At 63.8% G+C, this 56,763-nt stretch carries 53 protein-coding genes (2 of these 53 running past the window's edge); 28 read left to right on the top strand and 25 right to left on the bottom strand.

Features of this window, described 5'->3' with window-relative positions:
* The 4 genes from J8F10_RS34125 to J8F10_RS34110 all read left to right on the top strand — a co-directional run.
* Window positions 1–258 carry the 3' portion of a hypothetical protein gene (locus J8F10_RS34125; RefSeq protein ID WP_210661497.1) on the top strand. It extends 681 nt beyond the left edge of the window, so only the last 258 of its 939 coding nucleotides appear in the window; its start codon lies off the left edge, out of view; its stop codon occupies window positions 256–258.
* Between the two features lie 279 nt (window positions 259–537).
* The gene (locus tag J8F10_RS34120) at window positions 538–1,284 is read left to right on the top strand and encodes a metallophosphoesterase family protein (RefSeq protein ID WP_210661495.1); all 747 of its coding nucleotides are present in this window, start codon (window positions 538–540) and stop codon (window positions 1,282–1,284) included.
* 16 nt (window positions 1,285–1,300) lie between these two features.
* Window positions 1,301–2,419, top strand: a complete 1,119-nt coding sequence (locus J8F10_RS34115; RefSeq protein ID WP_210661493.1) for an acetate/propionate family kinase — start codon at window positions 1,301–1,303, stop codon at window positions 2,417–2,419.
* A gap of 99 nt (window positions 2,420–2,518) precedes the next feature.
* Window positions 2,519–4,924: a phosphoketolase family protein gene (locus tag J8F10_RS34110; protein ID WP_210661491.1), complete on the top strand. Its 2,406-nt coding sequence runs from the start codon at window positions 2,519–2,521 to the stop codon at window positions 4,922–4,924.
* Between the two features lie 227 nt (window positions 4,925–5,151).
* On the opposite strand, the gene J8F10_RS34105 is transcribed toward J8F10_RS34110, so the two are convergent.
* From J8F10_RS34105 to J8F10_RS34090, 4 genes are all read right to left on the bottom strand, one after another.
* Complete coding sequence (locus J8F10_RS34105; protein WP_210661489.1) at window positions 5,152–6,255, bottom strand: DUF1573 domain-containing protein; 1,104 nt, start codon at window positions 6,253–6,255, stop codon at window positions 5,152–5,154.
* A 163-nt stretch (window positions 6,256–6,418) separates the two neighbouring features.
* Complete coding sequence (locus J8F10_RS34100; protein WP_210661486.1) at window positions 6,419–7,279, bottom strand: sugar phosphate isomerase/epimerase family protein; 861 nt, start codon at window positions 7,277–7,279, stop codon at window positions 6,419–6,421.
* Window positions 7,280–7,468: 189 nt separating this feature from the next.
* The gene (locus tag J8F10_RS34095) at window positions 7,469–8,629 is read right to left on the bottom strand and encodes a LysR family transcriptional regulator (RefSeq protein ID WP_210661683.1); all 1,161 of its coding nucleotides are present in this window, start codon (window positions 8,627–8,629) and stop codon (window positions 7,469–7,471) included.
* A gap of 88 nt (window positions 8,630–8,717) precedes the next feature.
* Window positions 8,718–9,098, bottom strand: coding sequence for a hypothetical protein (locus J8F10_RS34090; RefSeq protein WP_210651472.1), 381 nt, complete (start codon window positions 9,096–9,098; stop codon window positions 8,718–8,720).
* 319 nt (window positions 9,099–9,417) lie between these two features.
* Here J8F10_RS34090 and J8F10_RS34085 point away from each other — a divergent pair, with 319 nt between their 5' ends.
* Window positions 9,418–9,846, top strand: a complete 429-nt coding sequence (locus J8F10_RS34085) for a hypothetical protein (RefSeq protein WP_210661484.1) — start codon at window positions 9,418–9,420, stop codon at window positions 9,844–9,846.
* A gap of 117 nt (window positions 9,847–9,963) precedes the next feature.
* Complete coding sequence (locus J8F10_RS34080) at window positions 9,964–10,389, top strand: hypothetical protein (protein WP_210661482.1); 426 nt, start codon at window positions 9,964–9,966, stop codon at window positions 10,387–10,389.
* Between the two features lie 150 nt (window positions 10,390–10,539).
* On the opposite strand, the gene J8F10_RS34075 is transcribed toward J8F10_RS34080, so the two are convergent.
* Complete coding sequence (locus tag J8F10_RS34075; protein ID WP_210661480.1) at window positions 10,540–11,793, bottom strand: Tm-1-like ATP-binding domain-containing protein; 1,254 nt, start codon at window positions 11,791–11,793, stop codon at window positions 10,540–10,542.
* Between the two features lie 93 nt (window positions 11,794–11,886).
* Here J8F10_RS34075 and J8F10_RS34070 point away from each other — a divergent pair, with 93 nt between their 5' ends.
* The gene (locus J8F10_RS34070; protein ID WP_210661478.1) at window positions 11,887–12,318 is read left to right on the top strand and encodes a hypothetical protein; all 432 of its coding nucleotides are present in this window, start codon (window positions 11,887–11,889) and stop codon (window positions 12,316–12,318) included.
* A gap of 191 nt (window positions 12,319–12,509) precedes the next feature.
* Window positions 12,510–13,337 (top strand): phosphoenolpyruvate hydrolase family protein, encoded by an 828-nt coding sequence (locus tag J8F10_RS34065; protein WP_210661476.1) that lies wholly within the window; start codon window positions 12,510–12,512, stop codon window positions 13,335–13,337.
* An 85-nt stretch (window positions 13,338–13,422) separates the two neighbouring features.
* On the opposite strand, the gene J8F10_RS34060 is transcribed toward J8F10_RS34065, so the two are convergent.
* Window positions 13,423–15,474 carry a S9 family peptidase gene (locus tag J8F10_RS34060; RefSeq protein ID WP_210661474.1) on the bottom strand — a complete coding sequence of 684 codons (2,052 nt, stop codon included), beginning with the start codon at window positions 15,472–15,474 and terminating at the stop codon, window positions 13,423–13,425.
* 63 nt (window positions 15,475–15,537) lie between these two features.
* Window positions 15,538–16,971 (bottom strand): sigma-54-dependent transcriptional regulator, encoded by a 1,434-nt coding sequence (locus J8F10_RS34055; protein WP_210661472.1) that lies wholly within the window; start codon window positions 16,969–16,971, stop codon window positions 15,538–15,540.
* A gap of 126 nt (window positions 16,972–17,097) precedes the next feature.
* On the opposite strand from J8F10_RS34055, the gene J8F10_RS34050 reads away from it, so the two are divergent.
* Window positions 17,098–17,901, top strand: coding sequence for a glycerophosphodiester phosphodiesterase (locus J8F10_RS34050; protein ID WP_246523736.1), 804 nt, complete (start codon window positions 17,098–17,100; stop codon window positions 17,899–17,901).
* A gap of 12 nt (window positions 17,902–17,913) precedes the next feature.
* On the opposite strand, the gene J8F10_RS34045 is transcribed toward J8F10_RS34050, so the two are convergent.
* The 5 genes from J8F10_RS34045 to J8F10_RS34025 form a co-directional block, all read right to left on the bottom strand.
* Window positions 17,914–18,666: a TIGR02996 domain-containing protein gene (locus tag J8F10_RS34045; protein ID WP_210661470.1), complete on the bottom strand. Its 753-nt coding sequence runs from the start codon at window positions 18,664–18,666 to the stop codon at window positions 17,914–17,916.
* A 20-nt stretch (window positions 18,667–18,686) separates the two neighbouring features.
* Entirely contained in the window at window positions 18,687–19,511 is an 825-nt protein-coding gene (locus J8F10_RS34040; protein ID WP_210661468.1) for a GNAT family N-acetyltransferase, read from the bottom strand.
* A complete protein-coding gene (locus tag J8F10_RS34035; RefSeq protein ID WP_210661466.1) occupies window positions 19,508–21,712 on the bottom strand; it encodes an IGHMBP2 family helicase in 2,205 nt (734 codons plus the stop codon). The genes J8F10_RS34040 and J8F10_RS34035 overlap by 4 nt, the downstream gene beginning before the upstream one ends.
* Window positions 21,713–21,779: 67 nt before the next feature.
* Window positions 21,780–22,007, bottom strand: a complete 228-nt coding sequence (locus J8F10_RS34030; RefSeq protein WP_210661464.1) for a hypothetical protein — start codon at window positions 22,005–22,007, stop codon at window positions 21,780–21,782.
* A gap of 148 nt (window positions 22,008–22,155) precedes the next feature.
* A complete protein-coding gene (locus J8F10_RS34025) occupies window positions 22,156–23,280 on the bottom strand; it encodes a Nif3-like dinuclear metal center hexameric protein (protein WP_210661461.1) in 1,125 nt (374 codons plus the stop codon).
* Window positions 23,281–23,523: 243 nt separating this feature from the next.
* Here J8F10_RS34025 and J8F10_RS34020 point away from each other — a divergent pair, with 243 nt between their 5' ends.
* Entirely contained in the window at window positions 23,524–25,272 is a 1,749-nt protein-coding gene (locus tag J8F10_RS34020) for an RNA polymerase sigma factor (RefSeq protein WP_210661459.1), read from the top strand.
* 80 nt (window positions 25,273–25,352) lie between these two features.
* On the opposite strand, the gene J8F10_RS34015 is transcribed toward J8F10_RS34020, so the two are convergent.
* A complete protein-coding gene (locus J8F10_RS34015) occupies window positions 25,353–27,026 on the bottom strand; it encodes a M28 family peptidase (protein ID WP_210661457.1) in 1,674 nt (557 codons plus the stop codon).
* Between the two features lie 123 nt (window positions 27,027–27,149).
* On the opposite strand from J8F10_RS34015, the gene J8F10_RS34010 reads away from it, so the two are divergent.
* From J8F10_RS34010 to J8F10_RS33995, 4 genes are all read left to right on the top strand, one after another.
* Window positions 27,150–28,142: a prenyltransferase/squalene oxidase repeat-containing protein gene (locus J8F10_RS34010; protein ID WP_210661454.1), complete on the top strand. Its 993-nt coding sequence runs from the start codon at window positions 27,150–27,152 to the stop codon at window positions 28,140–28,142.
* A 110-nt stretch (window positions 28,143–28,252) separates the two neighbouring features.
* A complete protein-coding gene (locus tag J8F10_RS34005) occupies window positions 28,253–29,257 on the top strand; it encodes a hypothetical protein (RefSeq protein ID WP_210661453.1) in 1,005 nt (334 codons plus the stop codon).
* A 133-nt stretch (window positions 29,258–29,390) separates the two neighbouring features.
* Complete coding sequence (gene cysC / locus J8F10_RS34000) at window positions 29,391–30,074, top strand: adenylyl-sulfate kinase (protein ID WP_210661451.1); 684 nt, start codon at window positions 29,391–29,393, stop codon at window positions 30,072–30,074.
* 431 nt (window positions 30,075–30,505) lie between these two features.
* Complete coding sequence (locus J8F10_RS33995) at window positions 30,506–31,207, top strand: alpha/beta hydrolase (protein WP_210661448.1); 702 nt, start codon at window positions 30,506–30,508, stop codon at window positions 31,205–31,207.
* 132 nt (window positions 31,208–31,339) lie between these two features.
* Here J8F10_RS33995 and J8F10_RS33990 read toward each other — a convergent pair whose 3' ends face one another.
* From J8F10_RS33990 to J8F10_RS33980, 3 genes are all read right to left on the bottom strand, one after another.
* Window positions 31,340–31,672 (bottom strand): hypothetical protein, encoded by a 333-nt coding sequence (locus J8F10_RS33990; protein ID WP_210661446.1) that lies wholly within the window; start codon window positions 31,670–31,672, stop codon window positions 31,340–31,342.
* Between the two features lie 339 nt (window positions 31,673–32,011).
* The gene (locus J8F10_RS33985; protein ID WP_210661444.1) at window positions 32,012–33,193 is read right to left on the bottom strand and encodes an acyl-CoA dehydrogenase family protein; all 1,182 of its coding nucleotides are present in this window, start codon (window positions 33,191–33,193) and stop codon (window positions 32,012–32,014) included.
* 196 nt (window positions 33,194–33,389) lie between these two features.
* Entirely contained in the window at window positions 33,390–33,890 is a 501-nt protein-coding gene (locus J8F10_RS33980) for an MmcQ/YjbR family DNA-binding protein (protein ID WP_210661442.1), read from the bottom strand.
* A gap of 209 nt (window positions 33,891–34,099) precedes the next feature.
* Here J8F10_RS33980 and J8F10_RS33975 point away from each other — a divergent pair, with 209 nt between their 5' ends.
* On the top strand, window positions 34,100–35,341 hold the full coding sequence (locus J8F10_RS33975) for a hypothetical protein (RefSeq protein WP_210661440.1): 1,242 nt from the start codon (window positions 34,100–34,102) through the stop codon (window positions 35,339–35,341).
* Between the two features lie 134 nt (window positions 35,342–35,475).
* On the top strand, window positions 35,476–36,846 hold the full coding sequence (locus J8F10_RS33970) for a hypothetical protein (protein ID WP_210661438.1): 1,371 nt from the start codon (window positions 35,476–35,478) through the stop codon (window positions 36,844–36,846).
* A gap of 45 nt (window positions 36,847–36,891) precedes the next feature.
* Here the strand turns inward: J8F10_RS33970 and J8F10_RS33965 are convergent, their stop codons facing one another.
* Window positions 36,892–37,470, bottom strand: a complete 579-nt coding sequence (locus J8F10_RS33965; RefSeq protein WP_210661436.1) for a hypothetical protein — start codon at window positions 37,468–37,470, stop codon at window positions 36,892–36,894.
* A gap of 109 nt (window positions 37,471–37,579) precedes the next feature.
* Here J8F10_RS33965 and J8F10_RS33960 point away from each other — a divergent pair, with 109 nt between their 5' ends.
* A complete protein-coding gene (locus tag J8F10_RS33960; RefSeq protein ID WP_210651976.1) occupies window positions 37,580–38,578 on the top strand; it encodes an IS701 family transposase in 999 nt (332 codons plus the stop codon).
* A gap of 323 nt (window positions 38,579–38,901) precedes the next feature.
* Here J8F10_RS33960 and J8F10_RS33955 read toward each other — a convergent pair whose 3' ends face one another.
* Window positions 38,902–41,004 carry a DPP IV N-terminal domain-containing protein gene (locus J8F10_RS33955; RefSeq protein WP_210661434.1) on the bottom strand — a complete coding sequence of 701 codons (2,103 nt, stop codon included), beginning with the start codon at window positions 41,002–41,004 and terminating at the stop codon, window positions 38,902–38,904.
* A gap of 115 nt (window positions 41,005–41,119) precedes the next feature.
* Window positions 41,120–42,379, bottom strand: a complete 1,260-nt coding sequence (argG, locus tag J8F10_RS33950; RefSeq protein WP_210661433.1) for an argininosuccinate synthase — start codon at window positions 42,377–42,379, stop codon at window positions 41,120–41,122.
* Between the two features lie 50 nt (window positions 42,380–42,429).
* Here argG and J8F10_RS33945 point away from each other — a divergent pair, with 50 nt between their 5' ends.
* The gene (locus J8F10_RS33945; protein WP_210661431.1) at window positions 42,430–42,897 is read left to right on the top strand and encodes a M67 family metallopeptidase; all 468 of its coding nucleotides are present in this window, start codon (window positions 42,430–42,432) and stop codon (window positions 42,895–42,897) included.
* Here the strand turns inward: J8F10_RS33945 and J8F10_RS33940 are convergent.
* Window positions 42,833–43,597 carry a TIGR02996 domain-containing protein gene (locus tag J8F10_RS33940; protein WP_210661429.1) on the bottom strand — a complete coding sequence of 255 codons (765 nt, stop codon included), beginning with the start codon at window positions 43,595–43,597 and terminating at the stop codon, window positions 42,833–42,835. The genes J8F10_RS33945 and J8F10_RS33940 overlap by 65 nt on opposite strands.
* 170 nt (window positions 43,598–43,767) lie before the next feature.
* Here J8F10_RS33940 and gcvT point away from each other — a divergent pair, with 170 nt between their 5' ends.
* The 8 genes from gcvT to J8F10_RS33900 all read left to right on the top strand — a co-directional run bounded on the left by gcvT (window position 43,768) and on the right by J8F10_RS33900 (window position 50,689).
* Window positions 43,768–44,850, top strand: a complete 1,083-nt coding sequence (gene gcvT / locus J8F10_RS33935; RefSeq protein ID WP_210661427.1) for a glycine cleavage system aminomethyltransferase GcvT — start codon at window positions 43,768–43,770, stop codon at window positions 44,848–44,850.
* A 75-nt stretch (window positions 44,851–44,925) separates the two neighbouring features.
* A complete protein-coding gene (gene gcvH, locus J8F10_RS33930) occupies window positions 44,926–45,339 on the top strand; it encodes a glycine cleavage system protein GcvH (RefSeq protein ID WP_210661425.1) in 414 nt (137 codons plus the stop codon).
* Between the two features lie 52 nt (window positions 45,340–45,391).
* Entirely contained in the window at window positions 45,392–46,738 is a 1,347-nt protein-coding gene (gene gcvPA / locus J8F10_RS33925) for an aminomethyl-transferring glycine dehydrogenase subunit GcvPA (RefSeq protein ID WP_210661422.1), read from the top strand.
* Between the two features lie 12 nt (window positions 46,739–46,750).
* Complete coding sequence (locus J8F10_RS33920; protein WP_210661420.1) at window positions 46,751–47,551, top strand: DUF4058 family protein; 801 nt, start codon at window positions 46,751–46,753, stop codon at window positions 47,549–47,551.
* Window positions 47,548–48,267 (top strand): TIGR02996 domain-containing protein, encoded by a 720-nt coding sequence (locus tag J8F10_RS33915; protein ID WP_210661418.1) that lies wholly within the window; start codon window positions 47,548–47,550, stop codon window positions 48,265–48,267. Before J8F10_RS33920 ends, J8F10_RS33915 begins: the two co-directional genes overlap by 4 nt.
* A 71-nt stretch (window positions 48,268–48,338) precedes the next feature.
* Entirely contained in the window at window positions 48,339–49,802 is a 1,464-nt protein-coding gene (gene gcvPB / locus J8F10_RS33910; RefSeq protein ID WP_210661416.1) for an aminomethyl-transferring glycine dehydrogenase subunit GcvPB, read from the top strand.
* Between the two features lie 60 nt (window positions 49,803–49,862).
* The gene (locus J8F10_RS33905) at window positions 49,863–50,216 is read left to right on the top strand and encodes a YbjQ family protein (protein ID WP_232069566.1); all 354 of its coding nucleotides are present in this window, start codon (window positions 49,863–49,865) and stop codon (window positions 50,214–50,216) included.
* A gap of 14 nt (window positions 50,217–50,230) precedes the next feature.
* Complete coding sequence (locus J8F10_RS33900; RefSeq protein WP_210661412.1) at window positions 50,231–50,689, top strand: MOSC domain-containing protein; 459 nt, start codon at window positions 50,231–50,233, stop codon at window positions 50,687–50,689.
* Between the two features lie 67 nt (window positions 50,690–50,756).
* Here the strand turns inward: J8F10_RS33900 and J8F10_RS33895 are convergent, their stop codons facing one another.
* The 5 genes from J8F10_RS33895 to J8F10_RS33875 form a co-directional block, all read right to left on the bottom strand.
* Window positions 50,757–51,107, bottom strand: coding sequence for a hypothetical protein (locus J8F10_RS33895; protein ID WP_210661410.1), 351 nt, complete (start codon window positions 51,105–51,107; stop codon window positions 50,757–50,759).
* Between the two features lie 72 nt (window positions 51,108–51,179).
* Window positions 51,180–51,509, bottom strand: a complete 330-nt coding sequence (locus J8F10_RS33890) for a hypothetical protein (protein ID WP_210661409.1) — start codon at window positions 51,507–51,509, stop codon at window positions 51,180–51,182.
* 10 nt (window positions 51,510–51,519) lie between these two features.
* Complete coding sequence (locus J8F10_RS33885) at window positions 51,520–52,413, bottom strand: type II secretion system protein (RefSeq protein ID WP_315854214.1); 894 nt, start codon at window positions 52,411–52,413, stop codon at window positions 51,520–51,522.
* A gap of 887 nt (window positions 52,414–53,300) precedes the next feature.
* Window positions 53,301–53,708: a hypothetical protein gene (locus J8F10_RS33880; protein WP_210661407.1), complete on the bottom strand. Its 408-nt coding sequence runs from the start codon at window positions 53,706–53,708 to the stop codon at window positions 53,301–53,303.
* Window positions 53,695–54,762, bottom strand: a complete 1,068-nt coding sequence (locus J8F10_RS33875) for a DUF1559 family PulG-like putative transporter (RefSeq protein ID WP_210661405.1) — start codon at window positions 54,760–54,762, stop codon at window positions 53,695–53,697. The genes J8F10_RS33880 and J8F10_RS33875 overlap by 14 nt, the downstream gene beginning before the upstream one ends.
* A gap of 141 nt (window positions 54,763–54,903) precedes the next feature.
* On the opposite strand from J8F10_RS33875, the gene J8F10_RS33870 reads away from it, so the two are divergent.
* Together J8F10_RS33870 and J8F10_RS33865 are read left to right on the top strand one after the other, a co-directional pair.
* Window positions 54,904–56,181 (top strand): TIGR02996 domain-containing protein, encoded by a 1,278-nt coding sequence (locus J8F10_RS33870; RefSeq protein WP_210661403.1) that lies wholly within the window; start codon window positions 54,904–54,906, stop codon window positions 56,179–56,181.
* A 490-nt stretch (window positions 56,182–56,671) separates the two neighbouring features.
* Window positions 56,672–56,763: the 5' portion of an arsenate reductase/protein-tyrosine-phosphatase family protein gene (locus tag J8F10_RS33865; RefSeq protein ID WP_210661402.1), read on the top strand. Its footprint extends 943 nt past the window's final position; 92 of the gene's 1,035 nt are visible here — the first part of the coding sequence; the start codon lies at window positions 56,672–56,674; the stop codon falls past the right edge of the window.

The following is a 56,763-nucleotide window of genomic DNA, read 5'->3' as shown; positions in this document are numbered from 1 at the left end:
CGACTCGGGGCCTTCGGGACCGAGGGGCTGAACACGAAGCGCGTCAACGGGCTGTTCAGTTTCATGGTGGCGGACCCGGGCCGCGCGCTGACGGCGGGCCTGGCGCTGCTCTCCGAGGCGTCGCAGGAGATGACCGAGGGCACCGTGACCGCACTGGCGGGGCAGTGCCCGTCCGACGCCCCGCACCTGATCGGGTTCTACGCGCGCTACTTCAAGGAACACGGTCGCTTCCCGATGTTGGAGAAGCGATTGACTTAGCCGGACGACCGAAAACGACAGAGAACAGAGAACATGAAGGGTAAATGCAGAAATAGCAACCGAACGGGTACCCTGGTTCTGTCTTCTGATCTTATTCCGTTGGAACCTTGTGCTACCCCGTCGCTGGTCTCTAGATAACTCTGTCCTCTGTCCTCTGTCCTCTGTCCTCTGTCCTCTGTCCTCTGTCCTCTGTCCTCTGTCCTCTGTCCTCTGTCCTCTGTCCTCTGTCCTCTGATCTCTGTCCTCTGTCCTCTGATCTGCGCCTCACACTGGTGCCTCATGCGGGCGATTCTGAGTGACGTTCACGGCAACATTGAGGCGCTCGACGCGGTCCTCGCCGACATCGCGCGGCTCCCGGTGACGTCCGTCACGAGTTTGGGCGACATCGTGGGCTACGGCCCGAACCCGATCGAGTGCGTCACGCGCGCGATGACCTGGGACCTCAGCATCCTGGGGAACCACGACCACGCGGTCCTGTTCGACCCGATTGGGTTCAGCCAGACCGCGGAAAAGGCCGCGATCTGGACCCGCGCGGTTCTGGAGAGCGCCCGGCGCGACGACATGTGGGCGTTCCTCTCCGAGCGCCCGAAGCAGTCCCGCGACGGCGCGTTCCTCTTCGTCCACGGGTCCGCGCGCAGCCCGACCAACGAGTACGTGTTCCCCGAAGACGTGTACAACGTCACGAAAATGACGAAAATCGGCGAGCACATCGAGCGCTACTGCTTCGCGGGGCACACGCACGTCCCCGGGGTGTTCATCGAGCCGGAACCGGGCGCCCAGTGGCAGTTCCTGTCTCCCGAAGAAATCGACTTTGCCTGGCGCCTCGACGAGCGCAAGACAATCGTGAACGTCGGCTCGGTGGGCCAACCACGCGACGCGAACTGGCGCGCATGTTACGTCACCCTCGACGGCCTCGATCTGGTTTTCCGGCGCGTACAATATGACGTGGACGCGACCGTGGCGAAGATCTACGCGGTACCCGAACTGAACGACTTCCTCGGCGACCGGTTGCGCGAGGGGCGGTAAGAAAGGTGGCTCCCGAATGGCGCACCCACCCGGCAACAACGCGGGCCGCGTTCTCGTCGTCAACGCCGGCTCGTCGAGCACCAAGTTCGCGGCGTTCACCGCGGGCGACGCTCCCCAAGAAGTCTTGCGCGGGAAACTCGAGCGCCTCGACAGCGCGAGCGCCGTCCTCGACGAACTCGAAGCGCGCGGCGCGACGACGCAACTCGCGGGAATCGGGCACCGGCTCGTTCACGGCGGGCCGGACCGTGTGGCCTCGGAGCTGGTCACCCCCGAGTTACTCCGCGATCTAAAACAGCTCCAGCCACTCGACCCCACACACCTGCCCGCGGAACTCGAACTGATCGCGGCCTGCGCGGAGCGCTTCCCCGGCGTCCCGCAAGTGGCGTGCTTCGATACCGCGTTCCACCGCGACCTGCCCGCGGTTGCGCGAACGCTACCCGTTCCGCGACGGTACCAAGCGCAAGGCATCAGGCGCTACGGTTTCCACGGCATCTCTTACGAATATTTGATGGAGGAGCTCGCGCGCGTCGCGGGGGCGGATGCGGCGCACGGGCGCATCGTATTCGCACACCTCGGCTCCGGCGCGAGCCTCGCCGCCGTTCACAACGGCAAGTGCGTCGACACCACGATGGGATTTACCCCCACCGGTGGCCTCGTGATGGGCACGCGGACCGGCGATCTCGACCCCGGCGTGCTGCTCCATCTTTCGCGCGCCGAGAACCTGAGCGCGGACCAGCTCGATAAGCTCGTGAACCGCGAGTCCGGCTTACTCGGTATCTCCGAGACGAGCGCCGATACGCGCGAACTGCTCGCGTGCGAGGCCACCGATCCGCGCGCCGCCGAAGCGATTGCCGTGTTCTGCTACCAAACGCGGAAGTGGATCGGCGCGATGGCCGCCGCGCTCGGGGGGCTGGATACGCTCGTGTTTTCGGGCGGCATCGGTGAGAACGCGCCCGAAATTCGCGCCCGCATTTGCGAGAGTTTAGCGTTCCTCGGAGTGAGCCTCGTCCCGGCCCGCAACACCGCAAGCGCCCCCGTCATCTCCCCGGATGGTTCCTCGGCCACGGTGCGAGTCATCCGCACGAACGAGGAAGCCATGATCGCGCGAACTGTAGTACGGCTCCTCGCCCGTTAGTTCGCGCTGTATTTTCCGCACCGCGGCACGCGCCTCGCATCTGTGCCGCGAAAACAGTCCAAGTCCCCGCCGTGCCGCCCACCACCAAGGAACCCGCTAATGGCTGAGCCGATCTCGGACGCGCTGCTTCAGAAGATGGACGGGTACTGGCGGGCCGCGAACTATCTCTCCGTGGGCCAGATTTACCTCCTCGATAACCCTCTGTTGCGCGAACCGCTCCGAAAGGAGCACGTCAAAGCCCGGCTGCTCGGGCACTGGGGCACCACGCCCGGGCTGAATTTCATCTACGTCCACCTGAACCGCGTCATCCAGGAACGCGACCTGAACGTGCTGTACGTGTGCGGCCCCGGTCACGGCGGCCCGGGGATCGTGGCGAACGTTTATCTCGAAGGGACGTACAGCGAGGTGTACCCGCAAATCTCCCAGGACGTCGCCGGAATGAAGCACCTGTTCAAACAGTTCAGCTTCCCCGGCGGGATTCCGAGCCACGTCGCGCCAGAAACGCCGGGCAGCATCCACGAGGGCGGCGAACTCGGTTACTCGCTCTCGCACGCCTTCGGCGCAGTGTTCGACAATCCCGACCTCATCGCCGCCTGCGTGGTGGGGGACGGCGAAGCGGAAACCGGACCACTCGCGACCAGTTGGCACTCGAACAAGTTCCTCGACCCCGTTCGAGACGGCGCGGTGCTGCCCATCCTGCACCTGAACGGCTACAAGATCGCCAACCCGTGCTTCCTCGCGCGCATCCCGGAAGACGAACTCCGCAAGTTGCTCGAGGGCTACGGCTACGCGCCACACTTCGTCACCGGGCACGACCCGATACCGGTTCACAAACAGATGGCAGCAGCGCTCGATGCGTGCGTGACCGAGATCCAGCGCATCCAAACCGAGGCCCGCACCAACGGGTTCCGCGCGCGCCCGCAATGGCCCATGATCGTGCTGCGCACCCCGAAGGGGTGGACGTGCCCAAAGGAAATCGACGGGAAGGTGTGCGAAGGCTCGTGGCGCAGCCACCAGGTGCCGATGAGCGAGGCCGGCACGGAGAGTCACTTGCGCGTGCTCGAAGGATGGATGAAATCGTACCGACCCGAGGAACTGTTTGATGCGAACGGGTGCTTCAAGGCGGAGTTTGCGGAACTCGCCCCGAAAGGCGCGAAGCGGATGGGCGCGAACCCGCACGCCAACGGCGGCAAGCTCCTTCGCGACTTGGCGCTACCGGATTTCCGCAGCTACGCAGTTGAAGTACCGAGCCCCGGCGCGGCCACCGCGGAATCGACCCGCGCGCAGGGCAAGTACCTGCGCGACGTCATGAAACTGAATCTCGACGCGAAGAACTTCCGCCTGTTCGCGCCGGACGAACTCGCGTCCAACCGATGGCAAGACGTGCTGGACGTAACGAACCGCTGCTACACGGCCGAAATCGTCCCCGGCGACGACCACCTCGCGCCCGACGGCCGCGTCATGGAGGTGCTCAGCGAACACCAGTGCCAGGGGTGGCTCGAGGGCTACCTGCTCACCGGGCGGCATGGGTTCTTCAGTTGCTACGAGGCGTTCATTCATATCGTCGATTCAATGTTCAACCAGCACGCGAAGTGGCTCAAGGTGTGCCGACACATCCCCTGGCGCGCGCCGGTCGCGAGTCTCAACTACCTGCTCAGTTCACACGTGTGGAGGCAGGATCACAACGGCTTCAGCCACCAAGATCCCGGCTTCATTGACCACGTGGTGAACAAGAAGGCGGAAGTGATTCGCGTGTACCTTCCGCCGGACGCGAACTGCCTCCTGAGCGTCACCAATCACTGCCTACGCAGCCGGAACTATGTAAACGTCGTCGTGGCCGGCAAGCAACCGAGTCCGCAGTGGCTTACGATGGACGAGGCCATCAAGCACTGCGACGCGGGCGTGGGGATCTGGGAGTGGGCGTCGACCGCGGGGACCGGCGAGCCGGACGTGGTACTCGCGTGCTGTGGCGACGTGCCAACACTGGAAGTGCTCGCCACCGCGGACCTACTGAGGCACTACCTTCCTGACCTGAAGGTTCGCGTGGTGAACGTCGTGAACCTCATGAAACTCCAGCCCACGAAGGAGCACCCGCACGGGTTGTCGGACCCGGAGTTTGATGCGCTGTTCACGAAGGACAAACCGGTCATCTTCAACTTCCACGGCTACCCGTGGCTCATTCACCGGCTCACCTACCGGCGGACGAACCACCGGAACTTGCACGTCCGCGGGTACAAGGAAGAGGGCACCACCACCACGCCGTTCGATATGTGCGTGCTGAACGAAATCGACCGGTTCAAACTGGTGACCGATGTGATCGAGCGCACGCCGGGGCTGTCTGTTCGCGCGGCCGACGTGAAAGCGGCGATGGAAGCGAAACACGCCGAGCACCGGCGCTACGTGAACGAACACGGAACCGATATGCCGGAAATAAGCGGGTGGGAGTGGGGCCATCGCGGGCACGTTCCGAGCGGCTCGACCGACACCGCAGCGGACAATGCGTAAAGGCGAACGGCCGGTGTCAGCCGGCCGGTCAGAGAAAGAGAGAGAAGATTTTGACAGGATTAACAGGATCGACAGGATTTAGAAAAGAAAAGCATTCGGCGCCTGATTTTGAATCCTGTCGATCCTGTCAAAAATCTTCTTTACTGTCCAATTCAGCAGGACGGTTCACGCACGGTACCCAACCACCGGCCGGCTGACACCGGCCGTTCGCCTAAAGCTAGGCGATCTCACTTCGTGCCTTCGGCCTCAACGGGGAGCAGAGCCGCACCTTCTCCCGGCTGGTCGGTGCGGATGCGCAGTTGCCGCGCGATCGCGCCCGCTTCCTTCGGCGCGAACTTCACCACGATCACCTGAACCGGAAGTGCCGCGGGCGCTGCGGGTAGTTCGACCGTGACCCCGTCGCCCGCGCCGTCCACGCCCACGATCTTGAACGGCTTCGCGGCCCGCACCAGAATCTTCTGCGTCGCGGATTCCCCCACCTTCACTTCGAGCCGCACCTTACCCGGCGCGAGCTCCAGCGGCGCGACAACGGTCCCGCCTACACCGATTTGAATGAGCGGATTCGTCGGATCGTTCGTCTTCAGCGTGATCTGCTCGGAAATCGGCCCGGGCACCGTGTTCCCGCTGAGCGTCACGTCCACTTGGTACTCCGCGCCCCCGCGGAGCGGCCCCCCGCGCGCCACCTCGGACAGTTTCACCTCGAACGGCCAGTTCCCCTGTACCACTTCGGTGACTTTCCAATCGCGCGTGCGCCCGGAGTATTTCACCTGCACGGACTGGTTCAACCGCGTGCCCTGCGGAACGGTACCGAAACTCACCGCGCCGGGGTTGACGCTCACGTCCGTGCGGCTCGTTGCGGACACGCGGATCGCGGCCGTGGACACGAATTTGGGGCCGAAGGTGACGAAGAAGGTCTGGGCGTTCTGACCGACGAACTTGGCCGTGTTCATCGTGACCGTGAACTCGGCCGTCTCGTTCGGCTCCAGCACCTTCGCCATCGGCACGTAATCGAGACACGAGCAGCTCTTGCGCACGTCCGTGATTTGCATCGGGACGTCGTAAATGTTCGTGATCGTGAACTTGTGAATGCAGAGCGTCCCGTGCGGCACTTCACCGAAGCTGTGCGTGATGATCGCGGGCGCGGTCTGTTCGCGGTTGGTCGCGATATCGGGCAAGAAGAACTTGTTTGCCCACGGCGCGGTCGGCGCGCTCGGTTGTGCCGTCGCTGGCGGCGCGACCGGAGCGGGCGAAGCTGGTGGCGCGGCAAGCGTTACAGTCGTCAAACTCAGCCCAATCGCCGAAATCGCTATCGAGCGCAAAACTCGTTTCATTCGCGAACCTCCCGTGAGCACCGATCACCGCGGGGGCGATCAGCCCCATCCTACATCGGCGGGCAAGGGGGGCGCGCTGGTAACGAACGGAGCCCGCGCGGGTTACCGCGCGGGCTCTCGTGTTGGACATCTGATGAGTTCGCTACGGCCGCTACACGCGGCCCTACCCGCAGCACGTGCCCGAACCGCTCAACTGTTCCTTGATGAACTTGATGCCCTTCGTGTAAACGTCCTCGGCGGACGGGAACAGGTCGCGCCACACCTTTGTCGCGGCGGCGAGGTCCGGCAGCGCGCGGCCGAACGATTCGATCGTCATCCAACCGTCGTACTTGATATCGGCGAGCGTGCCGAACGTGTCGTCCCAGTTCACCTGCCCGCTGCCGGGCGTCCCGCGGTCGTTCTCGCTGATGTGAACGTGGGCCAGTACCGGCGCGATCGTGCGGATCGCCGCGGCCGGGTCTTTTTCCTCGATGTGGGCGTGGAAACTGTCGTACATCGTGCGGAGGTTCGGGTGGTCCACCATCTTCACCAACTCGACGGCCTGCGCCGCGGTGGTGATGAGATAACACTCGAAGCGGTTGAGGTACTCGACCGCCATCATCAGGTTCGCCTGCTTCGCGAACTCCGCGACCTGCCGGAGTACATCAGCGGAGCGCTTCTTCTCGTCCCCGGTCGGCCCGGTTCCGGAGAACTCGCCGATGGCCGAGTGGTACGGCCCGCACACCGTTTCCGCTCCGAGAACGTGGTTGATCTCGACCACGGTCTTCAGCCACTCCACGGCCTTCTGCCGCGTGGCCGCGTCGGGACTGATGGCGTTCGTTTCCTTCGTCAGAATGGTGACGGTGGTACACTTCAGTCCGAGCTTGTCGAGTTCGGCGCGAACGGGCTTGTAGTCGCCCGGGGTGCCCCCGAACACCGGCAGTTCAACGCCGTCGAACCCGGCGGCCTTGAGTTTGGCGAGCAGCGGGAAGTGCTCGGCGGTCACTTGGCCGGTCCAGAGGAGCAGGTTCATCCCGAGTTTCATGTGAATCTCCGTTGGGAAAGGTTTGCGGCATTGTCCGGCAGCGTGAGCGTCGCGGCAACGGGCGAGCGGAAAAACCGCTCCGCGGTATACTGGAAGACGGCCCGAACTTGGAGGAACGCCAATGCCCCTGCGCGACCACTTCCACGGCTGGTTGCACCAAGAATTACAATGGCACCCTTTTCACAGAGGTCACGCCGCGGTTTGCGTGTTTGGGGTGTCGTCTTTCTCCACTGGCTGCCGTTTCCGGAACGGGCTTCCGGATCGGTCAGTGAAGTACCGACTCAAGCGATCGTCCTCGCTCAGAACGGCCGCCCGGAGTTGCAGGATGGATTCGGCCCCGTCCGGGCGGTTCCAGTGCTTCTGCTTCCCTTTCACACGAGCGCTGAACTCACCCACCAGCGACTCCACCAGGCTGCTCGTCGTCGGCAACCCCTCACGCCGGTATCTCGGGTAGTCCATCCGCTTCTCGTTGTTCCTCAGGTAGCACCTCGCCTCGGCCACCAACCGACGTGGGTCACGGCGGTCCTCCGCCGTCCTTGCCTCACCCGCCGGCGACTCTCCCAGGCGTTCGTGCCACCCGTCCAACTCCACCAGCACCTCGGCGACCCGGCCCTTCCAACACGAACGCATCCACGCCTCGTACTGTCGCCACCCGCCCGACTCGTCCCCGCCCACCGCACGCGCCGACGAGTACACGTAGCACAGCACGTGCAACAGGTCCACGACCGGCTCGAAGTCCCGGAAGTACCCCTCGTGGATCGACCAGTTGTACGCCGCCCCGTCGGCCACGAACGCCCGGCGCCTCGCCTCGTAGAAGTGCCGCTCTTGGGCCTCCGCCGCCACCAACGGGCCGAACGAACAACTCGATCCCAGGCTCGCCACACACGTCCGCACCAACTTCTCCGGTGACCACCGCCCGGCCGACCCGGTCGCGATCGGCTCGACTCCGGCCGTGGTCGATTCGTCCGGGGTTTCTTGGGTATCGTCCCGACCCGAGTGCCCCTTCATCTGGCTCACCAGACGTTGCACCCGGCGGGGGCAGAGGAACGACTCCGGCGGTTCGGGGCACGGGTCGGCGGCGAACGTCGGACCCTTCAACGTGGCCAGACCGGCGATCTTGTCCTCCTTGTTCTGGGCTTCGTGGACACCAGGGGCCGCCCCCGCCGCGCGGGTACGGATGCGCCCCCCATCGACCTCCACCACGACGACCTCGGGAACCACCCCCGTCCGCGAGGCCAGTTGCCGGCGGCGGTGCTCGACCGCCTTCCGGTCCCGTTCGGCGACCAGTTCCGCCCCGACCTTGTGGGCCAGCCGGCGGACCTGGCTCTCGCTGATGCCGACCCGCGACATCTGCACGGCGAAGGTGGCATCGCGGAACGACGCGAACCGGGCGGCGGCGGTGACGATACGCTCGAGGACGGAGGAACTGTACCCGTGCTCATCCAGGCCCAGAGCCGTCCGCAGGGGGGAAAAAGTCCCGGCGGCAGTCGGGACAGTGGGCCTTGCGTTCCGTCTGCTCGACCTCGGCTCCGTCCGCGGTGAGCGGTCGGGTGTGCGGCGTCGTGGGACAGAGCGTGCCGCACGCCGGACACGGCTGTTCGGTGGAGAGCTTGTCGGCCTGCTGTTGGAGCAGCAGTTCGAGTGTGCCCTCGGTGAGTCCCCGGGCCGCGGCGGTGGCGATCTGCTCCATGGCTCGGAAGTCCACGTCGAGTCCGGGGCCGTCGTCGCCGAAGGCCCGCTTGGAGACGATCTTGGCCCACTGCCGGGCGAGGTCGTGGAGTTGGCGGAGTTCCTCGGGCGTGAAGCGGGGCGTCGGCATGGCTCGTCCTGCCTTGAGGTTGCGTCGACGACGGGTTGGGGATTTCCTATCCCGCCCTCGAAACACTGCTAGCCCCCAACAAACCGTGAACTGACCTCCTTTTCACAGTGCCTGGGCAACTGCCATTGCCTTCGCTCTGAACCCACTCCTTCCCGAAGGGTTTCGAGCCTTACCGAATGTACAAACGACGATCGAAATTGATATCACCACGTTCGGGAACGCGCGCCACGCGGCACCGGCGCACGCACAAGCCGCGGAGTGGCAACCGTCTGGAGGAACGACAACCGTACCGTTCGAGCTGAGCGAACACGCGACCGAGGTGCTGGTCTACGGTTCCCGTGACGGGCGCTACCTCGCGGCCGCAATTGAACTGGTGAGCGAAGGGAACAAGGACCGACCGGAGGCGCGCGACGCCTTCGTTGCGAAGTGCGAAACGTACCTTCAGAGCGGCGTCGGGGTGGTCATTGTGGACGTCGTGACGGCGCGAACCGCCAATCTCCACGACGATCTGATGGCCCGAATTAGTCCCGGTGTCACGACGTGGGGCGAACGATTGTACGTAACGGCCTACCGACCCACGGGCAAGAACGGTAGCGCGCAACTCACCGTTTGGCGGGAGGGTCAAACCCTCGGTGCCCCACTCCCGACCGCACCCTTGTGGCTCCTACACGGCCCGTGTATTCCGCTACCCCTCGAAACGACTTACGAAGACACGTTCCGCCAGCTCCGGCTCCCCACTGGTCCCTGACCCGCTGTTTGTGTCTCCCTCTCGATGAGACGTTCTCTCGTGAATGCGGAAGTTGGCGCGAAAAATGCGGCCTGTTCTTCGGCCGCGTTGTCGCCCGCACACCACGAGGGGCACCGAATGAACCGCCTGCTCACGTTCGCCGCGTTCGCGGCACTCGTTGTTTCGTCCTTTCCGAGCACCCCCGGGTGCGCGGAGGAGCCGAAGCCGACTCCCACTGTCGACCTCTCGAGTTCAGTCGCTGACATCGATCAGCTCAAAGTGATACCCGGCACCAGCGTGATCCTCTCCCAGAAAGAATGGGAGCGCCTCGCCGCCGCGTGGGGCATCAAAGACCCACCCAAAGTCGACTTCACAAAAGAACTGCTTCTCGTTGGAACGTGGCGAGGGAGTTCGTTCAAGTTTCTCTCAGATGTCAAGGACGGTGATCTGACGACCGAACTGGTCGGCGACAAAGAAATGAATCCCGGGTTCCGGTTCAAGGTCGTGTCGCTCAATCGTAACGGGATCAAGAGCTTCCAGGGCAAGGCGCTGCCGAGCGAGTGAGGGAAAGCAGCCGCAGGTAAACGCCGATAAAAGGCACGATCAAACAACAGCAACTTGACCAAACAACGTGATCTCGCAAGCCAACCAAAATCACTCTCGATTGATATTCTTGCGGTTCGGATCGTGCCTTTTATCGGCGTTTATCTGCGGCTAATTCTTCTGTATGAGTTCCAACAGCTTCCGCGCGCAGGCTTCCGCGAAGGCCGGGTCGTTGATGTGCTGATCGAGTTCCACCAACTCCACGTAGGGTGCGATCCAGTTCCGCACGCTCTGGAAGAGGGCCGCGTCCGCTTCGGGCCACCAGAACGGCTTGCCCTCGGCATCGATCGCGGACACCCCCCTGAGTGGGACCAGCACGCACGTCGGTCCGCTCGCCGCACTCGTCCGCTCCGCGATGTCCTTGCCCAATCGGTCCATTTCTTCGGGCGTGGTGCGCATCAGCGTGACGGTCGGGTTGTGTTGGTAGAATAACCGCTGCTTGTAGCGCTCGGGTACCGTGTCGCGTGGGCCGAAGTTCACCATGTCCAGCGCACCGAGTGAGACGACTTGCGGAACGCCCATGATTGCGGCGGCCGTCAGGCGATCCGGTCCCACGGAAAGCACGCCGCCCGCCAGTTCGTCCGCGAGTTCCGTGGTGGTGATGTCGAGTACGCCCGCGATGAGGCCGTCGCGGATCAACCCCTCCATCGTGCGCCCGCCGGTACCGGTCGCGTGGAACACGAGCACCTCGTAGCCCGCCGATTCGAGTACCTTCCGCGCCGCCTCCACGCACGGCGTCGTGACACCGAACATCGTGGCCGCAATGACCGGTTTGTCGAGGGAAGAAGAACCTACCCCGCCGTCCCCCCTCCCTGAAGGGAAGGGGGACGGCGGGGTAGGTTTCCCCCGAACCATCCCTGCCATCGCGTCGGCCGCGTTGTCGAGCACCGCGCGACTAATGCGGTTCAGCCCGGCGATGTCCACGACGGAGTACATCATCATCACATCGCGCGTGCCGACGTAGTGCTGCACCTGCCCGCTCGCGAGCGTGCTGACCATCAGCTTCGGTACCCCCACCGGAAGCGCCCGCATCGCGGCGGTGGCGATCGTCGTGCCCGCGGACCCGCCCAGCCCCAGCACGCCGGAAAGCTCCCCCCGCTTGTGCAGGTCCGCGGCGAGTTTCGCAACGCCCTTTGCGGCGAGTTCGACCGCCCTTCCCCGGTCTGCGGCCGTTTTAACCTGCGCGTGGTTCGTTCCGGCCGCGGTAAAAACAGCTTCGCGCGAAATATCCGGCACGAATGCAGGCGGGGCCAGTACGCCGGCATCCGCTACGAGCACGGAAACGCCGGCCCTTTGGAGTCGATCGCGAACATATGCGAACTCGGCCCCTTTGGTATCCAGAGTGCCGACGAGCAGTACAGACATGCAGCGCCCTCCCGTGATTCCGCGTATGACAAGTTAAGAGAAAATCGCGTGATATGTTACTGGTAACGAGTTTTCGACGACGAGGGCGGCGAAATGCACCCGGTACTGAAGCGCATCCTGTTGCACGGCGGCCTGACCGCGGCCGTTCTCGCGCTCATCGGGGTGCTGTTCGCAGAACTCGCCGGCCTGTGGCTAACCGGTAGTGCGACCCGCAGCAGCACCGACGCGGACGAACAAGTCGGTTCGTCTCTCCGGTCCCGCGTTCCGCTCACAATGGCGCTCTGGGGGTTCGGGTTCGTGGCGGTGTGCGAACTCGTCGCCTGGCGCGTCCGCGGCACCCGCCCGCCCGCAACGAAATCAACCGAAGCCCCGTCGGACGACGCCGAAAAGCTCCTCAACGAACTACTCGCCCAGGCGGAAGCGAAGATGGCGCTGGAAGCGGAGAGCCAGAAAGCAGGAGACAGAGAGCAGAAGACAGAGGACAGCGGGCAAAGAGCAGAAAACAAAGAGCAGAGCCACGGATAAACGCAGATCACGCGGATCAAGACAGAGAACCGACATCGGACTTTGTTTTTTGTAGCCCCGGACGGGGCGACCGATCGTAGCCAGGAGTGAAGCGCTAGCGCAACCCCCTGGCGCGCCTTTGCAATCGTCCCCGTCTCACCTCGTCCGTATCCTGTCTTTCTACACCCCTCTTCCTCAACCCACACTCCTCAATGCAATCGCGTTCCGATATTCTCGCGCGGTTCCGCGCCCAGGTCGCGGCCGGTGTTCCCATCGTCGGCGGCGGGGCCGGCACCGGCCTCTCGGCCAAGTGCGCGGAGATGGGCGGGATCGATCTCATCATCATTTACAACTCGGGCCGGTTCCGCATGGCGGGGCGGGGGTCGCTCGCGGGGCTGCTCCCCTACGGCGACGCGAACCAGATCGTCATGGACATGGCCCGCGAGGTGCTGCCGATCGTGGAGCGCACGCCGGTCCTCGCGGGGGTGTGCGGCACCGACCCGTTCCGCGTGATGAAGCGGTTCCTCCTCGACGTAAAAGATGCCGGGTTCAGCGGCGTGCAGAACTTCCCCACGGTCGGACTGTTCGACGGCACCCTCCGCGTCGGGCTGGAAGAAACCGGCATGGGCTACGCGCTCGAAGTGGACATGATTAAGGCCGCGCGTGATCTCGACCTGCTCACCTGCCCGTATGTTTTCACGCCCGAGGAAGCAGAGCAGATGGCGCGCGCCGGGGCCGATGTCCTCATCCCCCACATGGGGCTCACCACAAAGGGCGCGATCGGCGCGAAGACGGCGCTCTCGCTCGAAGAGGCCACGAAGCGGGTGCAGGAGCTCGCTACTGCCGCGAAAGCCGTGAACCCGGACATTTTAGTGCTGTGTCACGGAGGACCGATCTCCGAACCCGACGACGTGCGCTACGTCCTCGACCACACCACGGGCATCGTCGGCTTCTTCGGCGCCTCGAGCATCGAGCGCCTGCCGACGGAAATCGCGATCACGGGGTGCGTGAAGCAGTTCAAGTCGCTGAAACTGGCGTGAGGCAAAGAGCGCACAGGGCTTCCGCCCTGTGCTACATTCAAAAGCGGCTCACCCGTGAGCCGGGGTTACGTCCCGGCACCCATTTTCACTTCTTCAGGTACTTCTCGAACCACGCGAGATCCCATTCCATCTTCGCGGTGCGGAACGAGAGCGTGCCCAGCCCGTGCGGTTGACCCGGATACACGTTCAGTTCGACCGGCACCTTCTTGTACTCCTTCAGCGCGCGGTACAGCATGCGGCTGTGTCCCGGCGGGCACCGGTCGTCGTTCCCGCCGACGTGGATCAGTGTGGGGGTCGTCACGTTGCCGATGCCGTAGGTCGGCGAGGTCTTCTTGTAGAGGTCCGGTTGCTCCCACGGCAGCCCCTTCTTGAACACGATGGGGTACGCCGGCTCGTCGTTGAAGCCCCACTCCGCGACCGTATCCAAAATGCCCGCGCCGCTCGACGCGGCTTTGATCTTCACCGGCGGGTTCTTCAGCGTGATGAGGCAGTTCGTGAGGTACCCGCCGTTGCTCCAGCCCATCACCGCAATGCGTTCCGGGTCCGCGATGCCCTCTTTGATGAGGTGCTGAATTCCCGCAACGATGTCCTTCACGTCGACGTCGTTCTCGTTGCCGATGAGGTCCGTCAAGAACTTGTCGCCGTAGCCGGTGGAGCCGCGGTAGTTCGGACACAGCACCGCGTAACCCTTCGCGGCGAAGTACAGCCGGCCGTTGTGGGCGTCGAAGCGCTGGTCGTTGCAGCTCGATGTGGTCGGTCCGCCGTGGATCGCGACCACCAGCGGCAGCGGCTTGTCGCCCTTCTTGTAGCCGAAAGGCAGTTCGAGCGGTCCGCCGACGCTCGCGCCGTCCGGCGCCTTCCAGGTGACGTGCTCGATGCTCGGGAGCTTCCAGTCCGCGGTGTGCGGGTTCGGGTCGACGAGCGTCACGATTTCGCCGGTTTCTTTGGAACGAAACTTCAGAACGGGGAAGCCGCTCGCGTCACCGACCAACTCGATTCGCGCGTGCGGGCCGGGCTGAAAATGCGCAGCGTACACGACGTGGCGCTCCCGGAACTCCGCGTCCGGGGCGTGGGTCGCTTCGTCCTTCAGCGCGTAAGTGCGCGCCGTGTTGTACCCCCCGAATTCGTGGAGGTACGAGAACGATTCGTTATCGAGCCACTGCAGCGGGCTGCCGTACCCGCGCACGTGAAACTGCTGCTCTCGCACCGAAGGTGCAGCGACCTGGTTGCGGTTCATCCGCGTCGTCGCCCATTTACCGTCCTTCTCTTCGCCGATAATGATCTCGGTCGGGTACGCATCGTGAATCGCGCAAAAGGCGTACCGCGTACCGTCCGGGTTCCAGGCCAGCCCTTCGAGCCAAGCGTAGGGGCTCGATGCCTTCGCGCGGTACACGTCCGTCGGCGGAGTGGTGATCTTGCCGGCCGCCCACACGTCCACGCGCGACTCGCCCTCGGACTTCACCACCGTGTCGTCGATCGCACTCACCATCGCGATCCGCTTGCCGTCTTCCGTGACCGCGAACTCGCGGATGTAGCGGTTATCGGCCAGCACCTTCTCCGGTTCGCTGCCCGGCTTCTTCACGGAGAACAGTTCGCTCACCGTGCGCGTGCCGTGCCCGTACTCGATCTTCCCGAACTTCTCGCGGAGCGCACTGAAGTCGTCCTTGTCGGTCGCGGTCGCGTCCGTGGTGAAGTACACAGTGTCGGTCTTCGGGGCGTAGTCGAAATTGATGATCCCCGCCTTCACGTTCGTGACCGCTTCGGGCTTGCCGTCGAGCGGCACCCTCCACACTTGCGCTTTGGCTTCTTTGCCGCGATTGGACACGACGTAGATCGATTTGCCGTCGCCGGCCCATTTCAGGTGGCGGTCATTGGCGCGGTCGCTCGTGAGTTGCGTCGGCTTCCCCTTACCGTCGGTGCTCACGACCCACAGTTCCGAGGCGCGCCGGTCGCTCTTCTTGTCCCACGTCGCGAGGGCGTAAGCGACTTGCTTGCCGTCGGGCGAGAGCGCGATTTCGTTGATAGTGTTTACGGTCGCGTAGTCGGCGGGGACGATGTCGTGTGTTCTTTCGGGCGGCGCGGCGGCCAGCCGCCCGACGACGACGAACAACACGACGAGGGGAATGAGTCGGCGCATGAGCGGCTCCGTGAGGGGATTAACGGAACCAGTATAGCGGCAGGGTACCCGCGCCCGCGACACTCAATCTTCGTCCGGTTCGGCAGTGTCCGGGTGGTACTTGCGGATGAGCTTGCGCACGGTCGCGCGGGCCAAGCCGAGCCAGCGCGCGGCCACGAGACGGTTACCGTCCACCTGGCGCAGCACCTCGTCGAGCACCGCCGGCTCGATGGCGTCGATCAGCGTCTGGTGCAGGTCGGCCGGTTCGCGCCCCTCGAGCGCCTGGACCCGTTCGCGCACCCACTCGGTGACGAGCGACCGCAGGCGCTCGGCGGTCGATGTCGGCCCGGCCGCGGTACTCGGTTCGGGGAAGTGTTCCGGCCGCAGCGCAGCGCCGCGCGATTCGATCGCGGCGTGCTCGAGCGCGTTGCGGAGTTCGCGCACGTTGCCCGGCCAGGGGCGCGACTTCAGGAACGCGAGCGTCTCCGCGGGCACCGCACTCCCGGGGTTCGGCACCCCGAATTTGCGGAGGAAGTGCTCCGCGAGCAGCGGAATGTCGTCCACGCGGTCCCGCAGCGGCGGGAGGTGAATCGGGTACACGTTCAGCCGGAAAAAGAGGTCGTGCCGAAACTTCCCCTCGCGCACGGCCGCGGACAGGTCCGCGTGCGTGGCCGAGACGATGCGCACGTCCACGAGTTGCGACTCGCTCCCGCCGACGGGCTGCACCTCCTGGCGCTCCAGCACGCGGAGCAGCTTGGCCTGAACCGGCAGGGGAATGTCCGCGAGTTCGTCGAGGAACACCGTACCGCCGTCGGCAAGCTTCAGCAACCCGTCGCGTGACCGCTCCGCACCTGTAAACGCTCCTTTGATGTGGCCGAATAACTCGCTCTCGACGAGGTTCGGGTTGTACGCCGCAACGTGTGCCGCGAGCAACGGGTTGTGCCGGCGCGGACTGTTCGCGTGGATCGCACGGGCCACGAGTTCCTTACCGGTCCCGCTCTCCCCGGTGATGAGCACGCACGCGGCGGCCGGGGCGACCAGGGCGATCCGCTTGAACACGGTCTGCATCACGGGGCTGCGGCCGATGATCGCATCGGGACTGGAATCCACTTCAGCGAGCGCAGAGCGCAAGATCCCCGAGTCGTCGGGGGTATCCCGGTTGACCAATGCCCGTCTCGCGGCGTCGAGCGCCTGGGCCAACTCGAACGGTTTCGCGAGGTAGTCGAACGCGCCGCCCTCGACGGCCTTCACCGCGGTGTTCAGGTTCCCGTGCGCGGTGATGACCACGACCGCCGCGCTCGGGGCCACTTTCTTGATTTCACCGAGCGCGGTGAGGCCGTCCATGCCAGGCAGCCGAACGTCGAGGAAGACCACATCGGGCGCGATCTGGCGCGCCTTCATCAGCCCGTCTTCCGCGGTGGCCGCGACCGAAACGCGGTGCTTTTCGCGCTCGAACGCCCGCCGTAGCGTCCACGCGATCGGTTCCTCGTCGTCGATGATGAGTACGGAATGAGGCATGGGGGTCCGCTGCGATTCGGTGTTGAGGCCGTAGCTTTCTTCAATCTTACACGAAACTCCGGGTGCCGCTCTACCACCCGGCCATTAGTACAACGACCGACAGCACCAGAACCTAACGGAGCCGCCATGACCCGCACGCTCGCCGCACTCATGACTCTACTCGCCGCCGGATTTGTTAACGCCGCCGAACCGAAGGTGGAAATCGTAGGGCACCGCGGGGCGTCGTTTGATGCGCCGGAGAACACGGTGGCCGCGATCAAGCTCGCGTGGGAGCAGAAAGCGGACGCCTCCGAGTTCGACATTTACCTCACGAAAGACGGCAAACTCGTCGTGATCCACGACGCGACCACCAAGCGCACCGCGGGCGAGGACAAGAAGGTCGCCGATTCGACGCTCGAAGAATTGCGGACGCTCGACGCGGGCAAGTGGAAGGGCGCGAAGTTCGCGGGCGAGAAGCTGCCGACGTTGGATGAGATGCTCGCCACCGTACCGGCCGGCAAGCGGGCGTTCATTGAGGTGAAGTGCGGTCCCGAAGCAGTGCCGGAAATGTCCCGCGTCATCAAAGCGAGTAAGCTGAAGTCTGAACAAACGTGCGTCATCAGCTTCAACGCGGACGTGATCGCGGCCACCAAGAAGGCCCGCCCGGACCTGCAAGCGCTGTGGCTCGTGAGCCTGAACACGAAGGGCAAGCCACGCACCGCGGACGAACTGATCGCGAAGGCGAAGGAGATCAAGGCCGACGGGCTCGACCTCTCCGCGACACCCGCGGTGCTGGACAAGGCGTTCGCCGCGAAGATCAAGTCCGCGGGCCTGAAGCTCTACGTGTGGACCGTGAACGACGCGGACCTGGCGAAAAAGATGATCGAAGTGGGCGCGGAGAGCATCACGACGGACAAACCGGGCTGGCTGCGCGAGCAACTGGCGAAGTGAGAACGAGCAGAGTCAATTTGTCAATTGCCACACGACTTTCTTAAAGCGGGCTTCAACCCGCTGTCTGAGCTGGTCCAATTCAGTTGATGGTGAGCCACCAGCAACCTCTTGAGTGTACCAACTTTCGTCTATTACTCGCACACGAAGCTCACGAAGTTGGGGGAAAAGTCCCGGATTCAACATCCCCTCAACCTCACCAACTGAAAGCACTCCCGCAGACAAGTCCAGTGATTCGAGGTTCACTAGCTGCGGCGACTCGATTAGCGGCCAAATCATATGGTCGTCGTACCAGCCCGCAAAACGAAGGTGCCGAATTCGATTTAGGCGAGGTAACAGAAGAATCTCGCGCTCGGCTTCGTAATCGGGATAAATTGTTGTGAATGGTAACGGCAGCCAAGGCCAACAAGAGTCCGAGTAGCGGGTCAGTTGACTGTACGTAAGGTAAGAATCTTCACTCAAAAATCCCCGGCGATAGTGAATCGCATCAAGTGTCCGATGCCACCACCCCTTACCGGGAAAAGCCTCTCGCGTCGCGGGCCACCATTCCTCATCCAGCCGGTTCCACACGCGGCCGATCTCTTCCCACAGCCGATTTGCCTCGTCGCTCCACAGTTTCTCGCGAGCCGCAGCGCACTGTAACCGGATGAACTGAGCGTAATTCGCTTGGCCGTGCTCTTGAAGCCAGTCCGCGTACACCAGGCGCGGCGTATCGTCGTCGGGGTGGTCGAAGATCGCGTCGAGGAACGCATCGGCTTCGGGGTGCATTGCGGACTCACTTCGATGCGTCACGCTTCCGCGGGTGCGGCATAAGTGCGGTGCTGGCAAACGTACCGGAAGCCGATGCGCTCGTAAACCGGGATGCTCTTCGGACCGGATCGTAGCGTCGCGTTCGTACATCCCCGTGTGGCGGCGTGAACGAGAGCTGCACGCGACACCGCTTCGCCGTAGCGCCGACCGCGGTACTCTTCCAGCGTCGCGACGCCCCATAATACTGCCGTTGTCCCGATCCGCGAGTAGCCGGCCGCGGTCACATCGACACCATCAACCGAACCGATGAACAGCGCGATGTCCGGATCGAGCGCGAATTCGAGTGACGGGACCATGAGGTCCGCCATCTCGGGCGGCGCCTGGAATGCGGCGGAGGTGATCGTTTTGTACGCCGTGGCGTCAACCTCGGCCTGAGCGAGGCGAACGACCAACTCCGGCCCCCCGCCGGCACCCGCGTCAATTTCCTTCAGCACGTAGGCGGGTTCGTCTTCGGCCACGGCCCATCCGCGTGCGAGTAACTCGGCTTCCATCGGGTGCCCGGCATCACCCTCGACGAGAATCCCCCACCCCTGTTCGCAGCCCGTAAAGAATTCGCGTGCAACCAGGAGGAGTTCGTCCAGCGCCGGCGCGGCGCGGTGCAACACAGAGGCAAAGTTGAATCCGGGACCGGGTAGCACACTCGCCACGAACGAGACACCGTTCCACTCGCGGAACCGCCCCTGCGCGAAGTGTTTCAGGTAGGGCGGTTCGGCGAGACACAGAGCCGTGTGTGCGATGTCCCGGTCCATTGGCTGCGGCATGTCGTTGTCCGTTTGTTTTTTCGGCGCGGTGAGGAGCGTCAATCCATCTCTTCCCACACGCTGCTCGATGCACCGATCTCTTCAAAGTACGTCAGCATTCGCTGGTAGAACGGGTCGTTCGCGAGGGTCGCGCTGTCGCCGATGACGAGTAACTTGCGCCGCGCGCGAGTGAGAGCGACGTTCGTGCGCCGCGTGTCCGCCAGGAAGCCGATTTCGCCCTCGTTGTTGGACCGCACGAGCGAAACGACGATCGCTTCCTTCTCGCGCCCCTGGAAGCCGTCCACGCTATCGATCTCCAGACCCGGCACGTCGCCGATACGTTCGCGCAATAATCGAACTTGTGCCCGATACGGTGTAATCACACCGATTTGGGACGCTTCTACCCCCGCGGCGAGCAGCGCCCGGACCTTTTTTACCGCGAGGGCGGCTTCCTGTACGTTGCGCCGACTGCCGGTATCCTCTTCGAGTTCCTCGTCGTAACTCGCACCGGCCGTGTCGATGAATTGCACCGGCGTTTCGGTGAGCGGATCGGCGGTCACGTTCGGCAAATCACACAAACGGTGTCCCGCGACGCTCTCGTGCGCGATCAAGTTTCCGTCGTAGAACTCCTGATTCGAGAAGCCCATAATCGCGGCGTTCATCCGGTGCTGCACGGTGAGCAGGCGCGACGCACCCGGCCCGAACTGCCGCACGAGCCGCTCCATGAGGCTGATCGAAAGCCCGCGTTCGGCCGCTTCCGGCGAAATGATTGTGGGGGGAAGCTGGCAGTGGTCCCCCGCCAGAATGAGCTTGTTCGCCCGCAACAGCGGCACCCACGCCGCCGGCTCGGTGGACTGACACGCCTCATCAATCACTGCGATATCGAACCGGCGCTGGCCCAAAAGCTGGCTGTCCAACCCGGTGAGCGTGGCGCAAACGACTTTGGACTCGTCCAGCACGCGCTCGACCGCGAGGGCTTCGAGCTTGCGGGCTTCGCCGAGCAGGTCGCGTGCTTCGCGCCGGAGCGCGGCCTTCTCCCCCGGTTGCGGTTTCTCGCGCGTCCATTTGTCAGCCTGCCGAAACAGCGCGAACGCATCGCGGGCGATTTTGCGCGCTTGCCGGGCGTCGGGATGTTTCTCCGCGAGAATGTCGATGGCCCGCGCACGCAGTTCCGGCATCACGCGGGCCGGGTGCCCGAGCCGAACCGGGAGTTCGCCCACCGCGAGCAACTTTTCGAGCAGGTTATCGACCGCGTGGTTACTCGGCGCGCACGCCAGAACGGTATCGCCCCGCGCCACCGCCTCGCGAATGAATTCCACCACGGTTGTGGTTTTGCCCGTTCCCGGCGGGCCGTGAATGATCGCGAAATCCTTCGCCGCCAGCGCGAACTCGACCGCGGCACGCTGAGGAGGGTTGAGAGAAGAACCTAACCCCCTAACCCCCTTCCCTAGGAAGGAAGGGGGAACAGAATCGTCTTCGGTATTAAGCCCCTCTCCCCTTGGGGGAGGGGTTGGGGAGGGGTTGTCTGAAGAGCTCTCCCCCAGCAGCACGTCGCGCAACTCCGCGAGCCGGTCGCCGGTCGCGCTGGCGGCCCGGCGCAGTGCGTCCTGCTGGCGCAGGCGCGAAACTTCGTCCGGTGAAAGATCGAGGCGCCAAACAGCCTCGTCGGAGAGTTCGTCGTCAGGTGGGTCGATGGCGACGCCGATGGTCGCGGTGTCGCGGTCGTAGATCACGCCCCGATACGATGGCATCCGGCGGTTCACGTTCGTCTGGTTGAGTACGACGGGTGAACCCGGTCCGAGACGCGAGGGCGGAAGCGCTTCGTTCAGCGTTTTGCGGCCGAACGTGAGCAAGAGCCGCCCACCGAGGCCGAATTCCGAGTCACGCAGCACCAGTTTGGTGAGCGTGGTTCCGTCGCCAACCGGCGAGCCTTCTTCGGCTTGCGCGCGGCGCCGGGCTTCTTCCTGTTCAGCCTTCGCTTCGAGATCGAGGAGGTTAGAGAGGTTCGCGAGGTGATTGGCGTCGGTGAAGTCGGCCTTGCCCGCGAAGCGAACCCGCACCGGTTTGGCTTGGAGCGTGGCCCCATCGAGAGCGTTCACGAGGGCGGCGGCCTTCGCGTCCGGTACCTCGACCGTGGCACCGCGGCCGACGAACGCGATCTTGCCGATGTGTTTGCTATCGAGCTTCCCGCCCGTGCAAACGAACGAAAGCACCACGCCGGGAGAGCAGCGTGGCGGAACGGGATCAATGTGAATCAGGGCCATGTGCGGAACCGGTTCGTGACGCGGAGTTGTCTCGCGTCATGATACCACCCGCACACAGAGCCGTCGGTCAGTGGCTCGTGGCGGTACCGATCGCGAGCTGGCGCCAGTGCCGCGCCTGATTCGTGCGGTAGCGGGTCGCGGCCTCGTCGTGGTTCCCGTCGTCGTCTTCTTCGATTTCGCTCGGGACCGAGTTGGCCCCCTGCGCGGACGCCGGTTCCACACTCGAGCGCGCGAACCCCCACACGCACAAGCCGCACACCAGCGTCACCGCCATTAATACGCGCCGCAGACTCATTCTGATCCCCCCACTGCTTCCTTGCGTGGTCGCGGGGTGATAACGTCGCGCGCGACTGAAGTCAACTGTGTAGAGCGCGGAATTCGGAGCGCGGAACGCGGAATTTGCAGAGCGAAAGTCAGCAAACGATCGGGGCACATGGTTTTCTTCACTCCGCGTTCCGCGCTCCGAATTCCGCGATTTGTAGTGGGTCGCGCTCGTCCCGGCTCGCCCACACCATAACTCCGGCCCAGTCGGAAGCGAGTTTTGCGGCCAGGTCTTCGACGGCCGGGCGCTCGGTCGCGTAGTGCCCGGGAAGAATGAGCGCGACGTTCGCCCCGCGTGCGGTCAGCGCGTCGTGGAACCGCACTTCTCCCGTAAGAAACACGTCCGCCTTCCGTTTGATCGCGTCGGATAGAAACTCCCCCGCGGCCCCGCACGCGAGTGCGACCGTTCGCACCGTGCGGTTCACATCGCCCACCACCTGCAACACGGACGCTTTCAGCGAGGTCTTCGCGTGCTTCGCGAGTTCGCCCAGAGTTGTCGGCTGCTCCAACTCGCCGATGCGCCCCTCGCCGCCGCTGGTGCTCGGTTTCAGCGGGTACACGTCGAACGCCGGTTCTTCGTAGCTGTGGGCCTCGCGCATGGCCGCGATCGTGCCCGAAACGAGCGATTCCGGCACAACCACTTCCAAGCGCCACTCACTCACGTCCTCGCGCCGGTCCTTCTGCCCGACGGTCGGATTGGTCGAGTCGGTCCCGAAAAAGGTACCGGTGCCCGCGAGCCGGAAGCTGCACTCGTTGTACTGCCCGATGACGCCCGCACCGGCCGTGAAGAGTGCGTCCGAAACCTTCGACAAATCGGCGTCCGGCACGAAGACGACGAGCTTGCACTGGCGCCGGGCCTCGCGCGGGCGCAGCGGAACCGCGTTCACAACACCGAGCCTTTGACACAGCCCGTCATTGATTCCGCCCGCACAGTTATCGAACGCGGTGTGCGGCGAATACACCGCGATACCCGCGCGCAGTAGTGGCACCACGACCTGACCGTCGGGCGTGGCCGTGGTGAGCTTCTTCGCGCCGCGGAACAACACCGGGTGGTGCGAAACGATCAGGTTCGCGCCCTCGCGGACGGCTTCTTCGGCCACGTCGGGCGTGAGCGTGAGACACGTCATCACGCGCTGAACGGCCGAACTCGGGTCGCCCAACAGCAGCCCGACGTTGTCCCAATCTGCGGCCGTGCCACACGGGGCAAACCGGTCGAGGTACGCAGCAAACTCGGCAACCGTAGGCATAGACGAATCAACCTATTGTGAAGGCCCAAAGGCACTTCTGGCTCGGAATAACAAGGCGCGTCATCTCGAACACTGCGAACGCGCGCCGTGCTGCTTGCAAGCGCCAAGATTCCAACACTTTACCCCAAACGTGGGCTGTCGATTTCCGCGTTTTTGTGGTGAAATCGTCTATTCCGAAAATTTATCGACGCGCTGGGGCGGTTCGTCCCAGTACATGGTGTTCGCGGTTTACCGGGAGACCTGATGCCAATCGAGTCACCGCGTCCGCTTGCCCAACAGTTGCTCCGCGTGGTCCTCGGCACGTCGGACGTGCCCGATCGCGATTTGCTCGCTCGCTTCGTCACCACCCGCGACGAAGAAGCGTTCGCGGAGATCGTGCGTCGGCACGGGCCAATGGTTCTGGCCGCGTGCCGACGGGTAACCGGGCGCCCGCACGACGCAGAGGATGCGTTCCAGGCGGCGTTTCTTGTACTAGCTCGCCGGGCCGGGCACCTGACCCGGCCGGAGCTGCTCGCCAACTGGCTTTACGGCGTCGCGTGCCGCACCGCGCTGGATGCCCGCGCCTCGCGCCGCCGGGCCGAGGAGCACGTCGTGTCTGCCGCACCCGAACCGGCCGCGCCGCACCCGCGGGACGATAGCGCGGACCTGCGCCGCGTAATTGACGAAGAACTGGCGAAACTGCCGGACAAGTACCGCACGGCCGTCGTGCTGTGCGACCTCGAGGGCCTTCCCCGCCACACCGCGGCCGCGCAACTGGGCATTCCCGAAGGAACGCTCTCGAGCCGGCTGGCCCATGCGCGAAAGGTGCTGGGCGACCGGCTCGCGCGGCGCGGCGTGACGGCGTCCGTAACTGCGATTAGCGCGGTAGTGGGGCGCGATTCACTCGCGACCGTTGTACCGCACACCTTGACCAACACAACCGTTTACGCGGCCGCGCGATTCGTTCCCGGTGGGATCGTCCCAGCGGGAGTTTCCCCGGCCGTTTCTTCCCTCACCGACGGAGTGCTGAAGACCATGCTCGCAACTCGTTTACGACAGGCGTTCGGAATCGGCCTGCTGGCCTGCGGGCTGATCGGCGTCGGAGGCGCGCTGGCCCAACAACTCCGCGTTCCCGTGCAAGACCAAGATCCCCTGGCCGCACTCGTACCCGACGACCGGGAAGCGGACGTCGCCCCGCCGAAGACCGCGCCGAAGAAGATCGCGGCGAAGGGCGTTGAGGACGACGACGTTCCCTACGCCACGTTCCCGACGCAAGCGGTCGTGCGCATCGAAGAGGGCAAGCTGATCGTGCGCCAGCGCGTATCCTCAATGGCCGCAGTCGCCGAAAGGAACGACAACGGGGGGTACGTGACGGTCTTCCAGCACAAATCCGGTGTGCATGCCAAATCCCATGACCCGGCCGACATCGCCGTGTTCGACATGAAGGGCAACCGGCTCGCACAGAAAGTGTGGAAAGAAACTCTCAAGAACGACGTTCACGCACTCATCACCAACGACGGGAAGCTCCCGAACCCGCGCGAACTGGCGCTCTTTAAGCAGGACACGCTGCTGATCGTGCTCCCGGCACCGGCTGGTTACTACCCGATGTCGGGCAGCGGGGCAACCACGTATGCTCCCGCCGAGGGTTTCCCTCCCCCGGTGGTCCGCCCCGGAACGACCTTCCCGCCGACACCGTCGCGCCAACCGGCCCGCCCCGCACGCCCGTTAACACCGAGCCCGGACATCGAGCCCACCCCGGCGGGAGCGCCGTCTTTGACTCGCCCCCAACCGGTACCCGCAGGGAGCCCGGATCTGATCCCGTCCTCGAACACTCCTCCGCTCTCGGTTCCGGCAGGGAGCCCGGCGCCGATCGGGAACCCGGACCGAATTCCGCCCTCAAATGTGCCGCCGAACACGGTCCCGGGCCAACAAGACCTGCCGCCGTCCCCGAATGTGCCCTCCACCTCACCCGTTGGTGGTGAAGACCTGCTCCCGACGCCGAACTCGATGTGAATCATCACACTCTGAAATGACGAACCCGCGGGCACCGGAAGCGCCCGCGGGTTCTTTTGTTGACCTTGGTTCGCACGCGGTTACTTGCGCGGGAGCAGTTCCGGCAGGTTCGCGACACGGACCGCGGTCACGGCCATCACCTGCGCCCCCTGGATCAAGTTCGACTCCTTCGCCTTGTCGAACGTGTCCGACTGCGTGTGGTGCGTGAACCGGTACTCGTCCATATCCTGCTTGCACGCGAACCCGGGCACGCCGGCGCTCTCGAACGGCAGGTGGTCGGTTCCGCCCATGCCGGCGGTGTCCAGCCCCTTCCACCCGTCGATCGCCTTCAGTGCGTCGAGTTGCGGTTCCAAAATCGGAAGGATGTTCTTGCGCCCCTGGGTACCGAACCCGAGCACCTTACCGGTGCCGGTGTCGTGGACCAGTGCGACCGAGTGCTTCGGCATGTCCGCCTTGTGCTTCTCGACGTACTTCTTCGAGCCGTACAGACCCTGCTCCTCGCCGGTGAACAGGCAGAACCGGATCGTGCGCTTCGGGGGCTGACCGGACTTGGCGAGCTTCGCGACCGTGCGGGCCGTTTCGAGAACTACGCAACTCCCGGTGCCGTTGTCGGTGGTACCGCTGCCCAGTTCCCACGAGTCGAGGTGGGCGCCGACGACCACGAATTCGTCCGGCTTCTCGGTCCCGCGGACCTCGCCGATCGTGTTGTAAACGACGATCGGGCCGGGGATGAACTTGTTCTCGATCTCGACCTCGACGCGCGTCGTTTCCTTCTCGCGGGACGCGAGCCGGTACAGGAGGGCGTAGTGCTCGTGGGCCATGAACACGCGGGCCATTCCGCTCTCGGCCGCGGCGCGGTCCCCGCGCCACCCGCCGGTGGTGACGAGCAACCCGTGCGGCTTGGCCGAATCGGTGATCTCGCACGCGGCGCCCTCTTCCTTCGCGAACGCGCGCATCTCGCCCGCGAACCCGAAGCCGGGCTGTTGCTCGTCGCGAATCCACGACCCGGCGCCGATGTCCTCGCTGTTCGGAGCCGAATCCTTCTTCGGATCTTCCTTCTTGAGTTCCTCTTTCTTCGGCTCGTCCTTCTTCGGTGCGTCCTTCTTGGGTTCGTCCTTGGACGGCTCTTTCCGCGGGGCGCCCGGGCCGTAACTGGTGTCGGTGATCGGCTTCACGTTCGCGGGGGGCGAGAACATGATTACCGCGTTCTTCAGCTTGCCCTTGTACGCCTGGAGATCGGCCTTATTGCGGGCCTTGAGGATCACCACGTCACCGGTCACCTTCCCCTTCGTGCCGGGCACCCACCCGTAGGACGCGATCATCAGCGTGCGCCCGGTATCGGGTTCGACGAGCTTCATTTCGGCCTTCCCGCGCTGCCAGCCGTAGGGGATCTCCCACGGCTCCAGGCGCACGTTTTCCAGGCCGTACTCCTTCATCTTCTCCGCGGTCCACTTGTTCGCTTTTTCCAGGCTCGCGGACCCGGTGAGCCGGCCGCCGATCTGGTCGGAAAGGTATTGCAAGTTCTTCATGATCTCGGACCGCTCTTTGACCTCCGCGATGAGCGCGCGGTCCGCGTCGGCCGGGGCCATGCGCGGCGCCGGCGCTTCTTCCAAGCGGCCGGAGCGCACCACGGAACCCGGCGAAACGGGCTCGACCGGGGCGGAAGACCCGGCGTCGGTCTTCAACAGAATGAAACACAACCCGCCGATTACGGCGGGCAACAAGGCGCGGGCAGACGGGGCGCGCGATGCCATGAGACCACTCCGATCCAATATTGATGCGAGTCAAACGAAATGGGGAGGAGTGGCCATTGTGTCTCCGCGCGCAACGGGAAACAATGGGCCATGTCTTAAATTAAAATTAGAGGAGGAACCGGCATGACGGCGCTCGTGACGTCTCTGGCAATGGCAATTGCGGCCCCGGTTCCGCTCGACAAGAAAGCGGACGCAGAGTTCGAGACCAAGGTCGCCCCGGCCCGCGCAAAAGCGATCAAGTTTCTGAAGGACTCGCAGCAACCCGACGGCAGTTGGGACGGGGTGGTTATCAAGTCGCTCGTTGATATGGACGGCGGAACCACCTCACTCGCGGTACTCGGCCTGCTCGAAGCGGGTGCCTCCACGAAAGACCCGGCCGTTGTAAAAGCAATCGATTACCTGCTCGCGCTCAAGCCGAACAAGACTTATGTCGTGAGCCTGCGGACCCAAGTCCTCGCGCGGGCGGACGCGAAGAAGTACGCGAAGGAGATCCAGGCGGGCGCCGACTGGTTGCTCGAGAAGGCGATCATACGGCAGGGCAAATTGGTCGGTTGGAGCTACCCGGGTAACGAGATCGCGGACAACTCCAACACGCACTTCGCAGTGATGGGCATGCACGCCGCGGCGCAAGCCGGCGCGAAAGTCGATGCGGGCATCTGGCGCAAGATCCGCGACCTCTACGCGGACACACAGCACAGGGACGGCGGTTGGGTGTACCACAACGCCGGCGGTGACGGCCCGAGCCACAGCATGACAGTGGCGGCGCTATTGAGTTTGGCGGTCGCCGTGAAATACGACAAACAGGCGAAGGAACCGGACGCGGCGTTCGAGAAGGGCATGGCCGCTCTGCTCGGTGACAAGTTGGGCAAGTTCGGCGACGGAAAGAGCGCGGCCTGTTCGTGGATGACCACCGCCGAACTCGGTCGGGCGCTCGGCGCGACCGAGTTCAAGTCGGGCAAATTGACGAAGGCTTGGTACCGCGAGGGAACCGAGAAATTGCTGAAAGAGCAACAACCGGACGGGTCGTGGAAGCCGAGCGAGCTGGGCATCGACAAGAGCTACCCGGTCATCAGCACCGCGTGCGGGCTATACCTGATCGGCCGGCCCGTCAAGTAGCGACGCGCCTTCTGGTTGCGCGACCGGCGCGAGATCTCTTGGCGCCGAGGGGCGGCAACGTTATGAGAACCGACCCGCGTTACCCGCGCGGGCTGGTTCGAGGGTCACGGATGCCCGGTCGTCGGCCGTTTTTTATGCTCGTCGCGTTGTACGCGATCTCTCTCCCGGCGTGCTTACACGTCACGAGCACGCCGAGTACACCCAATTCCGCACCCGAACCGGCCACTAGAACCACCGCGAAAACCACAAGTGAAGTCGAATCGAACGGGACCGCGGCCCCGCGAAAAGACTTCGCGATTCTGCCGAAAGTTCCGGGCTCGGTCGTATCCAAGTCCCACGGGCCGAGCGCTAACGCTACGACCATGAAGCCCCCCCCGGCGCCGCCCGCGAACCCGCCGGGCAGCGTGTTGCCCACCAGCGGCGACCCCGGGGCGATCCAGGCCGCGTTCCCACCACTGACCGCACCGCCTGAAGCGCCGTTACTGGCCGCCGTGCGAGCTTATACCGAGAACCGGCCCGATCAGGCGATCGAAATCATTCGCAAGATGGACAAAAACAATCAGGACTTCGTGCTCGCGGTGCTGCCGATCCTCATGCGCGGTGCGAGTGCGGATCTGATGAACGATCAGGCCACAACAGCGGCCCTCGCGGACCAACTGCGGGGGGCGGTTGCCCGCCTCGAACCACGGGCCGCGCTCAAAATCGAAAAGTTCGCGTTGTGCAGTAAGGTGGACGGGTTCGGCCGGTTCGTGGTGCGCCCGCCAGCCGAAACGTACAGGCCCAACGAACGGGTCAACTTGTATCTCGAGTTGCGGAATCTGAGCTACCAAATCACCGGCGACGGGTTCCGCGCGCACGCCCGCGCCGCGGTCGAGATCCGGGACGCGAACGAGAACATCGTCTCGCAGTTCGACTCGGGCGGCCACCGCGTGCCGCTGGTGCGGTTCGACAAGGATCTCGTCACCCGGTCGCCGCTGTCCGACTTCTACGTGCTCTACGGGTTCGCGGCCCCGACCGCGCCGGGCGTGTACACCATCACCGTGCAGATCAGCGACGCGACGGGGCGCCGAACGGTGAAGAGTCAGCCCGCCGAATTCCGGGTCGCGGGGCCGTGACGAATTCTTTCGCGGTTTCGGTTCACGGCACTCGCGCTGACTCCGCCTTTCCGACTCCGTAACTTGTAACGAATGGTGGGCTACGAATGCTCACAACTGAAAGCTGAAAACTGAGCGCTGAGACCGGAACACGATGTCCAACATTTTCTTTCACACCGGTACGGTCGCGCGTGAGGAACGATCGAAGCTCCTGAAACAAACCGGAGCGACTCTATGGTTCACGGGGCTATCGGGTTCGGGCAAGTCCACGCTGGCGATGGCGCTCGAACAGGTGCTCATCCAGCGCGGGCACGCGGCCTACGCCCTGGACGGGGACAACGTTCGGCTCGGGTTGAACGCCGGGCCGAAAATTCTGGCCGACACCCGCGGGTACGGTGAGGAGCAGGCGCAGCGGTTCGGCTTGGGATTCTCTGCCGCCGATCGCGAGGAAAACGTCCGCCGCATCGGGGAAGTCGCGAAGCTGTTCGCGGACGCGGGGCTGTTCGCGCTCACGAGCTTCATCAGCCCGTACCGCAAGGACCGCGACGCGGCACGCAAGGCCCACGAGCAGAACAAGACCGGGGCCATCCCGTTCATCGAGGTGTACGTGAACACCCCGATCGAGACCTGCGAACAGCGCGACCCGAAGGGGCTGTACAAGCAGGCCCGTGCCACGGTCGGGACCGGGAAGAGCGCGGGGTTCACGGGCATCGATGACCCCTACGAACCGCCGGTGGAGCCGGAACTCACCTTCGACGCGACCGCGCAAACAGTGGAACAGGGCGTCGCGCTCGTGCTGAAGTATTTGGAAGAGAAGGGGCTGCTGGGAAAAGTTTGAGGGCAACGGGGTTCAAGAATGCGAGAAACGGAAGTGATCCGAACCCGGGTCCGGGCACTCGTTGATCCCGGGACGCGCACGTTTATGACGCGCTGCGCGAATGCGCCGTACTGCGCGAGTGGCGCGAATGCGCCGCGCTGCGCGGGATCGTTTGGGGCGGATTTTCTTTCTTACATTGACCCGCCTGTTGACCCGACCCAGATTCCCTATTCCACTGCATATAGCGCAGCCGGAGCAACCGCGCGGCGAACCTGAGAAACTCGCCATTTTGATTCAACTCGGCTGCGAGGGTCGCTTGAATGTGCTCCGCACCCAACGTAGAGTTGTCGCGAATCGACTCGCGGGTCCAACGAATTCGGACCCGCGGTGTGTTCGGCTCCCGGGCGGTCCCAAGCCCGCCGGGATCACCTAACCGGATCATTGGATTGACCATGCCGGCTACCAAACCTCACCGCACCGTCGAGCACCCGACCGAAGGGTTCCGCTCGGCCGTTTTGGCGCCGGCGACGGATCGCCCGGTTCGCGTGTATTTACCGACCGACTACCAGCCGAAGTACGCGTACCCGCTCGTGGTGCTGTTCCACGCCGAGGGCGAGTGCGAAGAGCACTCGGTCCGGCTCGTACCCCAACTGAGTCGGCGCAACTACATCGTGTTGTGTCTCCGCGGGCCGGTCAAGCTCGGTTGCCGCGCGGACGGCCGACCGGCGTTCGGCTGGACCGAGGGGAAAGCGGACCCGGGAACGAGGGCCGCGCTCGCTTACGTGATGAACCAGTTCAGCGTTCACGCCGACCGCGTGTTCCTCGTCGGCACCGGCGAGGGGGCCACCGCCGCGTACCGCCTGGGCCTGTCGATGGGCACCCGTGTGGCCGGCGTCGTCGCACTGAACGGCCGGCTGCCGAAGGGCCGCTTGGCCGCGAACACGCTCCGCGTGCTGATCGGGCACGGCACCGCGAACCCGGTGGTGCCGGTCGCCGAGGCCCGGCGCGCGGCCGCGCAACTCACGCGCTCCGGCTCGACTGTTCGCGTGAACCGCTACGCGACGTCGCACCGCGCCCCGCCCGAAATGCTCGGCGACGCGAACCGCTGGATCATGGAACAAATCACCGGCAAGTCACTGGCTCACAGTCACTAATCACTTTCGTTCGGCGCATTAACGAGCCGCAACCACAAAGAAGCGGAACCGCGGTTCCGTGGTCTTGCATGAAGTGTGGTCCGCTCGCTCCGCGAGCGGTTACTGAGTCCAGTCCCGTTCCGGGAGCACTCCCTAGCCGGGCAACCCGATCGAGCGAAACCACGCCAGCCTGAATTCCTGCTGCTCGGGCACGGACACCAGGTCCATATCTGGCCCGGTGTCGAAGATTTCGACCAGGTCCGACATGTGAGCCTGCTGGCCGAGCCGGACCAGATACCCGGCCAACCCGCCACCCATCTCGGACGCCATCCCCGATACCACCAAGTTGCGGCACGCCCCGTAGCATTTCGGCGTCAGCCCGAAAGCCGACAGCTGTTCCCGAGCCGCGCACAGGGCCGCGAAGGCGTCGCCCCCCGGACGCAGACACCTCCCGCCCCAACCACTGGATTCGCACGTCGAACTCATCCTCCCGCTCCGAGACGACCACCACGGCAGAGATGGCGGTCCCGGCCGTATCGACCAATTCCAGGTGCTGTGACTCGGTCATCGTCACACCTCTGATTCCGGTGGGTCATGTACCCGGGAGTTACCGAGGGAGCATTCACCGAACTGGAACCCGCAGTTGCCCTAATTGGGGCACCACGTCCGCCCGACTCCGCTCGCGGAGCGAGCGGACCACACTAAAAGCGATCTCCACGGGCGACGGGTTCCGGCTACCCGTTAACCGCTCGCGGAGCGAGCGGAGCGAGCGGACCACACTTCATGAAAGCATGGGCCACACATTCCGCTCGCCCGAGCCCTCTGCTACTTAAACGCTTCCCACTCTTTGCCCAGTACCGCGGCTGCGATCTTCAGCTTCAGGATTTCGTCGGTGCCCTCATAAATGCGGCACACGCGAACGTCCGTGAGGTGCCGACCGGGGCGGTAGAGCGTGCTCCACCCGCGCCCGCCGAACACCTGGACCGCGCGGTCGGCCGCGTCCCACGCGGCGTTCGTTGCAAAGAACTTTGCCTGGGCCGCGAGCAAGTCCGCCTGACGCAGCAAATCCTTGTCCCCCGGGGCCGCCGCGGACTGGTCCTTCATCGCGGCCGCGCGGAGCACCATCGACTCGCTCGCGACGCGGTCCATTTCAATGTGCGCGATGTGGTCCTGCACGAGTTGGTGGCGCGCGATCTCCTTGCCGTGCTGCTTCCGCATCTTCGAGTACTCGATCACTTCCGCGAGACAGTCCTCGATCACGCCCAAACAGCCCGCAGCCACGCTGAGCCGACCGCTCACGAGTGTGCCCATCGCGACCCGGAACCCGTCCCCTTCGGCACCCAACAGGTTTTCGGCCGGCACGACGACGTCGTGCATCTCGAACATCGCGGTGTTGGACGTGGGCATCCCCATTTTCGCGTTCGCGGCAAAGCTCTCGGCCTCGAAACCCTTCGCGCTCGTGTCTACGACGAACGCCGAAATGCGCCCCGTCCCGACCTTCCCCTCCGGGTACCCGAACGCGATGACCGCGTGCGCGATCCCGCCGTTCGAGATGAGGTACTTCACGCCGTTGAGAACGTAGCCGTCGCCCTTCTTGACGAAGGTGGTGGTCATTTCGCGGGGGTTGCTCCCCGCGTCCGGTTCGGTGAGCCCGAACGCGAGCACCTTGTCTCCGCGCGACGCCGCGGGGAGGTACTTCTGCTTGAGTTGCTCGCTGCCCCACGTCTGGATCGGGTACGCCCCGATGCTGAGGTGCCCCGAGAAGAACGTGCGGACGGTGGTCCCCTCGCGCCCGATGCGTGCGAGGGCCTTGAAGTAGTTCACCGCGTCAGCACCACGCCCGCCGTACTCGGGGTGGACGTTCATGCCGAGCAGGTTGTACTTCTTCGCGAGCGGCACCACCTGATCGTTGAACTTCCGCTCCGCGTAAGCCAGTTCCTCGGCCGGGCGCACTTCCTGGCAGAACGCTTCGGTGTCTTCGGCCAACTTGACGGGATCGAACGCCATGACCGGCTCCTCGGGTGTTTCTTCGCCCCAACGGGGCGGCGGATAATGCCCCTGACCGAAACCTGGGATCGGGTGTGTGTGGCGCGATCACACAAATACGATTCGGCCCATTCGACCTCGCCGGCTCCAGAACCCAGGGTTGCTTTGGACTATTATCCAATGCCCCACGGGGCCGGAAAGCAGAATCGCAAGCGGTTCACGTCTTCTTCCGCGGCTTCGCGGGTTTGCGAGCGGCCTTCGGCTTCTTGGCGGCAGGCGCTGATTTCTTCGCAACCGGTGGCGGTGGTGGGGGCGACGCGGGCGGCGCTAGCGGCGGCTCCGCGCCCCCGAGCCGGGCGTTCAGCGCGAGAACGAGCTTCTTCGGCGCGATCGTGCGGTAGCTCTCATCGACCCACTCTTCGAGCAGGTCCATCGGCGGTTCGTCCGTGGGGTGGAACGTACATGTCACCCAGCCGCTCTTGCCCAATCCGTAGCCGGTCGGCCGCGCGTACCGCTGCGTCAGCGCGTACCGGCCCGAATCGGGCAGTTTCATCGTGACCGACAACTTGCCTTCATTCAGGGCCAGGATCAGGAAGATTTTCGCCTTCACCTTGATCGCCCGGTGCCCCCACGGAAAGTCTTCCGTGGCCCCAGGGTAGGCCACCGCCAGGTCGCGGAGCGCGGTTTCGACGAGCGCGAGCGGATCGGCATCGGGCATTGGAACCTCCGAAGTCACGGAGTATCAAAACGGGGCGCGTCGGCCGATACGATCTCAGAAAATCGGCGACTAATCGACAGGCGGCTGTTCGTCCGATATAATTTCGAGTCTGCCGGGGCTCTCATCGCGCCCTCACCGCGCGTCCCCCTCCGGCCGATCCCGCCGCCTTTTTAGTTTCGCCTCTCCAATTAAGCTGCCGAGGGACGTTCATGCTGCGTGCCGTTCCTACCCTTGCCGCTGTACTCGCTCTCGTCGGCCCCGCGACGGCGGTCCCGCCGTCGCCCGATCCGAAGTCGCTGACGGTGCCCCAAGAAGAACTGTCGAAAGCCCGCGAACTCGTCCAGAAGCTCGGGAGCGAAACCTTCTTCGATCGCGAGGACGCGGAGCGCACCCTGGTCGCAATGGGCCGCACGGCCCGCACCGCGCTGCAGGACGGCGCGAGCAGCGACCCGGACCCCGAAATCCGCTCCCGGTCCCGTTCGCTGCTCCCGCGGGCCAACGTCCTCGAAATGAAGGCCCGGCTCGATACGTTCCTGGCCGACACGGACGGCAAGTACGAGCACGACCTCCCCGGCTGGAACAAGTTGCGCGCGGTCGCGCGGGGCGAGTGGTCGATGTTCGGTTGGACCTGGGCCACCCGGCCCGGGACCACCACCGACCGGGCCGCGCGCGAACTGTTCGTCGAGTTCCTCAATGCCCCCGGCGGGCGCAAGTTGCTCACGGCCCTCGGGTCCGGCGCGAGCGATCTCGGCACGGAAATCGCGGCCATGAAGCAGGACCTGTACTACGCGAAGTACCCCCGCGTCGGGGGCGTCGCCCCGCGGAACCCGAGCGTGATGGAAGTCGCGGTCGTCATGTTCGCGGACTCGCAAGTTCCGTTTAAAGGTGCCCGGAACAGCCTCTTCACGAGCGTGCTGACCTCCTCGGGCATCGCACAAGCCGCCCGGGGCACCGACGACCGCTCGAACGCACTGAGGACGGTGCTGATCGCCTGGTTCGACTCGCGCACCGATCCCTACGAGATGTATTCGGCACTCAACCTCGCGACCAACACTCAGAACAACGACGCCGTGGGGCGGATGGCCGTGCGCCTGCTCGGCGCCGCGGGCGCCCCGGCGGTTTACCGCGGGCAGGCGTTCGCCGCCCTCGTCCGGTTGCAGTCCAAAGAGCACCTCCCGGCGATCGAGAAGTTCATCGGCGACGCGGCGGTCGTCACAACAATCACCACCAACGTCGGCGGAAATTTGGTCCGCACGACGATCACGGTGGGCGACATGGCGCTGGCCGCCGCGGTGCTCATCACGGGGCAGAAGGTCGAGGACTACGGCATCGAGGACCGCCTCAAGGGGAGCGCGACGACGTCGATCAGTTACACCCGGTTCAGCATCCCCGAAGACAAGCGGAAAGACGCGGCCGAGAAGTGGAAGACGTGGCGCGAGAAGAATCCGTGAGCCGGGGGTCCGCGTCTGAACTAATAAGGGATAGCGCGCGCGCCGAATTGTGGTTGGCGCAGCACCCCTGATGCGTCATTCTTAACAGTGACTTGGAACGCGCGGGCGGCCAGAAAGTGCGTTGAGGGCAACACATGAGTCGGCTCCGAGTGATGCTGTTGGTGTGCGGGGTGTTCGCGTCGGTCCCGGCGCTCGGCGCCTCCCCGGACCCGAAGACCCTCGAGATCCCACCGCAAGAAGTGTCCAAAGCACGCGAACTCGTCCGCCGGATGGGGAGCGAGAACTACCGCGACCGCGAAGACGCGCAGGGCGAACTCGCCAAGATGGGCCGGTTCGCCAAACAAGCCCTCGTCGAAGGCGTGACCACCGAGGCGGACCCGGAAATTCGCGCCCGTGCGACCCGGCTGCTACCGAAGGCCGAGTCCGACGACTTGAAGGCCCGGATTGACACGTTCCTCGAAGACAAGGACGGGAAGTTCGACCACGACCTGCCCGGCTTGAAGACGTACCGCAAGGGCCTGGGCACTAGCCCGAAGGCCCGCGAACTTTTCGTCGAGATCCTCAAATCGCCGTACAACCTGGACATGTTCGCCGCGATGGACCGGGGCAACGCCGAGGGCGGGCGCGCGGTTTCCGACCGCCGCAACACCTTGTTCAGCGACATGATCCAGCGCCAGTTCGTCGGCGGCAGCCGCCCCACTCCGCCGAAGCAACCGAGCCTGGCGGACCTCGCCGCGGTGCTGTTCGCCGAGTCCGTGATCCCCTACGAGTTCATCCCGCGCACCACGATCCAGTGGAACCAGGTGAGCGGGGTCACACTGCTCCAGCAGAGCAGCGCCTCGATGACCGCGCTCAATGGCACCGGGCCGCACGCCGAAGTGTACAAGACCATTGTGGGTCGGTGGCTCGGCAGCCGCGACGACCCCGCGGACCTGGCCCAGCTCGTCTACTTGCTCAGCAACGGCAACCTGAAGCAGTTCCCGGAATCGATGCCACTGCTCCGGCGCATCGTGCTGATCGACACCGTGCCCGGGTACGCCAAGGGCCAGGCGCTCATTTACTTGATCCAACAGCGCCCCAAAGAAGAGGGCGCGTTCCTCAAGGCGATCATGAAGAACGAGGTGCGGGTGGGGGACTACCCGGGCGCGTTCAAGAAGGGCGAGAACCCCGACAAATTAACCGCCGTGGGCAGCGACGCGATGGTCACGCAGGTCTGGTTCCAGCGGAACCTCAACGGCGGCGTCGCGGACACGCACACGGTCACGCTGCGCGACGTGGCCTTCGCGTTCTTAATCACCCAGGCGGGCCAGAACATGAAGGACTACGGGTTCGAGACCCAGCCGCACCAGAACTTCACCCCGACGCCGGCCGGGTTCGGCCAGTACGCCTTCACGTCCGAGGAAAAGCGGTCGGCCGCGTTCGTCAAATTCGGCTGGTACCAGTTGAAAGAAAACCTGAAGCGCCCCGCGAAAGATCTCATCCTGCCCGTCAAACTTGGTAAGTGATTTGAAGAACGAACGCGACGGCCGCCCCAAAACGGGCGGCCGTTCTCATTTCCGGCGCAGTTCGGTACTCGACACATCGACCCGGAAATCAGCCTCGGTCAGCGGTACGAACAGGTCCGCGAACTCCGCGAGCAATCCTCCTTCGTCCCACACGCGGAACGTGCCCGCGGCATCTACCCGGCCGCCGATCACGAGCCGGCACCCGCGCACCAGCAACTTGCGTAGCGCGGCATCGCGCCCGGGTTCCCCACCGTAATACTTCGGATCGATTACGCGAATCGCGGTGTCCCAGCCCAACACGAACGCGGCCCCGGGAAAGAGATCGGCCTTCTTCTCGAACGCCGCCGCGCGCGTGACCCACACCGGCGCGACGCCCGCGAACTGCGACACCCGGCGCTCCACTTCCTCACGCGGCAACTCGGGCTTGTCCGCATTACTGATCGACAACTCGAAATGCACCTCCACGCCGAGGCGCGCGGACGCGACCGCGGCCAGCCCGGTGTGCCCGTGGTGCAGCGGGTTAAACGATCCGGGCATGATCGCGAGCGGGCGCGGCTCCGCGCGCACGACGCTCACAGGCTCGACGCACACGATCGAACGCGATGTGAAGAGGTCCCAAAACATGGCGAACGGCCGGTATAAGAGCAAGAAGAATTTTGACAGGATTTAGGTGTTACGCAGTGCGGCGTTTTTGGGGCTTGCGCGGGTGCCGGTGTGGTACTACGATCGGCCCATGAGCGTACCCAAGGTGTTCCCGCGCGACTACATCGAGTTCCTGATCGCGACCCCGAAGGCGTGCTCGGGGGCGGAAGCCGCGCGGGTGCAGCCGGCGGTCCCGGACCCGCCGGCCCACGACGCCTTCACTCGCCTGCTGACCCGATTGGAGCCGGACCCGAGCACCCTTTGGGCCGAAGCCGCAACCCAAGTCCGGCGCGCCGGCGGTGTCCTTGTCATAGATGACTCGACCCTCGACAAGCCTTACGCCAAGGCCATCGAACTGGTGACCCGGCACTGGTCCGGCAAGCACCACGCGGTCGTCCAGGGGATCAACTTGGTGTCCTTGCTGTGGACCGACGGGGATCGCCATATCCCGTGCGATTACCGGGTGTACGACACGGGCGACGGGCGCACCAAGAACGACCACTTCGGGGACATGATCCGGACCGCCTACGCGCGCCGGTTCAAGCCCCGGTGCGTCGTATTCGACGGCTGGTACAGTAGTTTGGACAACCTCAAATTGATACGCGACTGCGGGTGGACGTGGCTCACCCGGCTCAAGTCGAACCGGCTGGTAAACCTCGACCGTCGGGGCACGCGAGCCCTGGCGGACACGGCCATTGCAGCCACGGGCACGGAGGTGTGGCTGCCGGGGTTCGGGTTGGTGAAGGTATTCGGGATCGCCATCCCAAACGGTGGCACCGCGTACTGGGCCACCAACGATTTGGCGATGACGGACTTGGCGCGGTTGCAGCTCGCGGACTTCTCCTGGGCCATCGAGAACTACCACCGAGGGATCAAACAATGCACCGGGATCGAGCGGTGCCAGTGCCGAACGGCCCGCGCGCAGCGGAACCACATCGGGTTGGCCCTGCGCGCGTTCCTCCGGTTCGAGGCCCACTGCTTCGCCCGTGGCGTCAGTTGGGTGGAAGCCAAGACCGCCATCATTCGAGACGCGGTCCGCAGCTACCTCACGCGACCTCATATTTGCTTCCCAAACATGCGGACTGCGTAACACCTAAGGATTAACAGAATTCAGAACAGACCGTGCTACAGCTCTGGGAACAGTAGCGATCAATGAGGACAGAGGCGAACGGCCGGTGTCAGCCGGCCGGTGATTTGAGGCGAGCGCTGGGGGCAGGCGAACGGCCGGTGTCAGCCGGCTGGTGTAGGAGCAACCGTTGACTTAGATCAGCTCGATGAGATCGTGATCCAAATTGCTTTTTGAATCCTGTCGATCCCGTTAATCCTGTCAAAACTCTTCGCTCGATCTCGATCTCACCGGCTGGCTTACACCGGCCGCTCGTCAATACCCCAACCATCGTGCGGCCCCTTCGCTTACTTACTCCGAGGTTCGACGCCGAGCATGTTCCGCACGAAGAAGTCCATCCGACGCCGGTTGCCGTAGGGCGCTTCCGCGATCCCGTGCCCGCCGCCCGGCACCACCAGCAGCTCGAAATCCTTGTCCGCCCGGATCAGCGCGTTCGCCACCTGCATCGTGCTCGCCGGGTCGACGTTGCGGTCGAGCTCGCCGACGACGAGCATCAGTTTGCCCTTCAGCTTGTGCGCCTGGGTCACGTTCGACTGCTCGGCGTAGTGCGGGCCGACCGGCCAGGACATCCACAGCTCGTTCCACCAGATCTTGTCCATCCGGTTGTCGTGGCACCCGCAGTCGCTCACCGCGGCGGTGTAGAAGTCGCCGAACGCGAGCACCGCCCGGGTACTGCTCTGACCGCCCGCGGAGCCGCCGAAGATCCCGACGCCCTTCGCGATGTCCATTTCCTTGTACTTCTCGGCCGCGGCCTTGATCCACAGGATGCGGTCCGGGAACCCGCTGTCACCCAGGTTCTTCCAGCACACGTCGTGGAACGCCTTCGAGCGCCAGTTGGTGCCCATGCCATCAATCTTCACGACGATGAACCCGAGTTCGGCCATCCGCTGTTCGTAGGGCGCGGGCGTGAAGCCCTTGCGGACGTGGTGGTCGTGCGGCCCCGCGTAGATGTACTCGATGACGCGGTACGTCTTCTTCGGGTCGAAGTTCGAGGGCCGGACGATGTAGCCGTGAATGTCGGTCTTCCCGTCCCGCGCCTTCGCCACGAAGCGCTCGGGGTAGCTCCACCCGGTCTTGAGCAGCGCGGTCGCGTCGGCTTTCTCCAGGTCCAGTACCTTCTTGCCGTCGGCCGCGCTCCGCAGTTCGACGACCGAAGGCAAATCGACGCGCGAGTACGTGTCGATGAAGTGTTTGCGGTCCGGGGCGTATTCGATGGTGTGCGTGCCGTCGCCGTCGGTGAGTTTGGTGAGGTCCGTGCCGTCGAGTTTGATGCGGGCGTAGTGAACGTGGTACGGGTCTTGGCCCTCGTGGATGCCCAGCGCCCGGAACCAGACTTCGCGGGTCTTCGCGTCCACGCGGTCGACACCGCGCACCACCCACTCGCCCTTCGTGATGTTCTTCGCTTTACCGGTGGCGAGGTCGACGAGGTACAGGTGGTTCCAACCGTCGCGCTCGCTCATCCAGACCACTTCATTGGTGTCGTCGAGGTAGTTCACGTAGAGCTTGTTGGCGTAGTCGAAGAACGTTTTGCACTCTTCGTTGACGACGCTGGTCACCTTGCCGGTTTCGGTGTCGATGTCGAGCAACCGCATGACCGTGTGGCCGCGCTGGTTGTACGTGAAGTAGAAGTGCTTCGAGTCCTTGCTCCAGTGCTCGTTGCCCACCGCCCACGGGTTCGGGAACAGCTCGTCCGAAACGGTCACTTCCTTCTTGTTCTCGACGTCGAACAGGTGCGGCTTCGGCAGCGGGATCGGGTCGCCCGGTTTGAGGTAGTCGTAGGTGGACGTGACCGGCTGGAGGCGGTCGCGCGGCGACGACTCGACGAGCGTCACCTTGCGGTCCCCGCCGGCCTTCGTCTTGAGCGCGACGAGCTTCTTCGAGTCCGGCGCCCAGTACGTGCGGCCGTAAGAGTCATCGGCCTTGCCGTCCTTGCTGAGTTGCACCTCTTCCTTTGACTTAGTGTCGCGCAGCCAGACGTTGTTTTCCTTGATGAATGCGCCCCACTTCCCGTCCGGTGATTCGCTCCCGCGCCGGGGTTGCGCCGCGAGAACGAACGTCTCATCATCCTCTGCGGACTCATCCGAGAACCGCTTCTTCGGCGGGACCACCGGCTTCGCGTCCTTCGGCAACTTGTCTTCGGCAACGATCTCGCGCGTTCCCTTCACTACATCGACGAGCACGAACTCTTTCTTCCCACCGGACAGATTGTTCTGGTACCAGAACTTCTCGCCGTCGGGTATCCAGTTCGGTTGATTAACCTTCCCACCGACCACTTTTCCGGCGGTCCACTTGGAAACGCTGTTCGCCCGCTCGTAGTCGTCTTTCGTGCCCTGTGCGGCAGCGAGCGGCGCGAGAACGACCAGTGCGAGAAACGAAAGGGCGCGGTTCATAGAAGCTCCAGGCGGGTAGCCGGTGGCAGCCGGCCGAAATCCCTACGCACTCGAACCAACGACGTGCGGGGCGCGCCCCCACGCGCGCCCCGCCGACCGGCACCGACCGGTCACATCAGCACTTCGCCCACACGGGGGCGGTCACCTGACCGTTCGCGGCCAGCGCGCGGGCGCTGACCTGCAACACGCGGAGGAACCCTTCGCTGTCCGCGTGGTCGAACGAGCCGATCGCTTCCATGCTCGCGTTCGCTTCAGAGTACATCTGGTGCGGCACGTCCTCGGCCGCCTCGAACTCGGCGCGCCCCTTGTAGAGTTTCAACTTGATCGTGCCGGTCACGAGGTTCGTGATCGGTGCGATCGCCCCGCGCGCCATGTGTGTCGCGAGATCGAAGCCGTAGCCCTGGTAGATCTGCTTCGAGACGAACAGCGAGAGCTGGTCGAACAGTTCGCGCCCGCGACGGTCGAGCACGAGTTGCAGCAGGAAGGCGTAGGCCGAGCCGAGCAGTTCCATCCCCGGCGCCTCGTACACGCCGCGGCTCTTGATCCCGACGAAGCGGTTCTCGACGAGGTGCGTCGCGATCCCGACCGCGTGCTTCCCGCCGAGCGCGTTCGCGGTCTGGATCGCCTGGAACGCGGTCGTCGCCTTTCCGTTGATCGCGACCGGGCGGCCCTTCTCGAACCGCACGCTGACGCTCTCCGGGGCGTCCGGCGCGTCCTTCGGCAACACACCCATCCCCGGCGTCACGAACCACGGTTCGGTGGTCAGGTGCTCGAGTTTCCCGGCCTCGTGCGTCAGCCCGAGCAGGTTCGCATCGGTGGAATAGGGAGCGTTCTTGCTCGCCTTGATCGGCAACTTATAGGAGTTGCAATAATCGATCATTTCCGACCGGCCGGGGAACTTCTTGAGGAACTCGCGGTCGCGCCACGGCGCGTACACCGTCACTTCCGGCGCCAGCATGTTCGTACACAACTGGAACCGCACCTGATCGTTCCCGCGGCCGGTGGCGCCGTGGCTCAGTACGGTGGCGCCGCGCTTCTTCATTTCGGGAATCATCCCGGCCACGATCACGTGCCGGCCGATCCCGGTCGTGTTCCAGTACGCTCCCTCGTAGCGGGCCTGGAACTGGATCACTTCGATCCCGCTCTCCGCGATCATGTCGTGCAGCGGAATCGCGACGTAATCCGCGGCGCCGCACGCGCGCATCCGCGTTTCGATTTCGTCAAAGTTGGACTCGTCCGGCTGCGCGATATCGGCAGTGAAGCAAACGACTTTCACGCCGTTTTCGGTGAGCCACTTGGTGACGGTGCAGGAGTCGAGCCCGCCGCTCGCGGCGAACGCGACCGTTTGGCCCTTCAGGTCGGCTACGGTGGTCATGATGATCCTCAATGGTTTGCGATGAATAGGATTACGAAACACGACCCGCGTTGCACACTCACCTCACCACCATGCCGCCGTTCACCACCCTCGCCGTCCCGGATTTGCTGCTCGAAGAGGTGTTCGCGCACACCCGCGAAGACGCTCCCCTCGAGTGCTGCGGGCTACTCGCGGGCCACATCCGGGATGGCGTCGGTATCGTGACCACGCGATTCGCGATCGAAAACGAGTTGCGCAGCCCGACGGACTACCTGACGAACGCTCGGGGGATGTTCTTCGCGTTCCGCCACATTCGCGAACGCGACCTGGAACTGCTCGCGATCTACCACTCGCACCCGACGTCCGCGCCGATCCCGAGCCGCCGCGACATCGAGCACAACACCTACGGCGAGAGCGTCGTTCACCTGATCGTGGGGTTCGCCGGTACGACACCCGAGGTACGCGGCTGGTGGCTCACGGAAGCAGGTTACCGAGAGGCGGAGTGGGATCGTACCAAAACCGACTTGCAGTCCTGGTGAATCGCGTGCGACTGGAAACGATCTTGAAGCGCGTGCGGAGTATGTGCTCCGCACGCGGGCTTATCCAGTCACCAAAGTAGATCGCCTCCAGAGCGGGCAAAAAAGGCGTTTCAACGAACTCTTGTGCCTCTTCATCCGTTAAATCCACGTACCGACCAACGCATGAGCGATCACTGATTGCAAGTTCGCGCAAGTTTGCCAAGCGAGGGCTATGAGTCAGAACACGGAACCGGTCTCTGGGAACCCGGCACCTGCATAATGACAACCCCGTCAGGCATCCAATTTCCCGAACCGCGAGAACTTTCGCAAGCGTTCCTTCCCCAGCTTCACTCACACTGAGGTGCCGAACCGGTGCAGATGCGAATAATTTAATTCGATGATCTATGAACCATTTGCCAGCGCCCACACAAACTGTTTTAACGAAGCCACGACTAAAGTCGCCAGGCCAGCGGAGATGAGGCAACTCGGGCAACTCACTCAACCACGCCCTGCCATTTGCCTCAATCAATTCCTCTTCACGAATCTGTTGCGGGTCGGATTTCTTTGGCTTGCCGTGTAATGCGATCTGAAGGCGGATGAATTCCGCGCGTTCAGGGTCGCCGTTCTCATCGAGCCAATCCGCGTACACTAATCGCACGGTATCGTCATCCGGGTTCTCGCAGATCGCCTTCAGGAACGGCTCGTAGCCCGGCGGTGGCATCGCGTGTCCCTCCTCAATCCTCACGAGACACATTAACAAACTCGTGGGTTCGAGGATTGTGATTGCTCCTCGCGCGGTCTGGAATTCAGTTCACAGCGGGCTACGATAATCTCGGTAGGGGTGGTTCCACGTCGGAGCCGCCCCGCGTCCGTTTGTCGGGGTCAACTTCCATGTCGAACCTCCGCACCCCACTGTACCAATGGCACGCCGATCACAAGGCCCGCATGGTGCCGTTCGGTGGGTGGGAGATGCCGGTTCAGTACGCCGGCATCGCGCCGGAGCATAAAGCGGTGCGGTCGGGAGCCGGCCTGTTCGACATTTCGCACATGGCCCGCGTCAACTTCGGCGGGTCGGGCGCCCTCGCGTTTTTGGAGAAGGTGTTCACCAATTCCGTCACCACGATGAAAGACGGGCAGGTGCGCTACGGTCTGGTCTGTAAGGACGACGGCGGCATCCTGGACGACGTCCTCGTGTACCGCTGGCCCTACGGGTTCGCGGCCGTCATCAACGCGAGCAACCGCGAGAAAATCCTGGCGTGGCTGGAGCAGCACCGAGCCGGCTTCGAGGTGGAGATCCAGGACCAGACGCTCAGCACCACAATGATCGCGGTGCAGGGGCCGAAGTCGGTGGAACTGGTTCAGGGGATGTTCGCCGACGACGTGACGACGCTCAAGTACTACTACGCGATGCCGACGCGGTACAAGGACAAGCCGTGTGTGGTGAGCCGGACCGGGTACACCGGCGAGGACGGCTTCGAGGTGATCGTGCCGAACGCGCTCGGCGTCACGTTGTGGGAAGAGTTCGTCGCGAAGGGCGCGGTCCCCTGCGGGCTGGGCGCACGCGACACGCTCCGGCTCGAAGCCGCGATGCCGCTCTACGGCCACGAACTGAACGAAACGATCGACCCGATTCACGCCGGGCTCGCGTGGGCCGTGAAGCTCGACAAGGGCGACTTCATCGGCCGCGACGCCATTCAGCAGGCGGCCGCGGACACCCAAAAGCCGGTCCGCGTGGGGCTCGAGATCGAGGGCAAGCGCGCCGCACGCGAAGGGTGCGTGCTCACCGACGCGGACGGTACGCCGGTCGGCACGGTGACGAGCGGGAGCCTCTGCCCCGGGCTCGATAAATCGCTGGCAATGGCGTATGTGGACCCGCAATTCGCGTCTGTCGGTTCCGCTCTCGATGTGGATTTGCGCGGGACCAAGATCCCCGCCACCGTTGTGCCGCTGCCGTTCTACAAGCGAAAGAAGTAATCTGCGTTATCGCCACCGCCCGTTACCGGTTCATCAGGGGGCACACGCTCCCGCTCGCCAAGAGGAAGCGAAGCCATGTCCAATCCGTCGAATCTGCGGTACGCCCCCACGCACGAGTGGGCCAAGCAAGACGGCGACGTCGTCACGATCGGCGTGACCGCGTTCGCCATCGAGCAGCTCACCGAGCCGACCTACCTGGAACTGCCCGCGGTCGGCGCGGCACTGAAGGCCGGCGACAAGTTCGGCATCATCGAATCGTACAAGTCTACCTCGGACCTGTACGCGCCCGTCGCCGGTACCGTCGTCGAGCGGAACGAGCCGCTCGTGGACGACGGCGCGACGAAGCGCAAGGGCGACCCGAAGCCCGTGAACGACGACGCTTTCGGTGCCGGCTGGATGGTGAAGATCAAACTCGCCCCCGGCGCCACGCTCGACCACCTGCTCACCGCCGAGCAGTACGACCAACAGCTCGCGTCCGAAGGGCACTAACGCACTTTCGGAGGTTCGCACCTGGTGTTGCCCGACTCGTAAGGAGGGTTCGGTGTCTTACGTCCTGAACACCCCGGAAGATCAGAAGGCGATGCTCGCCAAGATCGGGGTTTCGTCCGTCGAAGACCTGTTCGCAAACATTCCGACCGAGCTGCGGCTCAAGCGCGACCTCGCGATCCCGCCCGCGATGTCGGAAATGGAACTGCAATCGCACCTCTCCCGATTGCTCGGCAAAAACCAGTCCGCGAGCGACGCGGTGTGCTTCCTCGGCGGCGGCGCCTACGACCACTTCATCCCGAGCGTGGTCGACACCGTCGCGGGGCGCAGCGAGTTCTACACCGCGTACACGCCCTACCAGGCCGAAGCCTCGCAGGGCACGCTGCAAGCGGTCTTTGAATACCAAACGCTGATGTGCGAACTGACCGGGCTGGGGGTCGCCAACGCGAGCCTCTACGAAGGCGGTTCGAGCGTGACCGAAGCGGCCCTCATGGCGCTCGGCATCACGAAGCGGCCGGAGGTGCTGATCGCCGAGAGCGTTCACCCGGAGTACCGGGCGACGCTCGAAACCTACGCCGCGAACCTGAACTGCCGCGTGCGCACGCTGCCCACCCCGGACGGGTTCCTGAACCCCGACGACGTGAAGAGCGCGGTGAGCGACGCGACCGCGTGCGTGATCGCGCAGTCGCCGAACTTCTTCGGCCACCTCGAAGAGATGCAGGCCATCGGCGACGCGGCCCACAAGGTGGGCGCGCTGTTCATCGCGAGCTTCGACCCGGTTTCCGTCGGCGTGCTGAAGCGCCCCGGTGACTACGGGGCTGACATCGCGGTGGCCGAGGGTCAAGGGCTGGGCGTGCCGCTCCAGTACGGCGGCCCGTACCTGGGCATCCTCGCGTGTCACGAAGATTCGCGCTTCTTGCGCAAGATCCCGGGCCGGCTCGTGGGGCAAACCACCGACCGCAACGGCAAGCGCTCGTGGGTGCTCACGCTCCAGCCGCGCGAACAGCACATCGCCCGCGCGAACGCGACGAGCAACATCTGCACGAACCAGGGACTCCTCGCCCTCCGCGCTGCGGTGTACCTCACGGCCGTCGGTCCGCAGGGGTTGAAGGAGACCGCGGAACTCTGCATCCGCAAGGCGCACTACGCCGCGGAACAACTGACGAAGGTTCCCGGGGTGTCGCTGCGGTTCAAGACGCCGTTCGTGAAAGAGTTCGCACTCCAGGTTCCGGGCGACGCGAAGGGCCTTCTCGCGAAGCTCCGCACAGCGGGTTACCACGCGGGGCTGCCGCTGGCCCAGTGGTACCCGGCACTGGCGAACTGCATCACGGTCGCGGTGACCGAGAAGCGCACGAAGGCCGAAATCGATGGCTTGGTGGAGGCACTGAAGGCAAACGTGTGAGGAGGAACCGCGATGCCGTCACCGTTTCCGGGAATGGACCCGTGGTTGGAACGCCCAATGGTGTTCCCCGACGTTCACCACACGTTGATTACCTACGTGAAGGCGGCGATCAACGCCGCGCTCCCGCCCGGCTACACCGTTTCAACGGCTAATCGCGTGTGGGTGGACGTCGAATCCCGGCGCGAGCCGGACGTCGGTATGTTTGGTCCCGACAAGGCGCCCTGTGGGGAAGCCGCCGCCGCCACCATGACTGCCGCGGGGTTGCTCGTGATCGAGATGGACGAAGTTCTCACGGACCCGATCGAAGAGCCGTATCTGGAGATCGTGCCCGACGAGGGCGACCGGCTCGTCACCGCGATCGAGGTGCTGAGCCGAGCGAACAAGACGGCCGGCGACCGCGGCCGGACTTCGTACCAGTACAAGCAAGGTGAGTATCGGTTATCGAACGTGAATCTGGTGGAGATTGATCTGCTTCGCAGCGGGCCACATACAACCGCTGTTTCCGAGGCGCAGTTGCGTCGTGCGGCTGGTCCTTACGACTACCACGTTTGCATCATGCTCGCGGGCGTCCCGCGCCAGTTCTTCGTTAGCGCGATCAAATTGACGGAGAAACTCCCCGCGATCCCGATCCCACTCGATCCCGGAGTTCCACCGGTCACGGTCGATTTGCAGAAGGTATTCGACCGCTGCTACGACGAGGGCGGTTTCAGCCGACAAGCGAAATACGATCGCAAACAACCGGACCCGCCACTCACACCCAAGCAACAGGTGTGGGCCGAAGGCATCCTCCGCGCGAAGGGGCTGCTGCCGTGACCGAGGACGAAGCCTTCATTCGCGCGATCGTGGACAATCCCGGCGACGACACTCCGCGCCTTGTTTACGCGGACTGGCTCGACGACCGGGACGACCCGCGCGGACCGTACCTGCGCGCGGAGTTCGAGTGGGCAAATATGAAGGCCGGTGGCCCTCGCAGCAAATCATTCACTGAGAAACTTCGTATCGAAAAACAGTTGCGCCGAACTGTCACCGGTTTAGATGCAGTGTGGGGTGCTCGTTTGAGCCGACCACCACTCGGCATTTGCTTCTTCAGCAATTCGGTATTTGAAGAAGGCACGCGAGGTCCGCAACTCTCGTTTGCTGATATCGAAAATGCAGAAACTGAATTCGGGGGCTTCCCTCACGACTACGCTGCATTCCTTCTCAACTATAACGGCGGTAGATTAACAACTTCCGTTAATGTCGGTGGCTTTGAGATAAGTGGGTTTGCGACGATCAATGGCAAGTTCTCATTTCGTGAAATTCTCCGGTGTCTGTCGGATGGTAGTGAGGACGCAGAGCGGAATAAAATCCCCTTCGCATATCAGTTCGGCTACACCAATCATCATTATTGCCATACCGCGATGATCGTAAGGCGAGAGCATGGCAGAGGGCGAATTTCGTACCCAATCTGCTATTATAACAATCCATATGCCAGTAAGATGTATGACGATGACCTGCCGCGCTGCGCAGAAACAACTACCATCGGATAGCCACCAGCTTTGCAACTTTAATTGATGATATTGATACAATTTTCAACTCTAAGTAGTCCGAGTAATGCGAAATGAATAACACGCAATCGACGGAACTGATTTTCGAGCTGTCCAAGTCCGGGCGCCGGTGCCATCGGCTGCCCGAGTGTGACGTGCCCGCGGCGAAGGCGCTCGGCGAGTTGATCCCGCAAGAGCACCTCGCCTCGACTCCGCCCCCACTACCCGAGGTGGGCGAGATCGATTTGATTCGGCACTACACGAATCTGTCGGCGCAAAACATGAGCATCGACACCAACTTCTACCCGTTGGGGTCGTGTACCATGAAGTACAACCCCAAGCGCCACGAGCGCCTCGCCGCGTTCCCCGGTTACGCCAACTTGCACCCGCTGCAGGACGACGACACGACCCAGGGGATGCTCGAAATCCTCTACGAGACGCAGCAGTTCCTCGCGGAGATTTCTGGCCTGCCCGCGGTGTCGCTGCAACCCGCGGCCGGCGCGCAGGGGGAACTCACCGCACTGTTCGTGGCCGCGGCGTACTTCCGCGATAAGGGCGAGACGCACCGCAAGAAGGTGCTCGTACCGGACTCCGCACACGGCACGAACCCCGCTAGCGCCGCGCTCGCCGGGTTCGACACAATCACCGTCAAGAGCGGGACGAACGGACTCGTTGATCTCGAAGACCTGAAATCAAAACTCGGCGACGACACTGCCGTGTTCATGATTACCAACCCCAACACGCTCGGGCTGTTCGAGACGCAGATCAAGACCATCACGGACCTGCTGCACAGTAAGGGCGCGCTCGTGTACCTCGACGGCGCGAACATGAACGCGATCCTCGGCATCACCCGGCCGGGCGACTTCGGCGCGGACATGCAGCACTACAACGTCCACAAAACGTTCACCGGTCCGCACGGCGGTGGCGGTCCCGGCTCCGGGCCGATCGCGGTCCGCGACTTCCTCGCGCCGTACCTGCCGGCACCGGTCGTGGTCAAGGACGGCGCGCGCTTCAAACTCGACTTCGACATGCCGAAGTCGATCGGCCGCGTGCGGAGCTTCTTCGGCAACGTCGGCATCCTGTTCCGCGGGTACTGCTACATCCGCACGCTCGGGCCGGACGGGTTGAAGCAGGTCAGCGAGCAGGCGGTACTGAACGCGAACTACCTGCGGGCGCGCGTCACCGAAGGGTTCGACGTCCCGCACCCGGGGCCGTGTATGCACGAGTTCGTTGCGAGCGCGCGGGCGCTCGTGCGCGAGCGCAAGATCACCGCGAAGGACGTGTGCAAGCGCCTCCTCGACTTCGGGTTCCACGCGCCCACCGTGTACTTCCCGATGGTCGTCGCGGAAGCGCTCATGATGGAGCCGACCGAGACCGAGAGCAAGGAAACGCTCGATGCGTTCGCCGACACGCTCCTGAAGATCAAGGCCGAAGACCCGGAGATCGTGAAGACCGCGCCGCACACGCACATCGTCAGCCGCCCGGACGAGGTGAAGGCCGCCAAGGAACTGAAACTGCGCTGGACCCCGGCAAAATAAGGCCCTATCACCAACGAATGAGAGGTGTATAGTGCCCCCTCATTCGTTGGAGATGTTGCCGTGCCTGCCAATAACGCCCCGCGCCTGATCGTCACGACCACGCTCACTGTGGAGGGTTACGAGGTAGCGGAGTACCTCGGCGTCGTGCGCGGGATCATCGTTCGTGCCCCGTCGATCACGCAGGGCATCCGCGGGGCGTTCAAGAGCTTCCTCGGCGGGAGCGTCGGGGCGTTCGAGGAAGTGTGCGAACAGGCCCGCTCGGACGCCTTCAAGAAGATGGCGCGCCAGGCCGTTGAAATCGGTGCGGACGCGATCATCGGGATGGCCTACGACGCGACCGAGTTCGCTCAGAACACGACCGAAGTGCTGGCCTACGGTACCGCCGTGAAGTTGCGCCCGAAGACCAGCGCGTAACGAGAGGAGCGCGAATGGCACACGTCGCGAGCATCGTGTACCGCCCAAAGAACACCGGGCGCCCGCAGGACCGCTACGAGCGCGCGCCAGCGGACCGCGTCCGGTTGGTCGAATTTCGGGGAATCGAAGGCGACATGAAGGGTAGTTCCACGTCGCGTCAACTCAACGTGATGTGCGCGGAAACGCTGGCCGAACTCGGCGCCGAAGGGTTTCAAGTCGCGCCGGGCGAAATGGGCGAGCAGATCGTTCTCGCGGGCCTCGATCCCGCCGCCCTCGCCGAAGGTACCCACATCAAACTCGGCGAATCGGTCATCAAGGTGGGCATCCTGCGCACCGGGTGCGCCCGCTTCGAGATGATCCAGGGCAAGGCCCGGGCACTGGCTAAAGGCCGGCTCGGAGTGCTGGCCACAGTCGTGACCGGCGGTGAAGTCGCGGTCGGCGACGCGGTCAAAGTGCTCCCCGCCACAAATTAAACAACTCCCCGGCCTTTTCGCCGATGGCGCAGCCTGCTGCGGCAATTCTTGTTACCCGGTGATACGACTACCGCGAACGGTCCTCGCGGATCGCGTGCGTCTCGTACAAGTTCGTGGCCGATACGCGCCCGTCCGCGTCGTAGAACACGTGCAGACTGCCTGCTGCGCCGGTCCACCGGTCGTGCCCGCACCGAATGCCCACCCGATCGAAGTAGGCCAGGTCTTCCGGGTAGACGCCGGGCGGCACGCCAACGGTTTCCCAAACCTGCGATTGTGTCATCCCGACCGTGACCGCCTCGAGGCGCGACCGCTGCACGCTCGGCTCGAGGGGCCGGAATCTGAGACCAATCGCGATCAGAACGACCGCAAGCGTCGCAACGGCCGAGCGAGCGATCCATTTTCGCCGAGCGGATGTCATGCGCACGGACCTCCGGTAGCTTGCGGCGACTCACCTGCCACGGAACGAGCAGACGGTCGAGAATAAACGTATTCAATCAAGGTCCAGTGCCGGGCCGGGTTGGACCGGCGAGCTTCGGATGATCCTCGCCCGACGGATCTTCTCACAGGCGGCCATGTGTCGCGAAATGCCCAGCAGCCAGAGGACACTGACGATGGTTCCGACCGGGCAACCGAACACCAATACCATCACGAACAGGTAGGCCAGCCGCGCCCACGTCTTGTTACCCCGGAACGCGGCCACACCGCCAATAATTCCAGCAAGTCCGGCAACCGCCAAAATCGCCCATAAAGCGGTTGGCGGATCGGCAGTCGGTTCGGAACGGGTGACGATGGTTCGCACGACGCCAAGGAGCACAAACATGCAGCGGAATTCACCACTCTCCCAGCACCTCACCTCCGGCGGGCGAGACTGCCCCCCAGAATGTCGCGACATCGACGCCCACCTGGACCGTCCGCACGCTGCCGTCGGCTAGAGTGACCAGCAGCCCGCTTGAAAATAATGCTTGCGGAACGCGAAAGTCGCAATCGGTCAACTGCGGTAAAATTTGAAACGTCTTGGTGATCAAATTACCCCGTCTGGAGATTCCGGGGGGGAGCGCATCGCCCATTTCAGCGTCGGCGAACGTACTCCCGTGCTGGGTAATGCTGTCGCGCGTCCAACAAGGTACTTGCTGGTAGCTGCCAGGGGGGACAAAGCCGTAACACGTTGGATTTGGCATGTGCCAGTTGAAAGCCGTTGGCCCGCAGCGTGCATAGTGCGTTGTCAGGGCGATCGTTTGCGAAGTGCCATCAGGTATGGAATTCACTAATCTCGCATGTGGCTGAAAAATCAGTTGGTTGAAAGCGTAACTCGTGTCCCCGAATTGTTCGTCTTCATCTCCGCCGCTGTCAGTGGGTGTTCCCGGACTCCCCTTCTTGGAAGCGAAGAAGCTCGGATCAGCCTCACTCTGGACCTGCCGTGGCCGCCACCGCTTCGTACTGGCACTCTCCAAGAAGTTGCCCATTTCCAAGTAGGGAAACAGAGACTGAAGCAGTGATTCCCCGGCGGAGGGAGGAGCCGCAACCGCGTTTGGCAACCGGCCGTCGTGGGCGTCGGCAAACGAGTGGGAGGCGAGGACGAACTGGCGGAGCTTGTTTGCCTCGCGCATCCGCGATGCGGCTTGTCGCACCTTTTGCACTGCGGGTAGGAGCAAGCCAATTAGCGTCGCTATAACCGCAATGACGATGATCATTTCGATCAACGAGAATCCGCTACGCTTCGCCACAGGCTCCTCCTGTTGTCTGACCACCTGGTTACGGGACAATCAAATTCGTTGGCAAGATTTTGTTCGCCATTGACACGGCCGCGCCGCTGCCCATTGGCGGTGCGGGGAACACGTCGATCTGAACTCCGGTCACCGTATCGCCGGTAGTTAGCCCGACCGCCATTGTCGCCCAGTTCCCGTTCGGAAGAATCGGGGGGGGCTTTCAGCTGAAGTAGTTTTGGAGCCCGGGCGACTCCCGCTGGACTCTTTGAAGAGACAATGATTTGGACGGAGTCAACTCCCGTGCAGTTAGCCCAGGTACCGGCGACCGAGACCGTGCCGGCGAATGCTCCAGCGGCTGGTGCGCCGATGTTTGCGGTTTGGGCGGGCGGTTGGGCGTGAGCAAATAGATTGCAACCGGCCAACACTACCAAAGAAAGCGCAACTTTCGCAAGAACACGGCGATTCATCGACGTTCCAAATTCTGCGGCTTGGCATTCGTGCCGAATTGTTATCCGTCAGCAGACAGAATTTACTCAGAATTTATCGTCCTGTCAATATTCGAGCAACCACGTCGGGTACACGGGTAGACCGACAACCACACGTCGCCGCTCTTCGTGCGTGAGCGTCCGACCACGGATGCCGAGCGCAGCGGCGCGGGCGGCCAGTCAGAATATGTGTGAAAGTGACGACTTCGTGCGAAGCCCTGCGCCCGGCCCACGAGCCTCGCACGAAGTCGCTCACACCGGAGATATTTGAAAGCACTACTGGAGCAGTGCTCCCCAAGATGAGTTGGTGGTAGGTGCTCTGCTGGCGCAGCGTCGTCCGGCTGCGAGGCAGCGAGCAAAACGCCCGCGCGAGAACGAGGCCAAATTACCTCGGCTCACGTGCGAACACAAGACGCGCAACTACTTCTTTGCTTTGCCCTGCTGCTTGGGTGGGTGTGGCGTGCCGCCCTCGCGCCTCTGTGCCTTCATGAAATCGTAAAGGCGTTCGGCGGCCGAGTCCCACGAACCGCCCCGCGCTTTCGCGATGATGCTCGAAAGCTCGTCGGCCGCGTCCGCCGGGAGCTTGCCCGCGTCGCGGTAGCCCGTGAGTCGCTGCTCGCACTCGGTCAGGCGCTTTTCGTCGCGGTTCCGAACGGCGGTATAGAGGGCGTCCACCGTGTTGAAGACTTCTTCGCTCGTCCCGATCTGCGCCGGGCGGTTGAAGTAGGCGATCAACCCCGCCAGCGCCGCGACCGCGAGCAGCCCCAGCAGCACGTACACCGCGACCGCGTTGCGGTTCGTTCCCTCCGCGTGCTCAGTAGTTGCCATCGACCACCTCCCCGCCGTCCCGCGTCGAGAGCGCGACCCAGGTATTCGGCCGAATGAACGTGGTGACGAACCGCACCGAGCCGTCGCCCATCAGTATGTTGCAGCCGTTCCCGTGCTCGCCCCACATTTCGTCCGTGTGCCCGAACGGGTCGTTCGGCGCGTGGATGATGACTTCGGGGTGGTCGTGCGTGTCCGGCCCACTGTGAATTCCGACCAAGCACCCGGCGCCGTTGTTCTCCGACGGCCAGGGCCGCAAATCGAGGCGCGGAGGAGTCACAGCACCGGGTACCACGCCCACCCACGTTTTGTTGCTCAGGATCGAACTGTGTTCGCCAATGAAGATCGTGTTTGAAAGGCCGTCGCTCACCATCGCTACGCTGACCCGCGAGTTGCGGTAGAAAGGGCCGTCGATCCGGGCGCGCGTGCCGCCGTTGGCCGCGACCGGTTCGGGAACGTCGTAGTCGTAGCAGTACGCGGTGTCACGGCCCCACGGCTGGTGAATGCCCGCGTTCGTGACGTAGTGACTGTGGGCGAAGAACACGCGGCTCCCGTCGGCGCGCGTGATTGGAACGCCGTGCTCCATGTCCGCACCCGCGCGCTGCACGTCGAAGCCGTCACTACCGCCGGTCGCCGATGGGCACAGGAACGCGGCTACCTTCGTGCGTGCTGCGGCCGCGTTTACAGGAGCCCAACACGGCTGTGCCATGTCGAACTGCCGGTACAAGTTGTCCTGCTCCAGGTACGGGAGCAGGAGCATCCCCCACGCCCAACCCGGAGGGCCGTTCCGGTACTGGTCGCCGTAACTGATGCCGAACGAGGAGCCATCAACAGAGGTATTCGCGGTCACATACGCAGGCGCGAACACCTTGTTCACCCCCTCGTAGTTGTGCAGCGCCAACCCGATCTGCTTCAAGTTGTTTGTGCATTTCAGCCGCGAAGCAGCCTCGCGCACCTTTTGAACGGCGGGGAGCAGGAGCCCAATGAGGACCGAGATGATGGCGATCACCACCAACAACTCGATCAGCGTGAAGCCCGAAGACCGTATGCGTTTCATCTGAACCACTCCGTGAATAGGTCAAGTGAAATCGATCATTAGCTTAACCTAATTTAACACTTCGTCTAGACGATTCAGATAAATTCGCTCCGCCGAATCCGAGATAAGGTGCAACGGCCGGGAAAGCGTGTCGTGCTACACTTGAGCAATGCTGCCCACGCGGAATACGACATGCAGACCGAGGCCGAAGCGTTCCTTCAACGAATCCGGGCCTACCCGGACGACGACGCGCAGCGACTCATCTTCGCCGACTGGCTCGACGAAGAGGGCGACCCGCGCGGGCGGTTCATTCGTGTGCAACTCGCCCTCGCGCACTTGCCCGAACGCGACCGCGCCCGCGACAAACTGGTCAGCGAGGAGCGGCTGTTGCGCGAGGCGCATTACGAGGAGTGGACGGCCCCGTTCCGCGGGTTGGTCAGCGGTCCGGTGTTCCGGCGCGGGTTCGTGGACGAAGTGAAGGTCGAAGCGCGGCAATTTCTCCGGCACGCGCACGAGATTTTCGCGGCCGGCCCGGTGCGGCACATTCACCTGCTCGATGTCGGCGGGAGCCTACCGGCCGTGATGCAGTGCCCGTATCTGAGCCGGTTATCGGCACTGACCGTGTACGCGCAGCACGCGGGCGAGCCGTTGGCGCGGGCGGTCGCGCGCTCGCCCCACCTCGTGGGCCTGAAGGTGCTTCACCTGGGCCGCAACCGGTTCGCCGACGACGCGGCCGAACAGCTCGCCGCGTCACCAGCTCTCGCGGGACTCGAAGAACTCGATTTGAGCGAGAACGAGATCGGCGAAACGGGCGCCCGCGCGCTCGCCGCGTCCCCGCACTTGAACCGATTGACCAGCCTCGAATTGCGCGAGAATCGCCTCGGTCCGGCCGGGGCGGAGGCGCTCGCGGGTTCCGAGCGCCTCGTCGCGCTCCGCCGATTGGGGCTGAACGACAACGGCATCGGCGCGCCGCGCTTGCACTCGCTCGCACGCGCCCACGACCTACTCCGCATCCCGGTACTGGATCTCGCGTTAAACGACCTGACCTTCATGGGACTGCAAGCCATTTTCGCCCGGCCCACGAACGCGGACCCCGCGACCGTGCGCCTCGAAGAACTGCACCTCAGCTCCAACCCGCTCGACGACGCGGGTGCTGCGGTTTTGGCCAAATGCTCGCACTTGGGAAACCTGACCGCGCTCACGCTCTCCAATTGCAACATCGGGGACGAGGGCGCACGAATATTGGCCAACAGTCCACATTTGAACCGCGTGACGGTCCTCGATCTGGCAAATAATCCGATCGGCGATACCGGGTTCCGCGCGATCCATAACAGCACCCACTGGCGCGCGCTGCGCCAACTGCTCTACTCGCCCGCTGGTGCCTCGCACGAAATGCGGAGGATGCTGGACCAGAACTACAATCGCCCGCCGCGTGCGTAAGCAGCCACGAAGTAGCTCGGGCTGTTTTCATGCCACTTCCGCAATTTCGGCGCAATGCCAATATGCACACTACGCGAAATGTGGTACCATGAACCGGAGGAATGAAGCCATAACACCCCAAACAAGGTGCTCAGCGCGCGTCCGAGCAAGCAAAATTCGCGTTCAGGGCCGGAAATGTTAGCGATTGTTAGCCGTCGAACAACTCGGCGAAGGCACGCTATAACGACGATAGCCTGGAAATACCAGTGATCGGCAGCACACACCTGCCAGCAACGACTCCCCGGCCCGAAAATGTTAGCAAATGTTAGTGGAACACGAAGCCCGCAACCAGCCCGATTAATCTATTTAATTTAATATTGTTTAAAATAAATAGATCGCAACCGTCAACCAGACTCTCTCCCATTAATGCGATTGTGTCCTGCTCTCGCCCTTTTCCCGCTCCTTTTCTAAATTATCTACTGTCCGCACCGGACACGGAGTGCCGCGCGCCATGCCGACGGAAATCGACTGGAGCCCGACCGTCGATCCGTCTGAACTGGTGCGCCAGACTCGGGATACCCTCGCCTCCGGCGCGGTCGTTGT

It is taken from the genome of Gemmata palustris (assembly GCF_017939745.1).
GTDB lineage: Bacteria > Planctomycetota > Planctomycetia > Gemmatales > Gemmataceae > Gemmata > Gemmata palustris.
The sequence above is the reverse complement of the archived record's forward strand: the minus strand, read 5'-3'. Positions and strand labels throughout refer to the sequence as shown.

Bases quoted from the DNA above. Each gene is read 5' to 3' on its own strand.
- J8F10_RS34120 (WP_210661495.1), top strand. From the start codon at position 538: ATGCGGGCGATTCTGAGTGACGTTCACGGCAACATTGAGGCGCTCGAC.
- J8F10_RS34115 (WP_210661493.1), top strand. From the start codon at position 1,301: ATGGCGCACCCACCCGGCAACAACGCGGGCCGCGTTCTCGTCGTCAAC.
- J8F10_RS34110 (WP_210661491.1), top strand. From the start codon at position 2,519: ATGGCTGAGCCGATCTCGGACGCGCTGCTTCAGAAGATGGACGGGTAC.
- J8F10_RS34105 (WP_210661489.1), bottom strand. From the start codon at position 6,255: ATGAAACGAGTTTTGCGCTCGATAGCGATTTCGGCGATTGGGCTGAGT.
- J8F10_RS34100 (WP_210661486.1), bottom strand. From the start codon at position 7,279: ATGAAACTCGGGATGAACCTGCTCCTCTGGACCGGCCAAGTGACCGCC.
- J8F10_RS34095 (WP_210661683.1), bottom strand. From the start codon at position 8,629: ATGTCGCGGGTCGGCATCAGCGAGAGCCAGGTCCGCCGGCTGGCCCAC.
- J8F10_RS34090 (WP_210651472.1), bottom strand. From the start codon at position 9,098: ATGCCGACGCCCCGCTTCACGCCCGAGGAACTCCGCCAACTCCACGAC.
- J8F10_RS34080 (WP_210661482.1), top strand. From the start codon at position 9,964: ATGAACCGCCTGCTCACGTTCGCCGCGTTCGCGGCACTCGTTGTTTCG.
- J8F10_RS34075 (WP_210661480.1), bottom strand. From the start codon at position 11,793: ATGTCTGTACTGCTCGTCGGCACTCTGGATACCAAAGGGGCCGAGTTC.
- J8F10_RS34070 (WP_210661478.1), top strand. From the start codon at position 11,887: ATGCACCCGGTACTGAAGCGCATCCTGTTGCACGGCGGCCTGACCGCG.
- J8F10_RS34065 (WP_210661476.1), top strand. From the start codon at position 12,510: ATGCAATCGCGTTCCGATATTCTCGCGCGGTTCCGCGCCCAGGTCGCG.
- J8F10_RS34060 (WP_210661474.1), bottom strand. From the start codon at position 15,474: ATGCGCCGACTCATTCCCCTCGTCGTGTTGTTCGTCGTCGTCGGGCGG.
- J8F10_RS34055 (WP_210661472.1), bottom strand. From the start codon at position 16,971: ATGCCTCATTCCGTACTCATCATCGACGACGAGGAACCGATCGCGTGG.
- J8F10_RS34050 (WP_246523736.1), top strand. From the start codon at position 17,098: ATGACCCGCACGCTCGCCGCACTCATGACTCTACTCGCCGCCGGATTT.
- J8F10_RS34045 (WP_210661470.1), bottom strand. From the start codon at position 18,666: ATGCACCCCGAAGCCGATGCGTTCCTCGACGCGATCTTCGACCACCCC.
- J8F10_RS34035 (WP_210661466.1), bottom strand. From the start codon at position 21,712: ATGGCCCTGATTCACATTGATCCCGTTCCGCCACGCTGCTCTCCCGGC.
- J8F10_RS34030 (WP_210661464.1), bottom strand. From the start codon at position 22,007: ATGAGTCTGCGGCGCGTATTAATGGCGGTGACGCTGGTGTGCGGCTTG.
- J8F10_RS34025 (WP_210661461.1), bottom strand. From the start codon at position 23,280: ATGCCTACGGTTGCCGAGTTTGCTGCGTACCTCGACCGGTTTGCCCCG.
- J8F10_RS34020 (WP_210661459.1), top strand. From the start codon at position 23,524: ATGCCAATCGAGTCACCGCGTCCGCTTGCCCAACAGTTGCTCCGCGTG.
- J8F10_RS34015 (WP_210661457.1), bottom strand. From the start codon at position 27,026: ATGGCATCGCGCGCCCCGTCTGCCCGCGCCTTGTTGCCCGCCGTAATC.
- J8F10_RS34010 (WP_210661454.1), top strand. From the start codon at position 27,150: ATGACGGCGCTCGTGACGTCTCTGGCAATGGCAATTGCGGCCCCGGTT.
- J8F10_RS34005 (WP_210661453.1), top strand. From the start codon at position 28,253: ATGCCCGGTCGTCGGCCGTTTTTTATGCTCGTCGCGTTGTACGCGATC.
- cysC (WP_210661451.1), top strand. From the start codon at position 29,391: ATGTCCAACATTTTCTTTCACACCGGTACGGTCGCGCGTGAGGAACGA.
- J8F10_RS33995 (WP_210661448.1), top strand. From the start codon at position 30,506: ATGCCGGCTACCAAACCTCACCGCACCGTCGAGCACCCGACCGAAGGG.
- J8F10_RS33990 (WP_210661446.1), bottom strand. From the start codon at position 31,672: ATGAGTTCGACGTGCGAATCCAGTGGTTGGGGCGGGAGGTGTCTGCGT.
- J8F10_RS33985 (WP_210661444.1), bottom strand. From the start codon at position 33,193: ATGGCGTTCGATCCCGTCAAGTTGGCCGAAGACACCGAAGCGTTCTGC.
- J8F10_RS33980 (WP_210661442.1), bottom strand. From the start codon at position 33,890: ATGCCCGATGCCGATCCGCTCGCGCTCGTCGAAACCGCGCTCCGCGAC.
- J8F10_RS33975 (WP_210661440.1), top strand. From the start codon at position 34,100: ATGCTGCGTGCCGTTCCTACCCTTGCCGCTGTACTCGCTCTCGTCGGC.
- J8F10_RS33970 (WP_210661438.1), top strand. From the start codon at position 35,476: ATGAGTCGGCTCCGAGTGATGCTGTTGGTGTGCGGGGTGTTCGCGTCG.
- J8F10_RS33965 (WP_210661436.1), bottom strand. From the start codon at position 37,470: ATGTTTTGGGACCTCTTCACATCGCGTTCGATCGTGTGCGTCGAGCCT.
- J8F10_RS33960 (WP_210651976.1), top strand. From the start codon at position 37,580: ATGAGCGTACCCAAGGTGTTCCCGCGCGACTACATCGAGTTCCTGATC.
- J8F10_RS33955 (WP_210661434.1), bottom strand. From the start codon at position 41,004: ATGAACCGCGCCCTTTCGTTTCTCGCACTGGTCGTTCTCGCGCCGCTC.
- argG (WP_210661433.1), bottom strand. From the start codon at position 42,379: ATGACCACCGTAGCCGACCTGAAGGGCCAAACGGTCGCGTTCGCCGCG.
- J8F10_RS33940 (WP_210661429.1), bottom strand. From the start codon at position 43,597: ATGCCACCGCCGGGCTACGAGCCGTTCCTGAAGGCGATCTGCGAGAAC.
- gcvT (WP_210661427.1), top strand. From the start codon at position 43,768: ATGTCGAACCTCCGCACCCCACTGTACCAATGGCACGCCGATCACAAG.
- gcvH (WP_210661425.1), top strand. From the start codon at position 44,926: ATGTCCAATCCGTCGAATCTGCGGTACGCCCCCACGCACGAGTGGGCC.
- J8F10_RS33920 (WP_210661420.1), top strand. From the start codon at position 46,751: ATGCCGTCACCGTTTCCGGGAATGGACCCGTGGTTGGAACGCCCAATG.
- gcvPB (WP_210661416.1), top strand. From the start codon at position 48,339: ATGAATAACACGCAATCGACGGAACTGATTTTCGAGCTGTCCAAGTCC.
- J8F10_RS33900 (WP_210661412.1), top strand. From the start codon at position 50,231: ATGGCACACGTCGCGAGCATCGTGTACCGCCCAAAGAACACCGGGCGC.
- J8F10_RS33895 (WP_210661410.1), bottom strand. From the start codon at position 51,107: ATGACATCCGCTCGGCGAAAATGGATCGCTCGCTCGGCCGTTGCGACG.
- J8F10_RS33890 (WP_210661409.1), bottom strand. From the start codon at position 51,509: ATGTTTGTGCTCCTTGGCGTCGTGCGAACCATCGTCACCCGTTCCGAA.
- J8F10_RS33880 (WP_210661407.1), bottom strand. From the start codon at position 53,708: ATGGCAACTACTGAGCACGCGGAGGGAACGAACCGCAACGCGGTCGCG.
- J8F10_RS33875 (WP_210661405.1), bottom strand. From the start codon at position 54,762: ATGAAACGCATACGGTCTTCGGGCTTCACGCTGATCGAGTTGTTGGTG.